Below are 55,515 nucleotides of genomic sequence, written 5' to 3'. Positions count from 1 at the left end.
GTCAACCTCCTGGCCGAGGGCATCATCGACCCGGCCAAGGTGACGCGCTCGGCGCTGCAGAACGCCGCCTCCATCGCGGCCCTGTTCCTCACCACGGAGGCCGTGGTGGCGGACAAGCCGGAGAAGGAGAAGGCCCCGGCCGCCCCGGGCGGCGGGGACATGGACTTCTGAGTCCACCCAGCTGAATCATCGCGGGTCGGCCCTTTTGGGGGCCGGCCCGCTTTGCTGTCGCGACACGCTGCGCCGGCCGGTTCCGCGTCTGCCGGCGTCGGCTCGGCCTCCCCGCTGTTCGATAAGGCGGGCGCTCCGCGCCTCGACGCGCTCGCCCTTCTGCCGTGATTCGCTGTGCCGCCCGGTTTCGCGGTTTCGGGTTTGCCCGTGGCGCCTGACGGGGTTCACCGCTCGCGCCGCGACTTTGCAGGTCCCTTCCGCGGTCGTGCCCGGCCCCGGCTGGTCGATAAGGCGGTTTCGGGTTTTGCCCGTGGCGCCTGACGGGGTTCACCGCTCGCGCCGCGACTCTGCAGGTCCCTTCCGCGGTCGTGCCCGGCCCCGGCTGGTCGATAAGTCGGGCGCTCCGCGCCGCGACTTATCGGATTTTTCGCCTGTCAGGGTATATGCCGCTTTCATCGAGTTCCCCAGCCGCCTCGGATTTGGCTCACATCCGTGTGACCTGGGCGGACGCGGCGCGAAACAGTTAGGTATGTTTACCAAATGATCGTGGATCTCGACGACGTCGCCGGCGCCGGGGCGCTGCTCGGCCGCGCGCTCGACTTACCGGAGGACGCCACCGAGGCGGAAGCGCTTGCCGCTCGGCTCGCGGCGCCACCGCGCGGGAGGGCGGTGGTGAGGTTGGGGGCGGCTGACGGTACCGGCGCCGCGTTTGCCTCGATCAGTGACGCCGACCCGGGGCTCGGACACGTCGAGCTTCTGGCCGTGCTGCCGGAGGCGCGCCGGCGCGGCGTCGGCTCGGCGCTGCTACGGGCGGCCGAGGAGCGCCTCGCGGCCCTGGGCGCCACGCGGGTGCGCCTGGGCGGCAACCCGCCGTGCTACGCGTGGCCGGGCGTCGACGTGCGGTACACCCCGGCGGTGTGCCTGGCGCGCCGGGCCGGGTACAAGATGACCGACACCGCCTGGAACATGACCGCCGATCTGACGCTGCACAGCGCCGAGGCCGCCCTGGACGAGTCGCGCCTCGAGGGGCAGGGCGTGAAGGTGCTGCCGGCCGGCCCCGACACGCCGCGCTGGGTGCGTTCGATCTGGGGCGACGGCTGGGCGTGGGAGGTCGAGCAGTCGCTGGGTCGCGGCGGCGCCGGCTGCTACGTCGCCGTGCGCGACGGCGAGATCCTGGGCTTCGCGGCGTACGGCGCGAACCGCCCGAGCTGGTTCGGTCCCATGGGCACGTCCCCGGCGGCGGAAGGGCTCGGCGTGGGACGGGTACTGCTGCGGCGTTGTCTTGCCGACCAGCGCGCGGCCGGACTGCGGGCGGCCCAGATCGGCTGGGCGGGCCCGATCGGGTTCTACTCCAAGGCCGTGGGCGCCCGGGTGGAGCGCGTGTTCTGGATCTACACCAAGGCGCTGTGAGCGCATGTGGGGCAGGCCGTGGGCTCGCCACGCTCCTGCCCCGCACACGTGCCGCCGTCGCCCGTGATCCCCCGTCATGCCACGGGCGTCGACGTCGCCTAGATGTCCGGCTGGTTCCCGCGCTTGTTCTGCAGCGCCGTCTGCTCCTGCTGCGTCTTCGTGCGGGCACGCATCGTCGCCGTGTTCGCGTTCGTGTTCTCGCCGGACATCATGTCGTCGGTGAGGTTCTGGTCCAGGTACCCGAGATCGTCTTCGCTGCGGTGCATGCCGCGCTCGATCCCCGGGTTCTCGAAGCTGCCGCTGTTCTTCTTGGACTTGCCCATGGGTCCCCCCTCATGTCGCCCGACCTCACCATATGAGGACCGTTCGTATGTTGACGGCAAAACGAGCATTTCGGCGGCCTAGGGTCGGCCCATGGACGTGGTGGACGGGCACAACGACCTGCCGTGGCGCCTGCGCGTCCGTGCCGCCGACCTCGACCTGAGCACCGACCTCCCACGCCTGCGCCGGGGCGGCGTGGGGGCGCAGTTCTGGAGCGTGTACGTGCCGAACGACCGCCCCGAGCCCAGGCCGCGGTGCAGGTGGTCGAGCAGGTGGAGTTGGTCCCGCCGCCTGGTCGCGCACCACGCGTCGGCGCCGGCCCTGGCCACGAACTCCACCGAGGTCCGGCGGGCGCGCGCGACGGGCCGCATAGCGTGCCTTCTGGGCGCCGAGGGCGGCCACTGCCTCGACAACTCCCTGGTGGTCCTGCGTTCTTTCTTCAAACTGGGCATCCGGTACCTCACCCTGACCCACTCCCGCAACACCGACTGGGCCGACAGCGCAACGGACAAGCCCGCGTGCGGCGGCTTGTCCCCGTTCGTGCACGAGGTGGTACGCGAGTGCAACCGCCTCGGCATGCTCGTCGACCTGTCCCATGTGGCCGACACGACGATGCACGCGGCCCTCGACACGTCGACGTTTCCCGCGTTCTTCTCCCACTCCTCGGCGCGCGCCCTGTGCGACCATCCGCGCAACGTCCCGGACGACGTGCTGCGCCGCGTGCGCGACTCGGGCGGCGTGGTGATGGTGACGTTCGTACCGTCCTTCCTGACCGACGCCTGCCGCGAGTGGGGTTCGGCGCTGGCCGACGCGGAGGACGCGATCGGGGCGCCGTGGGATTCGGAGGACTTCTTGCGGGAGCGGACTTACTGAGGTTTGCGGACCCGTCACCGCAGTGGCCACGGAGGCGCGGAACGCCAAGGGCGCGCGCCTGCAAAGCGCCCCGGGTCCGCGAAGCCCCAAGACGTCGGTGAAAAGCTTGCGCCTGCAAAGCCCCCGGGTACGCGAAACTCGAGACGTCGGTGAACGCGCTTGGGCCTGCAAAGCGCCCGGGGCCACAAAGCTCGAGACGTCGGTGAACGGCTTGCAAACGGCCCGGGCCTGTGAAGCGCGGTCGGTGAACGCCTTGTCCTACCAAAGGCTCGTGGCCGGAGACGCGGGGCCGAACGCTTCCGCCAGCGCTGGCCTCGAAGCGCGGCCGACGAATGGCGAGGCGGGCGAAAGGTGCGGCTGCCGCGGAGATTCGGGCGCCGGCACCGCTGGCTTCCACCGGGCCGCGGGCGTCGGTGGGCGGCCCGCCGAACGCTGCTCACGTTCACGAGAGGCGATTCGGCTAACCGCGCGCGAGTGGCCGAAGGGGCCTTCCGCGTGCGAAGGGGTGGAAGGGATGAGCGCGCGCGAACGGTCGGGGGCGCCATGCGCGTGCGAAGGGGTGGAAGGGCCGAGCGCGCGCGAACGGTCGGGGGCGCCATGCGCGTGCGAAGGGGTGGAAGGGCCGAGCGCGCGCGAACGGTCGGGGACGCCATGCGCGTGCGAAGGGGTGGAAGGGCCGAGCGCGCGCGAACGGTCGGGGGCGCCATGCGCATGCGACGGCCTTGAAGGAGCCGTGCGCGAATGGCCGAGGGAGCTTTCCTCGCGCGACGGGGGCCGAAGGAGCACTCCGCGCGCTACGGGGGTCGAAAGAGCCCTCCGAGCGCGAAGGGGTGGAACGGCTGAGCGCGCGCGAACGGCCGAGGGAGCCATGCGCGCGCGACGGGTTTGAAGGAGTCGTGCGCGAACGGCCGACGGAGCATTCTGCGTGCGAGGGGGTCGAGGGGATCATGCGCATGCGGCGGAGGCGAAGGAGTCGTGCGCTCCCGAACGGTCGAAGATGCTGTCCGCGTGCGTGCGGCGGGGGCGTGCGTGCGCGAACGGCCCGAAGGGGCTGAGCGTGCGGAGTGGTCGAAATGTGGGCGTGGCGAGTCGAAATGTGAGCGTGGCGAAGGGGAAGTTGATGGAGGCGGCAGGCCACGGGTGTTCGAAGGGTGCCGCGCTCCGCTTTCCAAAAGCACCATACAGCATCGACAAAAACCGATGTAATTGATCGATATCGCACAGTAGTCGGAGGTTAAGCAGCGTTGTACTTCACTGCGGCCTCGACCGCTGCGTACGCGTCTACCAGGCCAGCGCCCACTGTATTCGACTCCGAGCCGCACGACGTGCCCCGTGGTGTGGCCGGCTTGGCTGTTGTTTTCAGGATTTCGCGCGTTCGGGCTATGTTGCCCGCCAAGGCCGGGTTCGCCGACCACATCAAGGCCACCACGCCCGCCACGTGTGGTGTGGCCATCGATGTGCCGCTCAGTACGTCGTAGCCGCCGCCCGGCAAGGCCGACAGGATGTCCACGCCCGGGGCCATGACGTCGGGCTTCGACAGGCCGTCCGCCGTTGGGCCTCGGCTCGAGAACTCGGCCACGCGCGCGGTGCGGTCCACGGCGCCCACCGTGAGGGTCGAGGCGAAGTTGGCCGGCGGGTCCGTGATGGAGCCGCAGCGCGGGCCCGTGTTGCCCGCGGCGGCGACGAAGAAGATGCCCGCGGCCGTGAAGGCGTCGATCGCGGGGCGCATGGAGTACAGGTCGCAGCCCTCGACCGTCGGGCAGCCCCACGAGTTCGTCAGCACCTGCGGGGCACGGTCGGGGTGGCCGGCGTGCCAGGGGTCGGTGCCCGGCGAGTACGGCGCGAGCATGAACTGCAGGCACGTCAGGTAGTTGGCCATGCTGCCCAGGTTGCGGGGCAGGTTTTCGCACGCGATCCACTCGGCGCCGGGGGCCACGCCGACGCCCACGCCGACCGCGGTCGCCACGGTGTGGGTGCCGTGGCCGTTGTTGTCCGTCGGGGTGGTGGCGCCGCCGTAGGGGTCGAGCCAGGAGTCGGGGCCGCCGCGGAAGTTGGCGTGCAGGGCCGGGTGGGTGCCGTCGACGCCCGAGTCCGAGCTGCCCACGACGATGCCCTTGCCGGTGCCGTACTTCGGCCAGACCCGATCCGCCCCGATCAGCGCCAGGTTCCAGGGCGTCCCGCTCGGGGCGGTCTGCGCGCCGTGCATCGGCTCGGCGACGGCCGGCAGCGGGCGCAGCTGCGGGTTGAGCAGCACGTGGGCAACGTCGGCGCGGCCCGCCAGCCACTGCCGGGCGATCGGGCCGGCGTCCACCTCGACGCCGTTGACGAGGTAGAACGGCGTGTACGACACGTGCTTGGCGCGCAGGTCGGCCCGCAGCGCGGCCTGGGTGCGCTCGGCCGTCGTCACCAGGCGCTCGTAGGTCTGCCGCACCCGCTCGGCCCGGTCGGTGACCGCGGAGAGCCCGCTCAGGTCGGCCTGCTCGCGCATGACCACGAAGAGCCGTTCGCCGGTCAGGCCGGGCCGGCCGAGCCCGATGTACACCGTCGCCCCGGCCGCGGCCACCACGACGGCGAGCGCCGCGGCGAGCCAGGGGTGCCAGCGCACCCGCCGGAACACGAGCAGCAGCGCGATCGCGGTGAGCAGAGCGAGTACACCCGCCGCCGCCGCGCCGATCGCGCCCCAGAAGAGCCCGTCGCGCAGGCCCAGGATGAGCGAGGTCTCGTCGGCGTCGACAAGCCCGAGGGGGCCGAACAGCACCGGGGTGAGCAGCGCGATCACCGAGGGCGCCCCGGCCCGGCGCAGCGCGGCCAGTGCGAACGCGGCCGGCGGCACGCACAGCAGGGCCAGCAGCTGGGCCGCCGGCTCGCCCACCCCGGCCGCCAGCGGCACCAGCGCGACCCCGGCGAGCAGTCCGCCCAGCGCCGCGCGGCCCCACGAGTTGCCGCCGGTGGCCGTGCGCGCCGTCAGGGCGAGCAGCGGGCGGGTCGCGAGCCAGGCGATGGCGAGCGCGGCGACGAGTGCGAGGACGGTCTCGGTCGCCCCGCCGAGGGCGCCCACCCACAGCCAGGGCAGCAGGAGCAGCAGGCCGGCGGCGAGCGACAGCCAGACCATCCAGCGGTCCGGCTCCCCGCGCCGATCCAGCCTCCCGCTGATGAGGCGGTGCGTCAGGGCCGCGGCGGCCGCGAGCGCGGCCAGGGCGGCCAGGTACAGCTCGTGGTAGGTCGGCGGCACCAGCCGGGCCAGGCCCAGCAGCGACCCGAAGCCGGCGGCGAGGGCCCACTGGCGCCCCGCCGTCCGCGCGAACGGCACCGGCGACAGCAGCCCCAGCAGCAGCGCTGGCACCCCGACGAGCAGCAGGGTGGCCACCGCGACCACGAGCCACAGCACCCGGGGCGCGGACTTGCCCTCGATGGTGAGCGTGTCGGCGACGAGCCAGAGGCCCGCGTGGGGCACCACGACGACGAAGGGCACCCACAGGCCGAGCACGATCGTGAGGGCGAGTGACCAACCCCAGGTTCGACGCGAGGGTGCTGCCATGGTCGGGATGCTACGTCGCGGGTATGACAAAACGGGAAGGCGAGAGAAGGAGACTGGGGAGCATGACGGAAACGGTCGACGCGGTCGTCATCGGCGCCGGGCACAACGGCCTGGTCGCCGCGAACATGCTCGCCGACGCGGGCTGGGACGTCGCCGTCCTCGAGGCGACCGGGCACGTCGGCGGGGCCGTGCGCTCGGCCGAGATCACCGCGCCCGGGTTCCTCAGCGACCTGTGCAGCGCGTTCTACCCGCTGTCGGCCGCGTCCCCGCCGCTGCTCGCGCTCGACCTGGAGTCGCACGGGCTGCGCTGGACGCACGCGCCCGAGGTGGTGGCGCACCTCTTCCCCGACGGGCGCGCCGCGGTGATCAGCCGCGAGCTCGACCTCACGGTCGAGTCGCTCGAACGGTTCGCGCCGGGCGACGGCAAGGCTTGGCGGCAGTGGTACTCCGAGTGGCGCCGTCTCGCCCCGCACCTCATCCCCGCCCTGCTCACCCCGTTCCCGCCGGTCCGCTCCGGGGCCCGCCTCGCCCGCGCCGCCGGCCTGGGGGGCGCGCTGCGGCTCGGCCGCCGGTTCCTGGTGCCCGCGCGCGTGCTGGGGGAGGAGACGTTCGCCGGCGACGGCGCGCGGATGCTGCTCACCGGGCTGGCCCTGCACACGGACCTGGCCCCCGACGACGCGGCCGGCGGCGGCTTCGGCTGGCTGCTGGCGATGCTCGCGCAGCAGCATGGCTTCCCGGTGCCCGAGGGCGGCGCGCAGCAGATCGTCGAGGCCCTCCTGCGCCGCTTCCCCGGCGTTGTGCACCGCAACGCGGCCGTCGAAGAGGTCATCGTGGGCGGGGGCCGGGCGCTCGGCGTGCGCTGCGCGGACGGGCGGCTCTTCCGGGCCCGCCGGGCGGTCGTCGCGGACGTGCCGGCGCTCCCGCTGTACCAGTCGATGATCAAGCCGGAGCATCTGCCCGGGCGGCTGCTGGCGGACCTGGCCGGCTTCCGCTGGGACAACGCCACGCTGAAGATCGACTGGGCGCTGTCGGGCCGGGTGCCGTGGATCGCGCCGGAGGTCGCCGGGGCCGGCACGGTGCACCTGGGCGCCGACCCGGTGCGCTACGCGACGGACATCGCGGCGGGCCGGCTGCCCGAGGACCCGTTTCTGCTCGTGGGCCAGATGACCACGGCCGACGCGGCCCGTTCGCCGCTCGGGACCGAGACGCTGTGGGCGTACACCCACATCCCCCGCGGGAGCGGCGCCGAGGAGGTGTCGGCCCAGGTGGAGCGGGTCACCGACACCATGCGGCGGCACGCCCCCGGCTTCGACGACCTGGTGCTGGCCCGCTACGTCTCCGGCCCCGCGGAGCTGCAGGCCAAGAACCCCTCGCTGGTGGAGGGCGCGATCAACGGCGGGACGGCGGGGGCCTACCAGCAGCTCATCTGGCGGCCGACGCCCGGTCTGGGCCGGGCGGACACGCCGATCGACAAGTTGTACCTGGCCAGCTCCAGCGCCCACCCGGGCGGCGGCGTGCACGGCGCCCCCGGCGCGAACGCGGCCCGCGCGGCGCTGGCCCGCAACCGTCCGGTCCTGGGCGACGCCTACGAGGCCGCGATCAAAGGGGCCCTGAGCCGCATCTACCCGCGCTGAACAGCGGCCACCCGGCGCTCGGCGATGTCGGCCAGGCGCTGGAGGGCCTCGGCGTTGCGGAAGTGCAGGAAGACGTCGCCGACCTTGTTGCGCACGCCCAGCAGCGGGCCCTCGGTGAACTGCTCCTGCAGGGTGACCCGCGTCGCCTGGTCGTCGAGCCGGTCGAGGGTGAACTTCACGTGCCCGGCCCCGAACGGCCACAGGTGCACCTTCAGCAGCAGCATCCGGCCCGGCTCCCAGTCCAGCGACTCGCTGCGGTCGCGGATCGAGACCGGCCACGGGCCGGCCTTGTGGTGCAGCCGGGTGCCGGGCGCGGGCCACGCGTCGTCGACATCGCGGATGTGCGCGGTGCCGACCACCCAGTCGGAGTACGACCAGCCGTCGGACAGCACGGAGTACACGGCTTCGGCGGGCGCCCGCACGATGCGTTCGGTGATTGACACAACTTCTCCCATTCCCTCAGCCGCGCATCTCACACCAACGGCGTGACGGGCGCGGCTACCGTGTAGTAGTGCGCCGTGAACCCTCCACGTCCCGTTTCGAGGCGTCCCGCCTGTCGCCCGCGCGCCGTGCCGGCGACGTGGCCCGGCTGCGTCGCGAGCGCTTCGACGTTCTGATCATCGGCGGGGGCGTCACCGGCGCCGGGGCCGCCCTCGATGCCGCCTCCCGCGGCCTGTCGGTCGCCCTCGTCGAGGCCCGCGACCTGGCTGCCGGCACCTCGAGCCGGTCCTCCAAGCTTATCCACGGCGGCCTGCGCTACCTCGAGCAGCTCGAGTTCGGCCTGGTCAACGAGGCCCTCCAGGAGCGCGGCCTGCTCGCCTCCCGGCTCGCGCCGCACCTCGTGCGCCCGGTGCCGATCCTGGTGCCGCTGCCCGCCCACCGCGGGTTCGTCGGCCTCGGCCAGCGGGCCTGGCAGCGGGCGTACTACGGCGCCGGCGTCGGCCTCTACGACGCGTTCGCCGCCACCTCGCGCCTGCGCCGCTCGTCGCCGCCGGGGATGCCGCTGCATCGGCACCTGTCGCGCGCGGAGGCGCACCGCCGCTTCCCGTCGCTGCGCGAGGACGCGATCAGCGGCGCGATCCAGTACTACGACGGCCAGGTCGACGACGCCCGCCTGGTCGCGACCCTCGCCCGGACCGCGGCCAGCCTCGGCGCCGCGATCGTGCCCAGCGCCCGCGCGGTCGGCCTGCTCCGCGACGCCCGCGAGGTCACCGGCGTTCGGGTGCGCGACCAGGAGACGCGCGAGGAGTTCGAGGTGCACGCGCGCACGGTCGTGGCCGCGACCGGAGTGTGGATGGACGACATCGCCGGCATGCTCTCGGAGCAGGGGCCGCGGGAGTCGGCCGGCCTGCAGGTGCGGGCCAGCAAGGGCGTCCATTTGGTGGTACCCCGCTCCGCCATCACGGGCGAGGCCGGCCTCATCCTGCGCACCCCGTCGTCGGTGCTCTTCGTCATCCCGTGGGGCGGGCACTGGATCATCGGCACGACCGACACGGACTGGAACCTGGACCGCGGCCACCCGGCGGCGTCGGCGACGGACATCTCCTACCTGCTGGGCCAGGTCAACGCCGTGCTCGACCGCCCGCTCGGCACCGGGGACATCGAGGGGGTCTACGCGGGCCTGCGCCCGCTGCTCTCCCGCGAGGCCCGGCACCGCCAGCCGCACAGCCGGGACGAGCAGACCTCGACCCTCTCGCGCACGCACGCCGTCGTCGAGCCGATGCTGGGCCTGATGCTGATCGCCGGCGGGAAGTACACGACCTACCGGGTGATGGCCGCGGACGTCATCGACCGCGTCGCGCACCGCCTGGGCGGCCTGCGCCGGCACGGCGGCCTGGTGCCCGCGTCCCGGACGGCGGACCTGCCCCTGCTGGGCGCGGACGGGTACTATCCACTGTGGACGAACCGGGCGGATCTGGCCCGCCGGCACGGAATTCCGGTCGGCGTGCTCGAGCACCTGCTCGAGCGGTACGGCTCGCTGGCCTTCGAGGTCCTCGCGCTCGATCCGGACCTGCGCCGCCCGGTCGCGGGCGCGCCGGAGTACCTGGCGGCGGAGGTGGCGTACGCGGCCCGGGCCGAGGGGGCGCTACACCTGGAGGACGTGCTGACCCGCCGCACGCGCATCTCGTTCGAGACCGAGCACCGCGGCACGGCGACGGCCCAGGACGCGGCCCGGGTGATGGGCGACGTGCTGGGCTGGGACGCCGCGACGCGCTCGCGCGAGGTTGACCACTACCTGGCCCGGGTGGCGGCGGAGCAGGAGTCGCAGCGGATGCCGGACGACCTGACGGCCGACGCGGCGCGCCTGGGCGCGCCCGACGTCCGGGGTTTCCAGGCGGACCGGGCCACGGCGATGTAGCTACGCGCAGCTCCAGCGGACCGGCACGACCGGGTCGTTCTTGGCGCGCTGCAGCCGGCCCGCCACGAGCCGGCCGTCCGCGCTCGCCGACGTCACGACCGCCGACTGACCGGCCGACAGTACCGGCAGCTCGGAGGTCTTCCCGTCCTTCCACCGGGCCGGCGGGGTCTCGTCGGCGCCGCGCATCAGCGAGCCGAACATGCGCCCCGACGTGTCGATCGCGCCGGGGGCGAAGTCGCCGAGCTCGCGCACCTCGCCGGTGCGCAGGTTCCAGCGCAGCCCCTGGTTGAACCAGGTGCTGCCGTCCTCGTAGTAGCCGATGACCCAGTCGCCGGCGATGCCGGTCGCGCCGAGCGCGGGCCGGCCGGGCGAGCGCTCGAGCGCCCGCGGGGTGCCGTCCGGGGCCCACAGGTAGGCGCGGGTGTCGCCGCTCGCACCGTCGCGCCCGAGTCCGGCGATCGTGCCGTCGGCGCCGATGGCCGCGGCGACGGCGACCGCGGGGTTGCTCGTCACGTACGTGACCACGTCGGGCCGGGCCGCGTTCCACCGGACGATGCGCGCCTTCGTCGCCTGCCCGTTCTGCTCCCACGTGGCGGTGCCGGCGATGTCGCCGGCGGCGTTGATCCCGGCCACCGTGACCGACTGGGCGCCCGGGGGCCAGGCGAGCGCGGTGAAGACGTGGTCCTTGAGCATCCACGGGATCGGGGCGGCCTCGTCGCCGGCGTTGCCGACCACGACGCCCGACGCGTTGACGGCGACCGGGGACGCGTTGGGCCGGGGCGTGCCCTCGAGCACCTGGAGTACCCCGGCCGCCCACACCATGACGCTGTCGTCGGCGCCGTCGAGGGTGCCCACCGCGTAGCGCCCGTCCGGGTCGACGGCGTCGACGGTGGCGGGCCGGTCCCCGGGCGTGGGCAGGCGGTGCACGGAGCAGCCGCTGCGGCTCGGGGCCGTGGGCCGGGGCGTCTCGTGCGCGGGCGGCGCGGCCCGGTGCCGGGGACCGAGCGCGGCGATGCCGGCCACGGTGACGCCGACGGCGATGGCGGCCGCGGCGACGGCGAGCAGGCGGCGGCCGCGCTCGCGCCGGCGGCCCGAGCGAAGCGCCCGCTCGATGTCCACCTTCGACGGTGGCAGCTCCGGCCGGCGCAGCAGCGGGCTGAGCAGTTCGTCGTCGTTCACCGGGCACCTCCGCCGAGGGTGGCCGTGGAGTTGGGGCCGAGCAGGCGCCGCAGCGCGGCCAGCCCGTCGGACGTGTGGCTCTTCACTGTGCCGGGCGCGCACCCGAGCGCGGCCGCGACCTCGTTGACCGGCAGGTCGCACAGGAACCGCAGCACGAGCACCGCCTGCTGCCGGGCCGGCAGCCGGCGCAGCGCGGCCCGCACCACGAGGGCGTCGTCGGTCGGCGGGGCCTCGGCGGCGCGTTCGGGCAGCCGGTCGGTGAGCCGGGTCCGCGCCCAGGCGCGGCGCTGCTCGGCGAGGAAGGTGTGCACGACCATCTTGCGCACGTACGCGTCGACGTTGCCGGCCGCGCGGACCTGCCGCCACTTGAGGTACAGGCTGGTCGCCGCCGTCTGCACCACGTCGTCGGCGCGGTCGAAGTCGCCGGTCAGCAGGTGCGCGAGCCGGCGCAGGTGCGGCATGCGCGCGCGGAGGTACTCCACGTACTCCCGCTCGAGCTCCTCGCGCACCGGGCCCCCTTCCGCCGTCCCCGAGCACAGATGCGGCCGGCGGGCCGATCGGTTGGGTGCCACGAAAAAGTCGGGCGCCACGAAAAAAGGGGGGCCGGAGCCCCCCTTTCCCGTCGCGCCCGTCTAGCCGATCTTGGTGAACTTCTCCCAGGCGCCGACCGCGGTGCGGTTGGCGATGAGCCGGCCCCCGTTGTCGAGGTCGGCGGTCACGTACGCCCCGTTGGCCCCGGCGAGCACGCTCACCGTGCCGTCGCCGTTGTCCTGCAGCCGGAACCGTTCCCACGGCCCGACGGCGGTCCGGTTCGCGACCAGCTTGCCCCCGTTGGTGAGGTCGGCGGTCACGTAGGACGAGTTGGCGTGCGCGTACAGCGCCACGTCGCCGTTGCCGAGGTCGATGACGTCGTACTGCTCCCAGGCCCCGGCCGCGTCCCGGTTGGCGGTCAGCGTGGCCGTGTTGTTCAGGTCCGTGGTCACGAACTTGCTGTTGGCGTTCGCCTTGAGGCTGACCAGCGCCGGTGCGGGCACCTTGGCGAACTTCTCCCAGGCCCCGACCGCGGCGCGGTTGGCGATGAGCCGGCCCCCGTTGTCGAGGTCTGCGGTCACGTACATGCCGTTGGCCGCCGCGAACAGGCTGATGCTGCCGTCGGAGTTGTCGCCGACGGTGAACTTCTCCCACGCGCCGATCGCGGTCCGGTTGGCGACGAGCTTGCCGCCGTTGGTGAGGTCCGCGGTCACGTAGAGCCCGTTGGCGTGCGAGCGCAGCGCGATGTCGCCGTTGCCGGCGTCGAGCACGTCGTACTGCTCCCAGACCCCGATCGCGTCGCGGCTCGCGGTGAGCGTGGAGCCGTTGTTGAGGTCGGCGGTCACGTACTTGCTGTTGGCGTTGGCCCGCAGCTCGACCGGCGGCCCGTCGGCCGGGATGTCACCGGCGAGCTTGGTCAGCGCCGCGTAGTCGCCGTTGAAGGCGTTCTTGTCGTAGTTGCCGGCCTGCGAGTTGTTGCCGGCCCCGTACTGCCACAGCGTGAACTTCGTCCAGCCGCTGGGCAGGTTGGTCGGCGCGGTGGCCGTGTAGCTGGCCAGGTCGAGCGGGTTGTTCGAGAATTCGGCGTTGTTGCCCGTGCACGGGTTCCACCAGTTCACGTTCGTGTAGATCATCATGTCTCGGCCGGTGCGGGCCTTGACCTGGTCGACGAAGCCGTGGATCCACGCGACCATCGCCGCCGGCGTGAGGTTCCAGCAGGCGGGGAGGCCGAGCGAGGAGTACGGCCACTCCATGTCCAGGAACGGGATCAGGGTCCGGGAGTTGTTGACCCACTCCGCGCGGTCGATGAAGTAGTTCGCCTGGCCGACGGGGTCTCCGAGGTCCGGGCGGGCGAAGTGGTACGCCCCGGTGAGGATGCCGGCGCCCTTGGAAGCGGCGTTGTCGGCGTGGAAGTAGGGGTTGACGTAGAAGTTGCCCTCGGTCGCCTTGATGTAGGCGAAGCGGCCGCCGCTCGCGGCGACACCGGGCCAGTCGATCGGGTAGGACGAGTGGTCGTGGCTGGAGACGTCGATGCCGAGGATCGAGTAGCCCGCCGGCGCCGCGGTGACGGCGGCGGTGGCCGAGTGTGCCCCGGGCGGAAGGCCGCCCTGGGCGTGTCCGCCTCCGTCGCCCGACGGCTGGGCCGACGCGGGCCCGGCCACACCGATCGAGAGCAGGCCGCAGGCGAGAACCGCGGCGGCGAGCTTGGGTACGGATAACCGTAGCGACATGCCCCGAAATGTACGCACCAAAGTGAATTCGCGTTGCCCCTGATGCGTGTGGGATCGGTGAAAGTGTTGTGTCCGGTCGGGCGGCGAAAATGGCACGAAGGGTGGACAACCGGACGGCCGGCAGCCGGTCCTCCGATGCGCCAACCACATCGTGGAGAGCGTGGGGCACCTAAGCTCGTAGGCGTGATCGAGGCTTGGCAGCGGATCTTCCCGGGCGAGCAGACGGTGGGGCGGGACCTGCTGGCCCGCTGGTCGCAGCCGCACCGGCGGTACCACACGCTGGCCCACCTGGCCGTGATGCTGCGCGTCATCGACGAACACGCCGACCTGGCCGACGACGCCGACGCGGTGCGACTGGCGGCGTGGTTCCACGACGCGGTCTACGAGGTGTCCGCCGCCGACAACGAGGAGCAGAGTGCGGCCTTGGCGGGTACAACCCTTGCCGCACTTGGCTTTTCCGCGGAGCGCGCGGCGGAGGTGGCGCGACTGGTGCGCCTGACCGCCGGCCACGCGGTCGAGCCGGGCGATCGCAACGGCGCCCTGCTCGCGGACGCGGATCTGGCCATTCTGGCGGCGGAACGGCCGGACTACGACCGCTACGCCGCGGCGGTGCGCGAGGAGTACGCGGCGGTGCCGGACGACGTGTTCCGGCCGGGGCGGGCGGCCATCCTGCGGAAACTGGCGGACCTGCCGGAGCTTTTCCGGGTTGTACCGGCACGGGCGGAGTGGACCGCCCGTGCCCGCGCCAACCTGGAGACGGAGATCGCTACGCTTCTGGGTGCTCCGTGACGTTCTGCAGGTACAGCGCCTCGCCGAACTTCTCGATGAGCCCGAGCTGGGTCTCGAGGTAGTCGACGTGGTGCTCCTCGTCGGCGAGGATCTCCTCGAAGATGTTCGCCGAGGTGACGTCGCCGATGGAGCGCATGTACTCGATGCCGCGCCGCAGCCGGTCGACGGCCTCCATCTCGATCTGCATGTCGCATTTGAACTGTTCCGGCACCGACTCGCCGATGCGCAGCGGGAACAGGCGCTGGTAGTTCGGCAGGCCCTCCAGGAACAGGATCCGATCGGTGAGCACCTCGGCGTGCTTCATCTCGTCGATCGACTCGTGCTTGGTGTGCTTGGCCAGGATCGTGTATCCCCAGTTCTCCTGCATCTTGGCGTGCAGGAAGTACTGGTTGATCGCCGTGAGCTCGGCGGTCAGCTGCTCGTTCAGAAACTCGATGACTCGTGCGTCCCCTTGCATGGTGGCAGGTTACGCCCCGAACGCCCGTTTCTAGTTGAAAACGGGCACCGCGGCCGCGTTTTCGGCGTCGATCAGGTCGGCGATGCGATCCAGGCAGGTGCCGCAGCCCGTGCCGGCGCCGCACTCGTCGCCGACGGAGTCCTCGCTGCGGGCGCCGGACTGGATGACCCGGCGGATCTCGCACTCGCGGACGCGGTGGCAGATGCAGACATACACAGGGGTGCTCCCTACAGCGACACAGGCCTTGGCGGCGGGGACGTAGTCGGCCCGCGCCGGCTCGCTTAGCCTTACCTAAGCAAGGGTTGCCTAATCTTGCCGCGGAAACAACCCCTGACCAGCCTTTTTCTTGCCCCGAGAATCGGACAAATGGCGCGGCCGCCGCAGCCCGGCGGCAACCAGGCGCTCGACGATCACCCGCTGGCTCACCCGGGTGGCCCCCAGCCACACGGCGATCTGTGCCCGTTCGGCCGAGACGTCGTAGTGGTCGCGCTCGAACGCCCGCCGCGGCACCCCGACCAGCTCCGCGAAGGCATGCAGCTCGGCCGCCGACACATCGCTGATCAGATGGGCGAAGAGGCGCCCGTGAGCGGGCCACCGGGGCGTGTCGATGTAGAGCACAACCACTAGCGTGCCAGGTATGGATCTGCTCGAGGAGTTGCGGGCGGCGCTGCCCCACGAGGGCGGGGTGCTGACCGATCCGGACCTGCTGCGCTCGTACGAGCACGACGAGGCGGACCTGGTGCCGTACGGCACGCCCGCCGTCGTCGTGCGCCCGCGCACCACCGGTCAGGTGTCCGCCGTCCTGCGCGCCGCGAGCCGCCACCGTGTGCCGGTCATCCCCCAGGGCGCCCGCTCGGGCCTGGCCGGGGGCGCCAATGCCATCGACGGCGCGATCGTGCTGTCCCTGATCGCGATGAACGACATCATCGACATCGACGCCGAGAACCGCATCGCGGTCGTCCAGCCCGGCGTGGTCAACGCCCAGCTGCGCCGCGCGGTGGCCGGGCGGGGCATGTACTACCCGCCGGACCCCGGGTCCTGGGAGCAGTCGACCATCGGCGGCAACGTGTCCACCGACGCCGGGGGCATGTGCTGCGTGAAGTACGGGGTCACCAGCGACCACGTGCTCGGCCTCGAGGTGGTGCTGGCCAGCGGCGAGGTGCTCAACTGCGGCCGGCGCACCGCCAAGGGGGTCGCCGGCTACGACCTGACCAGCCTCTTCGTCGGCTCCGAGGGCACCCTGGGCGTGATCACCGAGATCACCGTCCGGCTCCGCCCCGCGCCCGAGCCGTCGCTGACCCTGGTCGCGGTCTTCGACACGTTCGCGGCCGCCGGCGCCGCGGTCTCGGCCGTCGTGGGCTCGGGCCTGACCCCGAGCATGCTCGAGGTCATCGACCGGGTGGCGATGAGCGCGATCGAGGCGTACCGCCCGATGGGTCTACCCACCACCGCGGCGGCGCTGCTGATCGCCTCCGTCGACTCGGGCGTCCGCGCGCCGGACGACCTCGCGGCGATCTCGGCCATGTGCCACCAGGCCCGCGCCGCGGACGTCTTCGTGGCCACCGACGCCGCCGAGGCCGACGCGCTGCTCGCCGCCCGCCGCCTGGCCCACCCGGCCCTGGAGCACTTCGCGGCGCACCTGTTCCCGCTGGGCGGGGGGATCATGGTGGACGACGTGGCGGTACCGCGGACCCGGCTGGTCGAGCTGATCGAGGGCATCGAGCGCATCGCCCAGGAGCACGGCGTGGTGGTCGCGACCGTCGGCCATGCCGGCGACGGCAACCTGCACCCGATAATCGTGATCGACCGCTCCGACGCGGTGAGCCTGGCGCAGGGCCAGAAGGTCTTCGACGCCATCATGTCGCTGGGCCTGTCCCTGGGCGGCACCTCTACCGGCGAGCACGGCGTGGGCCTGCTCAAGCGCGACTGGCTGGCGCGCGAGATCGGCCCGACCGGCCTGAAGGCGCACCGCTCCATCAAGGCCGCCCTGGACCCGGACAACATCCTCAACCCCGGCAAGATCTTCTGACCGCCGGCACGTTTCCGGATTCGTCTCGATCTTGCGTTCCCGCGCTTGGGCAGCGCGTTCGCCCAGGGCACCGTCTTCAGCGGCACTGGCAACTGCAATGTGGCCCGCGCCTCGGCGCGGGCCACATCTGTTGGCCTATGGGGTCCGATCTGACGGCGGGTAAGGCCAGTCGAGCCGGGGATTTTCCGACTCGGCCTCCGACTCCTCCGGCGGCTCGCCGGCCGGCACGGGCACCGGCTCGGGTACGGCGGCGGGCACGGGCCGCGGCGGCTGCGCGGCCCGGGCGGGCGTCGGCACCGGCACCGGGCGTCGGCGGACCGTTGCCAGCAGCTCGCGCGGGGTCGGGATGACGCTCCACAGCGGACGGTCCGGCATTCGGTCGGCGGGGGCCAGCCGCCCCCACAGGACGGCCACCGCCACACAGGCGGCGAAGACGAAGTACCACGGCCAGTAGTTCTGGCCCGTGCCCGGGTTGGTCTCCACGGCCGGGAGTATCCGTGCGGCGTGGGGCTCGCGGATGCGGGCGGCCAGCCAGGTCAGGACCGGGTCGTTGGCGTCGCCGCCGCTGGAGGTGAAGCGGCCGAGCAGCATGACGTCGCCGGTGACCGTGATCGCGAAGCCGACCAGGCCGGTGAGCATGGACAGCGCCAGCGGCAGCCAGTTGTGCAGGCGCTGCAGGGTCACCGCCACGTAGAACGCGAGCAGCGGCACGAGCACGACCGGCAGTCGCCCGGGTGGCGTGAACCCGGCCCACCAGGTGCGGAACGTCGAGACGGCCAGGATGTACGGCAGGATCACCGCGAGCAGCATCCAGTGCGACTGCATGCGGCCGTGGCGCCGGCCAACCAGGAACATGCCGGGCACGGCCAGGGCGAGCACCGGGAAGTGGCTGATGAGGCCGTACTGCCGGTCGAAGAGAATGCCCGCGAGGCCGGTCTGCGGCGGGATCTGGAACAGCCCGTCGCCGAGCGCGGAGTTGCCGGGGGCGGGGCTCAGCGACCGGTAGTGCGTGTAGTTGAAGATCTCCAGCGCGAGCAGGAGCACGACCATCGGCACCGCGGCCGGGATGTACGCCGTCAGCGCCCGCACGCCCTTGAGGCCGCCGCGGTCGACCCGCAGGAGCAGCAGCACCCCGAGGATCACGGTGAACAGCGTGAACCGGCCGTGCACCCAGGGCATCCAGCCCAGCCCGGCCGAGGCGAGCGCGACCTGCCACTTGGCCGGCCGCGCGGCGACGAGCACGCGCACGGCGTACGCGACGAACAGGGCGCCGAACGGGTCGATGAACAGCATGGAGGCGTACATGTACAGCGGCGTGGCGACCACGAAGAGCCCGGTGACGATCGTCGCGTAGGAGCGGACGATGCCGAGCTCGCGCATGATGCGGTACATGACGCCGACGGTGAGGACGCTGGCCAGCACGACGACGAGCTGAGCGCCGTAGCGGCCCCAGATCTCGTACGGGATGGTCCACAGGATCGGCCCGCCGAAGTTGTGCAGCGGCACCATGATGCCGTCGGCGTTGGGGTACACGTGCGCCTCGATGTTGTCCGGGTAGAACACCCGGTAGTCACCGTTGGCGTAGGCCTGCGTCAGGTCGAACGTGTGGTATTTCCCGAGCGCGATGCTCATGATCAGATAGTGCGGCTCGTCGCCGAGCGGCGGCATGCCGAGACGCATCTTCGCGGCGATCGCGTAGAGCACCGCCGAGAACGCCATCAGCGTCCAGGCCAGCTGCCGGTCGCCGAACCGCAGCCGCACCTCGGGCTCCGGATCCGCCGTCTGGGTTGAACGGTTCGCCACTTGCTACCTCCGAGCCATCACACGCGCGCGACGGCGAAGGTAGCACGCCGCCGGATCCCGGGGCGTCCTTCGGGTGGCCGGATCGGAGACACCCGAACTCTTCGTACCGAAAGGGGCAAATAACCCAACCGGCCTGCGTGATCTTGCGAAGCCGCAGGCCCTAGGCACGGTGCCAGACGTCCGGGCGGGTCTGCTCGCCGCTGATGACCGCTCCGGCGACCGTCCGGCCGTCGGCGCCGATCGCCGTCGCCGCCGCCCGCTCGCCGCCGGGTCCGAGCTGCCGATCGGTGCGGCCGCCGAGATGGACGAGCATGGCGTCGCCGGCGCGGTCGCCGCCCATCAGCAGCGCCGTGCCGTCGGCGGTGCCGGCCCGGGCGCCGAAATCGCCGGAGGGCGGCAGCTCGGCAGCGGCGAGGTCAGATGCCCCATTCGTGATTTGCCGCGAAACCGATGCACCGGCTGCGCGGCGCGCCTCTTCCTGATTGGCTTTGTTCAGCCTTCGCCGCTTTGTGTGACGAGTTCCCCGACCTGTCCGTCGAACGGTTCGCAAAGGACTACCCAGGGGACGACGACAACGGGTGGTTTCTCACGCTTGCGCCGGTCACTCTGATAGCTCTCCAGCTTCTCCCACGTGGGCGCGACGGCAACGGTGGTGGCAGGGAGCGGAGCGACCGGTGTCCGGCGGGGAGCAACGGTCGTGCGTCCGATGGGCTGGAGCCCGGATCGTTTCGGCCTCGTGGGCGCGGGTCGGCGCGCGTTGATGCTGGCCGCTTGACCGACCACGATCGACGTGACGGGTGGCCGATTCCGTGGACACGGATGGCCACAATGACGGTCGTGCGTACTCCGAGGCGTTGGTGGGTCGAGCGGCGGCCCGCCGCGTCGGCTGTCGAGCCGGTTGTGACGGACGATGTGCCGTTGCGCCCTATGCCGTTCTGGCCGGTCATGTCCGCGGTCGTGGTGGTCGTGCTGGCCGGTGGTGCTCTGGCGATGTGGCTGCTGGGGGTGTGGTCGCCGGTCCCGACGGTGCCGACGGGTGTCGTGAATCCGGAGTCGTTGCGGCTGGATCGGATCAAGACAGGGCTGACGGTGGCGGCTGGTTTGGCGGCGGGAGCGACGTTGCTGATGACGTTGCGTCGGCAGACGCTGAGTGAGCGGGCGCAGCGTGAGGCGGAGAAGGCGCAGCGGTTCGCGGAGGCGGCGCAGCGGTTCGCGGAGGCCGATGCGTTGGAGCAGCGAACCACTGCACTGTATGTAGCGGCGGCGGATCAGCTTGGCAGCGAAAAGGCGCCGGTACGGCTGGCTGGCTTGTACGCCTTGGAGCGGCTGGGCCAGGACGATCCGAAGCTGCGTCAGACGGTGTTCGACGTGTGGTGTGCCTACTTGCGCATGCCGTTCGATCCGCCTGCCGAGGTCCTGCGGCGGAACGCAGAAGGGTCCCCGGGGTATCTTGCGGCGGACGCTGACGTTCCGGACCGCGCTGAGGACTCGCAACGTCGTCAGGAGCTTGAGGTTCGCCTTACCGCGCAGCGACTGCTGACAACCCATGTGACGGTCGGACCGAATGGCGAAGGTCCGAGCAGCCGCTACTGGTTCAGCACCGACGGTGCAAGGCTCGACGTCGATCTAACCGGTGCAGTGCTGGTGAACCTCGTGATGCGCGATTGCACAGTCAACCGTTTCGCCGTGGTCGGGGCGCAGTTCCACGGCGACGCCTCCCTGCGCGGGGCGCAGTTCCACGGCGACGTTCACCTGCACGACATGTGGGCAAGACCAAGTGTGCTGTTGCCCGAGGGATGGATGCTGTCAAGTCGTCCTGCGCCGGCCGAAGGACTGTTCTTGGTGGTGACTGTGGTGCACGAGGCGGATCAGCATGTAGAAGCTGCGGACGTCGACCTCCTGTTGGGCAACGAAACGTAGTACCTCGCCTCCCCGTGCCCAGCGTTCACCGAGCCGGTGAGCGCTGGGCATCGTCGTGTTCGGCCGAGGTCGCGCGTCCGCCGGGGGCCGCCGCGCCGTGAGCGAAGCGGCAAGGCGCGGCGAGTTCCCGAGCGGCCGCGCAGCGGCCGGAGGCCGCCTTGAAGACGTGTGGAAAGTTTGCGCCCGGACTGGCCGAGCTGCCGGTTCGTACGTGGGGCGATCCGCTGCGCTGGTGCGGGTGGTTGAGCGCTGGTGGAACGGCAAAGGCGGACTGGTGGATGCAACGCGGCACCCACGGTGACCGCGGCGCTCATCCGGCACCTGTGGGCGGGATAGCACGGCTGACCGTTGAGGTGTCTGCCGGCGGCCCTTCATGCTGGAGCACGCCGGAGTACCCATTGGGGGTCAATGCGGCAAGGCCCACTTGCACCGCGAGCGAGAGAACGAGGACGGGGCCTGTCGCTCGCGGACGCCCTGCGCTGTTGCTACCCCGGTCGCGGCCCCCGACCCCGGTCGAGAAGCCCCGCCCGCTCGACAGCCGCTGGGACGACATCACGTAAGCAGCAAGCCTTCGAAAGCGTCTCCAGGGCCGTCCTGGGGACGCTTCGCGTCTCGAGTGCGGATGGCGCGAATAGATCCCTTGTTTAATTGACATCAAGAAATGTCTCGATGAACATGATCTCCGCGCGGCTCAGTGGGGCCGCGAACACAACAGGGAGTAGGTGTTCATGGAGTCGGCACTGAGTCGCCGCGTGAAGCGGTACATCGGCCGGGGTGTCGTGGTCGCCGCGGTGGTCGTCGGGGCGCTGTCGGCGCTCGCCGAGCCCGCCTCGGCCACCCCGTCGGGATGCTCGAGCTACCCGATCACCTGGAACGGGGTCGCAGTCGGCACCGGCGCATTCTGCACCGGCGGCAGCGGCTCGTATCGCGCCTGGGTCACGTGCGACAACTACGCGTACACGCGATACGGCCCGTGGAAGAGTGGCGGAGCGACCAGTTACGCCTACTGCGACCAGCACGTGCTGATCGGGCTTTACGACCCCGCTGACTACTGGGGCTACGAGCTCTGAGCCGGTAGAACCTTCGCGCGGCGCCTCGGGGTTCCCTGGGCGCCGTTTTTCCGCGACAGGTCGGGCGCTTCGCGCCGTGCTCCGTCGACGTCGACGGGAAGTTGCGGCTGTGGGACGCCGCCACCGGCCAGCCCCGCGCCGAGCTGACCGGCCCCACCGGGCCGGTGCGGTCGGTGGCGATCGCCCCGGACGGAACCTGGCCGGCCACCGGCGGCGCCGGCGGGAGGTGCGGCTGTGGGACGCCCCGCTATCGCGCCCCCGACCTCGCCCGAGCATGTTGATGGTGTCCCGCACGACCTGACGTCTCGGCTGCGCCAACTCGCCGCGGACACGCAACGCACGGCCGACCATCCGCTGCTGGCGGACCGAGCCGGGATCGAACCGGGCCTTCGCATCGACTGCCACCATCTCGTCGCCGCCATGGCGGGTTCGCGCACCGCGTAGCCGGCCCGGCCCAGATGTCACCGGTGGCGCATCCGCTGACATCCGAACGGCACATGAGCGCTGACATTAAAGTGGCGCCTCTCACAAAGACGACGCGGGCGTACGTTGCCCGCTGTTGGAGACTGACCGCCCGCGGCAACCTTGCCACCTGGACGGGGAAGGCGGGGGACGCGGTGGCCGCCTGTGACCTGTATGCAGCGTTGCTGCCGGTGCGGGAGCGGGTGTCCGGCCCAGAACGCACGGTGCACTGGCTGAGCGACGGCGGATGGCAGCGGGTTCACCGGTGGCGGTGCTGGATCGTCTGCTGCGGGAGGAACCGTGATGGCGTTGCTACGCCAGTTGCCCCCGAGGTGCCCCCAGCGAGAGCCGGAACACGATTCAGGGCCGACTTCCTTGGTGAAGGAAACCGGCCCTGGCCTGGTGTTTCACGAAGTCGGGGTAGCCGGATTTGAACCGACGGCCTCTTCGTCCCGAACGAAGCGCGCTACCAAGCTGCGCTATACCCCGAGCGTGCCGAGTAATCGTAGCCCACGCCCGTCGCATCCCCAACTCGGTATCCCCCGTGCCGGTCGGAGCCGGGCTGAGCTGGGCCTATACCGACTTCAGGAACGACGCGAGGTGTTGCTCGTACACGGAGGGATCCAGGTTCCAGCCCCGGCAGTGACCCGCCTCACGGGTCTCGACAAGGGTCACGTGCTCGGCCGCGGCGTGGGCGAAGTCCACGGTCGGGGCCGGCGCCACGGTGCGGTCGTCGTGGTCCACGTAGAGCAGGGTGGGCACGTCCAGGCGGGCCGCCAGCGGGCGGTAGTCGAGGTCGGCGCCGCCGACGCCCAGGCGGTGCTGGATGAGCTTGAGCGCCGTCCAGGTCCAGACCGGGGGGACGTTGAGCTGGCGGGCGTTCATGCGCAGCGTCTCGTTCCAGTCGACCACCGGGCAGTCCAGGACCAGGGCGCGCAGGAAGCCGTCGTGGTTCCACTCGCGCAGCAGGTTGAGGATCGCGGCGCCGCCCATCGACCAGCCCATGAGGATCACGTCGCGGGCGCCGGCCGAGCGGGCATAGTCGATCGCCGACTTCACGTCGCGCCACTCGGTGTGGCCGAGGTGGAAGCGGTGGTCGGAGGACGGCGGGGCGTCCGGGTCGTTGCGGTACGAGACGACGAGCGTTCGGTGGCCGGAGGCGGCGAGGGTGGGCAGGGCGCGCAGGGCCTCGCCGCGCGGGGCGCCGCGGCCGTGCACGGCGATGATCCAGGTGTCGTCGGCCGGGCCGGTCGGCGGGACGAGCCACGCCGGGAGCGGTCCGAGCTCGCCCGGGACGATCACCTCGTCGAACGGCAGGCCGCGGGCGCTCGACGGGTCGCCCTCGAAGACGTAGCCCGAGGTGTACCCGCGCACGCCCGTCGTCAGCGCGCCCCGCGTGACCTGGGCCACCTCGCGGGTCACGGTGGCGCGGTCGACGGAGATGACGTCGCCGAGGACGGCGTGGCCCGTGGCCCAGACGAACGACAGCGGGATGTTGCGCGCCGTGTCGGGGGTGCGGGTCAGCGTCATCCGGTTGCCCGCGTAGGCGCGTACGCGCACGGGGTACACCCGCGTGCCGTTCACGTTGAGGACCTGCCCGGCCAGGAGCCAGCCCGCCCCGGCGGTGCCCGTAGGCAGGAGCACGGCGAGCCCGGCGGCCCCGGCGATGCCTGCGTAGGCGGCCCGCCGCGGCCATTTGCGGATCGCCCCGACCGGGGCCGGGAGCGACTCGGCCTGGGCGGTCATCGCGGGATGAGGGTCAGGATGGTTGCCTCCGGGGGGCAGGCGAAGCGGATCGGCGCGGTCGGGTGGGTGCCCAGGCCGGCCGAGACGTGCAGGTACGACTCCGAGAAGGGCCAGCGGTGCAGGCCCTTGGCCATGCTCCGGTCGAGGCCGCAGTTGGTGATCAGGGCGCCGTAGAACGGGACGGCGACCTGCCCGCCGTGGGTGTGCCCGGCCATCAGCAGGTCGAAGCCGTCGTCGGCCATGCGGTCGAGGATGCGCGGCTCGGGGGAGTGGGTCAGGCCGATGCGCAGGTCGACGTCGGCCGCGGCCGGGCCGGCGACGGCGTCGTAGTCGTCGCGGCCGACGTGCGGGTCGTCGACGCCGACGAGCTCGACGGTGCGGCCGCCCGCCTTGATCGTGGTGCGGGCGTTGTTCAGGTCGGCCCAGCCGGAGCCGGCCAGCACGTCGCGCAGCTCCTCGGCGGGCAGCGCGGCACCCTGCACGTACGGCTTTTGCTTGTTGAAGTACCCGAGCGGGTTCTTGAACACCGGGCCGTGGTAGTCGTTGGAGCCGAAGACGAACGCGCCGGGCCGGTCCAGCAGCGGCGTGAGCGCGCGGACGACGGCGGGGACGGCGTCGACGTGGGCCATGTTGTCGCCGGTCACGATGACCAGGTCGGGGTCGGTGCCGGCCAGCTCGGCCACCCAGCGCTGCTTGCGGTGCTGGCCCGGCATCATGTGCAGGTCGCTGATGTGCAGCACCCGCAGCGGCTCGGCGTCGGGGGCGAGCACCGGCACGTCGAAGCGGCGCAGGGTGAACATGTTCCGCTCGACGAGCGAGGCGTAGGCAAAGGTGGCGGCGCCGGCGGCGACGGTGCCGGCCGCGAGTCGCAGAACGGTCTTCGAGCGCATCCGCTCAGCCTACCGGCGCTTTTGCAACGGAATATGAGCATGATCCGACCGATAGACTTTTCTCATGTTGAAGGCACGCCTGGAATCCGACCTGCGCGACGCCATGAAGGCTCGTGACGAGCTGGTGACGTCGACCCTGCGGATGGCGATCGCCGCGGTGCGAAACGCGGAGGTCGCCGGCAAGTCCGCCCGTGAGCTCTCCGACGACGAGATCCTCTCGGTGCTCACCAAGGAGGCCAAGAAGCGGCGCGAGGCCGCCGACGCGTTCGCCGGCGCGGGCCGCGAGGCCCAGGCGGCGAAGGAGCGCGCCGAGGAGGAGGTCATCACGGGGTACCTGCCGAAGCAGCTCTCCGAGGATGAGCTCGCCGGCATCGTGCGCGAGGCCCTCGCCGCCGGCGGGTTCAGCGGTCCCCAGCAGATGGGGCCGGCGATGAAGGCCGCGCAGGCCGCGGTCGCCGGGCGCGCCGAGGGCGGCCGGGTCGCCGCACTCGTCAAGGCGCAGCTGACCGCGGGCTGACGCAAACCCGACAGCGAAAACGGCGGGCGCCCCTCAAGGGGGTGCCCGCCGTTTTTCATGCCTTCAGGTGATCAGCACACCCACGGGATCGGGCAGTTGCCGTTGTCGTTCGGAACGTCGCCGTTGGGCACCGCGTCGTTCCCGCCGCCGTTGTTGTCGCCGCCGTTGTTGCCGGCGTAGGGCGCGGCCGGCGCGCCCGGGCCCTTGCTGACGACCAGCTGGACCGAGCTGCCCTTGACCGTGGAGCCGGCCGGGTTGGTGCGGTCCACCGTGCCCGGCGGGCACTGCGAGGCGACCTGGCCGGAGGCGACCGAGACCGAGAAGCCCGCGTTCTTGATCTTGGCCCGGGCCTGGTCGACCGAGAGGCACTTGACCGACGGGATGTCGACCAGCTTGCCCTGCGAGCGGTCCTTGGTCGGCGGGGTGAACTGCACGACCGGCTGGCCGGCCAGGCCGTCGCGGAGCACCCCCAGCGCGGCGTAGTTGACCGGCGGGTGCTTCATGTCCTTGTTGGTCTCGGGCCAGTCCGGGTCGGTCAGGAAGCCGGAGACCGCGAGCTGCTTGGTCATGACGGTGAACGTGGCGCTCTTCTCGGAGTCCGTCGTGCCTGTCTTGCCGGCGATCGGCCGCTTCACGAAGTCCCGGGCGTACCCGGCGGTGGCGCCGGCGCACTTGCCCGACGCCGACTGGTCGCCGACCGGGCAGCGGGCCATGTCGACGGCCGCGCGCGCGACCTCGGGGTCGATGGCCTGCTTGCACTTGGGGTCGAGTCCGTCGACCTTCTTGCCGCTGTTGTCCTTGACCTCGAGGATCGGGGTCGGCTCGCAGTACACGCCGTCCGCGGCGAGCGTGCCGTAGGCGTTGGCCAGCTGCAGCGGGGTCGTCGCCGAGACGCCCAGGGTGAATGCGCCCCAGCCCTTCGGGTTGGCCGCGAGCTTGGCGTCCTCGGGCGCGTTGAACTGGATGCCCATGCGCTTGGCCACGTCGACCACGTGGTCGACGCCGACCTGCTGCTCCAGTGGCACGAAGAACGTGTTGATGGAGCTGCCGAAGCCGGTCCACATGTTGTACGGGCCGGACTGGCCGCCGGAGTTCTTCGGGCAGTAGTGGTTGCCGTTGCAGGCGGCGGGGCTGCCGGCGCTGATGATGAAGTCGGAGACGAACTGCTTCTCCGTCTGGATCGTCGTGGCCAGCGGCAGCCCGGACTCGAGGGCCGCGACCGCGGTGAAGATCTTGAACGCGGAGCCGGCCTGGTAGCCGGGGATGTCCGTGTCACCGGTGATGATCGGCACCGTGGTGTTGGGCCAGTTGCCCTTCTGGTTCTTCTTGTCCGGGTTGGTGTTCCTGCCGTTCTGGGTCTGGTCGTTGCTGAAGTTGCGGTTGGTGGCCAGGGCGGTCACGCGGCCGGTGCCGGGCTGGATCGCCGCGAGCATCATCGCGTTGGACTGGCCCAGCGTGACCTTCTGGTCCTTGGAGACCAAGGGCTGGTCCTGGGCGTACCGGAACGCCGCCGTCTGCGTCTGGATGTCGAGCGAGGAGATGACCGTGTAGCCGCCGGCCCGCAGCCGGTTGGCGCGCTGGTACTGGTCCTCGCCGAACACCTTCTGGTCGGTCCACCAGCGGCGCATGTAGTCGCAGAAGAAGCCCGCGCCGAGCTCCGGGCGCTGGATCGACTCGCAGCCCTCGGGAGTGCGCTTGCCGACGATGGTGAGCTTCACGCCGCTGGCGGCGTCGGCCGCGGCCTTGTCGATGTAGCCCATCGAGACCATCTGGTTCAGCACGTACTTCTGCCGCTCCAGCGCCCGCGGCAGGCCCTCGGCCGTGGCCGGGTCGTTGGTGCCGGGCGCCTTGACGAGGCCGGCGATGAGCGCGGCCTCGGGGAGCGTGAGGTCCTTGGGGTCCTTCTCGAAGTACACGTGCGCGGCCGCGAAGACGCCGTAGGCGCCGTGGCCGAAGGGCGCGATGTTGAGGTACCGCTCGAGGATCTCCTTCTTGGAGAGCTTCTTCTCGAGGTCGATCGCGTACTTCATCTCGCGCAGCTTGCGCGTGGGCGTCTTGTCGGTGGCGTCCACGACCTCCTGCGGCGTGCGCGCGGAGTAGGCGATGGCCTGGCGCACGTACTGCATCGTGAGCGTCGAGGCGCCCTGCTCGGTCTGCCCGCCGGCGTTCTGGTTGGCCACGAACGCGCGGGCCACACCCTTCACGTCGACCCCGCGGTGCTCGTAGAACCGGTTGTCCTCGGCCGCGACCATCGCCTGCTGCATGACCGGGGCGACGTCGTCGATCTTCACGTCGCGGCGGTTCTCGTCGTACATCATCGCCAGCAGCGTCTTGCCGTCGGAGGCGTAGACGTAGGAGATCTGCGGCGAGGGCAGCACGTCGATGTCGGTCGGCAGGTTCTCGAACGTGTCGGATCCGGCCTTCGCGGCCAGACCGGACATCGCAACCGCCGGGAATGCGGCCGCGGCCACCACCAGTCCGGCCAAGAGCCCACACAGCAGCAGAGAAGCCGCGTTGGGCAGCAGGCCGTGCTCGCGTTTGCGCATCCAGGTCACCGCCTCAGACTACGGGACGACGTCAGGAGGCCGCGTCCAGATGGACGCGCCCTCGTTGTCCTAGACGCGTCACACCGAGTGTGAGGTTGACCCAGTTCCGATTCTGCGGCACGCCGCACGGGGGTCGTCGGCAGTTTGGGCAAATCACACCCGTTAGTGGCGCACCGCTAGCACGAACCGGCCTTTTGGTGGATCGCGAAAGGCCGGGCAACCCGGTGCAACAACTTTACGTAACTGAACGACTACAGAACATGATGTTCCGGAAAGCTCCTTTCGGGGTTCCCGTGGCCGGGGACCCAGCTGTCGCGCCGGGCAATCCGGCGAACTGCACCCGAATGCCATGGGGGGACGTGGTTTGGGCGCTTTTCGCCGGGGCAAGACCGGCGGATGGACCCGGGGGGAGTCCAAGGGGGGAAGAGGAAATATGAGCATGGTCGTCGACTGGCCCAGCATCGCCGCGTGTCGCAATGGCGACCCGGACGCCTTGTTCGTCCAGGGTGCCGAGCAGAACGTGGCGAAGCGGATCTGCCGGAGCTGCCCCGTGCGGTACGAATGCCTGGCGGACGCCCTCGACAACCGGATCGAGTTCGGGGTGTGGGGCGGCATGACCGAGCGCGAGCGCCGCGCGTTGCTGCGCCGTCATCCGCAGGTGCCCAGCTGGCGCAAGATGTTCGAAGCGGCCATGGACCGCGACGGCGTCAGCAAGGAGACCAAGGAGCTGGTGCCGACCGGCTGATCGCAGCCGCTACGCGAGAGTCGCTCCGATCGCGCGCAGCCCGTCGAGGTCATGGACGTCGGCGGGCTGGGCCGGAATGCGGACGACCGGCACGCCGGGGTGGGCGCGCAGGAACCGGCCGGAGACCGCCGCCTGCCGATCGTGCTGGTCGGCCAGGTCCGCGTGCACCCGCAGCACTTCCGCCGTCGCCCGGTGGTCGCCGAGCTCGTCGAGACGCTCCGCAGCCGCCCGTGCGTCGTCCGCCGCGAGCGCCGACGCCGCGACCGGCACCACCCGGTTGAGCACCAGGCCCGCCAGCGGCATGCGGTCGGCCGCGAGCCGCCCGGCGAAGTAGACCGCCTCGCGCACCGCGTCGGGCTCGGGCGACGCGACGACCAGGAACGCCGTCTCGGGGGCCTGCAGCACGCGGTACGTCTGCTCGGCGCGCTCGCGGAAGCCGCCGAACATCGAGTCCAGCGCGCCGACGAAGCCCGACAGGTCGGTAAGCAGCTGGGCGCCCAGGATCTTGGTCACGGTCCGGCTGAACAGCCCGAACGAGGCCGAGACCAGGTTGAACACGCTGCGGCCGCCGGCCCGCGCCGGGGCGAGCAGCAGACGCAGCATCCGGCCGTCGAGGAACCGCGACAGCCGGGCCGGCGCGTCGAGGAAGTCCAGCGCCGAGCGCGACGGCGGGGTGTCGACCACGATGAGGTCCCACTCCTCGCGCGCCCGCAGCTGGCCCAGCTTCTCCATGGCCATGTACTCCTGCGTGCCCGAGAACGTCGAGCTCATGGCCTGGTAGAAGGGGTTGGCGAAGATCTCCTCGGCCTTCTTCGGGTCGGTGTGCGCGAGCACGACCTCGTCGAAGGTCCGCTTCATGTCCAGCATCATGGCCTGCAGCTCGGCCGAGTCCGGCTGGAGACCCTTGACCTGGCGGGGCGTGTTGTCCAGCTCGGTGAGGCCGAGGGCCTGGGCCAGCCGCCGGGCCGGGTCGATGGTCAGGACGACCGTGCGCCGGCCGTGCTCCTCGGCCGCACGCAGCGCGAGCGCGGCGGCCGTCGTCGTCTTGCCGACGCCGCCCGAGCCGCAGCAGACCACGATCCGGATCGCGCGGTCGGCGAGGATCGCATCAAGATCGAGGCCGGGTGACCGCGTCTCGGCAGTGGGAGGCACTCTGCGAGCGTATCCGCTGCGGGCATCCTCAAGCAGTCGTGAGGAGCAGATCACCGAGCGACTCGAGGGTCGCCGCCGTCACACCCTCGGGGACGACCGGCAGCTCGACCACCGGTCGGCCGAGGCCCTGCAGCTCCGCGCGCAGGGAGGACTCGGCGGCGACCTTGGTCTGGTAGGCGCGCGCCTCGCCGGCCAGGCCGCCCAGCAGCTCCTTGTCGACCGGCAACCCGGCCGCGGTCAGCCCGCGGCGCAGGTCGGCCTGCGTGACCTTCACCCCGGCCAGCACCGGCGGGCGGGTGGCGTTGACGATCACGGTGCCGATCGGGATGCCCAGGCGGGTCAGCTCCTCGATCGCGTCCGATGTCTCCTGGACCGGCATCTCCTCCAGGAGGGTGACCACGTGCACGGCGGTCATCGGCGAACGCAGGATGGCCGCCACCCCCTCGCTCTGGGTCTTGATCGGGCCGACCTTGGCCAGCCGTGCCGTCTCGGCCGTCACGTTGAGGAAGCGGCCCACCCGGCCGGTCGGCGGGGCGTCGAGCACGACGGCGTCGTAGACCCGGCGGCCGTCGACGGTCCGCGTGACCGCCTCCTTGATCTTGCCGGTCAGCAGCACGTCGCGCAGGCCCGGGGCGACCGTGGTGGCGAAGTCGACCGCGCCGACCTTGCGCAGGGCCCGGCCCGCCACGCCGAGGCGGTAGAACATCTCCAGGTACTCCAGCAGCGCCTCTTCGACGTCCACCGCCAGCGCCCGCATCTCCCCGCCGCCGCGGGCCGAGGCGATGCGCAGCTCCTGGTAGGGCAGCGGATCGCGGTCGAAGAGCTGGGCGATGCCCTGCCGCGCCTCGACCTCGATCAGGAGGGTCCGTTTCCCGTCGCGCGCCAGTGCCAGCGCGAGGGCGGCGGCCACGGTCGTCTTGCCCGTGCCGCCCTTGCCGGTGACCACATGCAGACGGGCGGGCCAGCCGTAGCCGCCCCGCCCGTCCGAAGTCTCGCGCGCCGTCACGCCCTCGACGCTACCTGGTCGAGGCCATCCGTCACCCGGCGGTGATCTCACACACGAACCAGCCCTTGCCCTTGGAGGCGATGTAGTGGTACTTCGTCTCCGCGACCTTCTCGTCGCTGGTGGTCACCTTCACCGTGGTGGCCAGCGTGGCCTCGTCGCCGGTCTGCTTCTCGACGGTCGGGGTCGGCCAGGTGTACGTCGGGCTGCTGAGGCTCGCGTCGTACTTGCGGATGTCGTCGATCCGCGCGTTCAGCTTCTCCTTGTTGCGCGACGAGGAGCAGACGTACTTGAGCGCCTCCTCGCTGTTCTTGTTCTTGTACACCGCGGTGAGGAAGCTGTTGACCGCCTCGACCGCCGTCGGCGCGCCCGTGCCCTGGTTGTTCTGCACCACGAAGTAGGCCGCGGCGCCGCCACCGCCGCAGAGCACGATCACGACGCCCAGGATGATCAGCGTGATCATCAGGCCGCGCTTCTTCTTGACCGGGGCCTGCTGCGGGTACACCGGGTAGCCCGGCGCCGGCGGGCCGGAGAACGGCGGCGCCATGCCCGGCTGCGGAATCCCGCTGGTCGGCGCGCCCATGGGACCCGTCGGGAACTGGCCGGTGGGCGGCGGGAACTGCCCCGTGGGCTGCCCGAACGCGCCGGTGGTGGGCATCTGCCCGGTCGGCTGGCCGTAGGGCTGGGCGTACGGCTGCCCGGACATCGGCGGCGCCGACGTGGGCGGCGGGCCGTAGGGGTCCGGCTGTGGCGCGTACGGGTCCGGCTGCGGCGGCTGCACCGTGTACTGCTCGGGCTGCGGCGGCACGGCGAACGGATCCTGCACCGGCGGGGGCGGCGGCCAGCCCGGCTGACCGGGTTGTCCGGGTTGACCCGGATACTCGGGCTGACCCGGGTATGGGGGCGGTTGCGTCATTTCTCCCACCTTTGTGCGACACACGCGACGGCGGCCCTCACAGTAGCGTCACGCGGCCACCGATGGGGGGTCCCGATATCAGGCTGTGCCCGACAAACCCGGACGGCCCGGCGTTACTGTCCCCACATGCAGAAATGGGAGTACCTGACCGCGCCGCTGCTGGTCCACAACACGAAAATGATCCTCGACAACTTCGGCGAGGAGGGCTGGGAGCTGGTGGCCATCGTGCCCGGCCCCAACCCGGAGAACCTGGTCGCGTACTTCAAGCGTCCGAAGGCCGGCTGACATGGGCGACGTCCACGCCCGCCTGGCCGAGCTCGGCATCACCGTTCCCCCGGTGGTACCGCCGGTGGCCGCCTATGTTCCCGCCGTACGCACGGGCAACCACGTCTACGTGTCGGGCCAGCTGCCCATGGTCGGCGGCGCGCTGCCCGCCACCGGGCTCGTCGGCGCGGAGGTCACCCCGGAACAGGCCAAGGACCTCGCGCGCAACTGCGGCATCAACGTGCTCGCCGCCGTGGAGGCCCTCGTCGGCCTCGACAGCGTCGTGCGGGTCGTGAAGATCGTCGGCTTCGTCGCGTCGGCGCCCGGCTTCACCGGCCAGCCCGGCGTGGTCAACGGCGCCTCCGAGCTCTTCGGCGAGGTGTTCGGCGACGCCGGCAAGCACACGCGCAGCGCCGTGGGGGTCTCCGCGCTGCCGCTGAACGCCCCGGTCGAGGTCGAGGCCATCGTCGAGGTCGCCTGACGGCTGCTGTGGACCGGCCTCGGGGCGACCAGCCAGGGGCCGGTCTACTGGCCGGTCGGGTGACGTGTGGGGCGAAGAGCCCCGCCGTAGGATCAGTTCGTGGTAAGCCACGTCACCATCCCCGCCGCCGAGGTGCTCGCCGCGTTGCCCGACTGGGTGACGCTCGTCCGCGCACCCAACCCCGGGCCGATGACGCTGGACGGCACCAACACGTGGCTGCTGCGCGCCCCCGGCGGCGGCAGCGTCGTCGTCGACCCGGGCCCCCTCGACGAGGGGCACCTGCGGGCGGTCGCCGGGCACGCCCCCGTCGCCGCGATCGTGCTCACGCACGGCCACATCGACCACACGGAGGGCGTCGAGCGGCTGGCCACGCTCACCGCGGCGCGGGTGTACCACCCGCCGGTACTCGACCGCCTCGACGCGGACGGCCTCACGGTCGAGCCGCTCGTCACGCCCGGGCACACCAAGGACTCCGTCTGCTTCCTCGTGCGGTACCGCGGCGAGGAGATCGTGCTGACCGGCGACACCGTCCTCGGGCGCGGGACCACGGTCGTGGCCTGGCCCGACGGCGACCTCGGCGACTATCTCGGCAGCCTCGACCGGCTGGCCGCGCTCGACGGGCGCCCCGCGCTGCCCGGGCACGGGCCGGCGCTCACCGACACCGGCGTCGCGGCCCGGTACTACCGGCAGCACCGCGAGGCCCGGCTGGAGCAGGTGCGGGCGGCGGTGGCGGCCGGCGCGACCGAGGCCGCCCAGGTCGTGGCCCGGGTCTACGCAGACGTCGACCGCTCGCTCTGGCCGGCGGCCGAGATGAGCGTGCGCGCACAGCTCGATTTCCTGCGACGGGAATCACACCCGGGTCTTGATGGTTTGGACCGACCGTGAGCGGTCCGGAGCGAAGCGGACGGGCCGCTCACCAGGAGACTCAGTCCGGTCCGTCGCGGCGGCGCCGGAGCTTGCGGAGGTGACGGCGTGACGTGTTCGGTGTGCGGGACTGTGGCCGTTCCCGGTGCGCGGTTCTGCCACCACTGTGGTTCCGCGCTGCCCGCGGCCGCCACCCTGCCGGCGGCCGAGCGGCGGATCGTCACCGTCCTCTTCGGTGACCTCTCGGACTTCACCGCCTGGTCGGAGGACCTGGACCCGGAGCGGGTCGGCGCGGTCACCGACCGGGTGCTCGCCGCGCTCGCGGGCGCGGTCAAGACCTTCGGCGGGCACGTCGACAAGCTCACCGGCGACGGGATCATGGCCGTGTTCGGCGCGCCGGTCGCGCACGAGGACGACGCCGAGCGGGCCGTGCGCGCCGCGCTGTCGATGCAGCGCGCGGTGCGGCGGGTGCTCGACGACGAGCGCGGCGGCGGCGCCCCGCTCGGCCTGCGCATCGGCCTCAACACCGGGCCGGTCGTGGCGGGCGTGCAGGCCGGCATCGAGTACACGGTCATCGGCGACACCGTCAACACCGCCGCCCGGCTCGCCGACGCAGCCGCCATCGGCGCGGTGTACGCGGGCGACCGCACGTCGTCGTCCACCCGCCGCCTGGCCTCCTGGCGGGCGCTGCGCCCGCTGCGGCTGAAGGGCAAGCGGGAGCCGGTCGACGCCTACGAGCTGCTCGGCCTGCTCGACGCGCCCGGCACCCGCTCCGGCCTCGGCGACGAGGCGCCGTTCGTGGGCCGCGAGCCGGAGCTCGGCCGGGTGTCGGGCCGGCTCGCCGAGATCGCCGACCGGCAGGAGCCGCGCGTGCTGGTCTTCACCGGCGAGGCGGGCCTGGGCAAGACGCGGCTGGCCGGCGAGATCGAGCGCTTCGCGGCCGGCTACCTGGGCGGCGCCGGGTACACCCCGAGCGCCGGCTTCGCCCCGGGCGGCGGCGCCCGCGTGCTGTCCGTGCACTGCGCCGCGTTCGGCGAGCGGCGGCGCCTCGCCCCGCTGGCCGACCTCGTGCGCGCCGCGATCGGCCTGCCCCCCGACGCCGTGCTGACCCGCGAGGCGGTCGAGGAGCGGCTGCGCCGGCTCGCCCAGCGCCTGGCCCGGGCCGCGCGGGGGCGCCCGGAGCCACCGCGGTTCGCCAGCGACCTGCTGCTGAGCCTGATCGGGTACAGCGGCGCCGCCGCCGACACCGCCTGGGTCGCGCCCGGCGGCAAGGCCGACGAGCTGGACCTCGACGCCGTGCCCGCCGCCGTGGCCGAGCTGCTGTCGGGGCTGGCCGCCGAGACGCCGCTCGTGGTGACCGTCGACGACCTGCACGACGCCACCGCCGATACGCTCGACGCGCTCGGCGCCACCATCGAGCGGCTCGAGGGCCCGGTGCTCATCGTGCTGCTCGGCCGGCCCGAGCTGGTGCGCTCGGCCGGCGTGCTGACCCGGATCGCCGATGCCGAGGTCGTACCGATCCCGCCCCTGCGCGGCGCGGACGCAGCCCGGCTGCTGACCTCCTACCTCGGCGGCGGACGGGTCGCCCCGGCCGACGAGGACCGGCTCCTCGCGACCGCCCAGGGCAACCCGTTCTACCTCGCCGAGCTCGTGACCCTGCTGCAGGAGCGGGGCGCGCTGACCACCGTGGCCGGCACCGACCCGCCCGGCTGGCGGCTCGCGCCCGGCTCGCTCGGCGGCCGGCTGCTCTCCCGCGACCTCGCCGCCGTGCTCGCGGCCCGCATCGACGCGCTGCCCACCGACACCCGGGCCGTGCTGCGCGACGCCGCCGTCATCGGCGACACCGTGCCCGCCCGGGCGCTCGAGGCGCTGCGCTTCAACCCGCCCGGCCAGCCGGCCCGGCCCGCGGTCGTGGCCGCGGTCGAGCTGGAGCGGGCCGTGGAGGAGCTGCTGCAGCGCCGCATGCTGCGCCGCGGGCGGGGCGGGTTCGCCTTCGCCACCCCGCTGCTGCGCGAGGCGGCGTACGCGGGCATCGGCAAGGCCGACCTGGCCGAGCGGCACGCCGCGCTCTCGCGGTGGGCGTCCGCGGCCGTCACGACCTTCCTCGCGGCCGGCGGCACCGGCAACGTGGCCGGGCTCAACATGACCCTGGGCTCGGCGGACGCGTTCATCGCCGAGCACGCCGAGCGGGCCGGCCGGCTCGCCGACGTGGTCGGGCTGCGGCCGGACTCGCTGGCCCGCTCGGCCGCGCCGCTGGGCGTGCAGGCCCTGGCCCGCGCCGCCCGGGCCGCGCTGGCCTCCGGCGAGCCGGCCCAGGCCGCGCAGGCCGCCGACCGGGCCGCGGTCCTCGGCGGCGGCGTGCTGCCCGCGGCCGACCGGCTCGTGCACGCCCGCGCGCTGCTGCAGCTCGGGCGCACGGCCGAGGCGCTCGCGCTCGCCGAGAAGATCACGGCGAACGCCGGCGACGACGCGGCCGTGCAGGTGGGCGCGCTGCTCGTGGCCGGGCGGGCCTACCGGGCCATGGGCGATCACCGGCGTAGCTACACCACGCTCTCCGAGGCGCTGGACGCGGCGACGGCGGCGCACCTGACGTACGAGCGCGGCGACGCCATGCGCCGGCTCGGCATGGCCGACTTCCTCGAGGGCCGCCTGGCCGAGGCCGGGGGCCGCTTCGCCGAGTCGTTCCAGATCGCGGTCACCGCCGGCGACCGGCGCGCCCAGGCGTGGTCGCTGCAACACCTGGCCTGGGTCACCACCACGCGCGGCGACTTCGCCGGCGCCGACGCGGCGCTCGGGCGGGCCGCGCGCCGCTTCGCCGAGCTCGGCGACCCGGTCGGGCGGGCCTGGCTGCGGGGCACCACGGCGTTCGTGCGGCTGCTCGCCGGCCGGCTCGGCGAGGCACGGCGGCTGGCCAAGGCGTTCCTGCCCTTCGGCGAGCGGGTCGGCGACGCGTGGGCGGTCGGCACGCTGCGCGCGGTCGAGGCGTTCGCCGCGGCCGAGAGCGGCGACCTGGCCGAGGCCGACCGGGAGGCGCGGCGGGCCTACCGCGAGTTCGCCGCGGCCGGCGACGACTGGGGCCGCGGCCTGGCGCTTGTCGTGCGGGGCGTGGTCGCGCGCGAGCTGTCGGCCCCGGCCCACGCGTACGACCTGCTCAGCGACGCCACCGAGTGGGGCGAGAAGACCGGGCACCCGCTGCTGCTGGGCATGTCGCGCACCATGCGCGGCTTCGTGAGCCTCGACCGGGGCGACCCCGTCGCCGCTGAGGCCGACGCCCGGGCCGTGCTCCAGGTCGTCGAGACCCACGATGTGCTCGAGGCGGCCAAGGTCGGCCCGCGGGTGCTGTTCGGCCTGGCCCGACTGGCCCAGGGCGACCTGCCCACGGCCCTGGAGACGCTGGGCTGCGTCGCCGCCGAGAGTCCCGGCCCCTCAGTGATCTTCTCGCGCCGCCAGGCCGTGGCCGCCTACGCCGCCGCGCTGCTGGCGGCCGGGCGCACCACCGAGGCGCTGGACTGGGCCAGGCAGGCCCAGAACGCCCCCGGCGAGGACGTCCGCGGTCGCGATTATGCGGCGGCGGTACTCCAGGAGGCGATCGAGGCCAACCGAGCGTACGCGAACGACTCCGTTGCGGCGGTCGCCGAGTCCGGGCGGCCCGCTGTGGCCGATGCGTGACGGAGAACTGTCCCACCCCTGCCGTACCGTCTTAGCGTGACCGCATCGGCTCCGCTCCCCTCGGTGCCCGGACTGACCGGGTTCTCGGTGCTGGCCCGTGGCGGGTACGCCACCGTCTACCGCGCCCAGCAGGAGTCGGTCGGGCGCGACGTCGCCGTCAAGGTCGAGAACCGGACTCTGGAGACCGAGCGCGACCGGCGCCGCTTCATGCGCGAGGCCCGCGCGGCCGGGCGCATGTCCAGCCACCCGCACGTCGTCGACCTCTTCGACGCGGGCATCACCGGCGACGGGCATCCTTACCTGATCATGGAGCTCTGCGACGGCTCCTACGCCGAGCGCATGCGCACCGCCCCGCTGACCCCGGCCGAGGTCCGCGAGGTCGGCTTCAAGATCGCCGACGCGCTCGCCGACGCGCACTCGCTGGGCGTGCTGCACCGCGACGTCAAGCCCGCGAACATCCTCTTCAGCCGCTTCGGCGAGCCCGCCCTGGCCGACTTCGGCCTGGCCATCCTGGCCGAGTGGCGCGACGTGTCGATCACCCTCGACGTGCTCACGCCCGCCTACGCGCCGCCGGAGACGTTCCGCCACGCCGCGCCGGGCCCGGCGGCCGACGTCTACGCGCTCTGCGCGACTCTCTACGCGCTGATGCGCGGCCGCCCGCCGCGCTGGCGCGAGGACCAGATGCCGAGCCTGCTCTCGCTTGTCGACATGTTCAACGACCAGATCCCCGACCTGCCCGGCTGCCCGCCCGAGCTCATGGCGATCCTGCGCGCCGGCATGGCCAACGACGACACCCGGCGCCCGACCGCCCTGCAGCTGCGCGACGCCCTGATCGCCCTGCAGTTCGGGCCGACCCCGCCGGTGCTCGTGCCGCCGCTGGGCTCGCCGCCGCTCGAGCCCGTGTACACGTCGCCGCCGCTGCCGCCCCCGCCGCCGGCGGACCGCCTGCTCGACTCCCCGTTCCTGGGTGGCATCCCGCGCGACCCGGAGCAGACCGTCCCGCACGAGGCCGGCCCCGAGGAGCCCCCGACCGACCCCCTCCAGCCCGCCGCGGCCGCCGCCCCGTCGTCGGGAGGCCCGTCGTCCGGCGCCGCCGGGGCGTCCGGCGGCCCGTCGTCCGGCGGTCTGGCTGGTGTCGCCGCGGCCGCGAACTCGCCGGAGGCGCCCCCGTCCGACCCGTTCGTCGCGCCGGTCAAGCCCACGGCCGGGAGCCGGCGGGGACTGTGGATCGGCCTGGCCGCGGGCCTGGTGGTGGTCGCGGCCCTGGTGAGCGTCGCCGTCGCGTACGGCTTCGGCGACGGCGACCCCGGCCCGACCCCGTCGTCCTCGGCGCTCGCCGCCCCGGCGACCACCACCTGCGGCCCGGTCGCCGCCGACCGCGCCCACTGCTCCAGCACTCCGGAGTGCTTCGACGTCAAGCTCGCCCCGGCCTCGTGCGACGGCGTGCACACGTGGGAGGTCTTCGCCTACGGCGACCTCGCGGCCGGCAGCAAGGTCACGAGCCGCAAGGCCCCGGAGGTGACCGCGGTGTGCAGCATCGGCACCCTGGTGTCGGTCAACATCGGCGCGGCCAACTGGGAGATCCAGGTGCTGCTGCCGAGCGCGGCCGAGCAGAAGGCGGGCCCGACCACGTTCCGGTGCCTGGCCGGCCGTGGCGACAACGCCCTGACCGGCGAGCAGCTGCACAAGTCCCGTTAGGCGTTCTGGCCGGCCACCGTCCAGCGTGTCAGGAGCCACATCCGGGGACCGGGGAGCGACGGCCGCGAATGGTTCCGGCACTCCCCGGTGTTGTCGTCAATGCGACCCGGCCCCGGGATGGGACCCGTGCCGCCGTCGTCACCCGAGCGCGCAGGCGTAGATCTTGAGGGGGTGTGGGTGGAGCGGAGCTCCCCCACCGCGAGCGCAGCGAGCCCAGAGGTTCAGTACGACTTCTCCTGGCCCAGCAGGTGCTGCGAGACGAAGTTTAGGATCATCTCGCGCGAGACGGGGGCGATCCGGCCCGCCCGGACCGCGCCCAGCAGGGTGGAGACGCCGTACTCGGTGGTCATGCCGTTGCCGCCCAGCGACTGGATCGCCGTGTCGACCGCGAGCGCGGCGGCCTCGGCGGCGGCGTACTTGGCCATGTTCGCGGCGACGCCCGCCTCCAGGTCGCGGCCCGCGTCGTACAGGGTGGCGGCCTTGGCGACCATGAGCCGGGCCAGCTCGACCTGGATGTGCGCGTGGGCCAGTGGGTGCGCGACGCCCTGGTGGCTGCCGATCGGCCGGCCCCACACCGCGCGCGTGGCCGTGTAGGTGGAGGCGCGCTCGAGGGCGTAGCGGGCGGTGCCGCACGCCATCGCGGCCACCGTGATGCGCTCGGGGTTGAGGCCGGAGAACAGCGCCGGGAGGCCCGCCTCGGGGTCCTCGCCCACGAGCGCCCCGGCGGGGACGCGCACGTCGTCGAGGTACAGCTGGAACTGGTTCTCCGGGCTGACGATCTCCATGTCGATCTTGGTGGCGGTCAGGCCGGGCGCGTTGGCCGGCACGACGAAGAGCGCCGGCTTGAGCTTGCCGGTGCGCTCGTCCTCCAGGCGCGCCACCAGCATGATCTTGTCGGACTCGTCGACGCCGGAGATGTACACCTTGCGGCCGGTCAGCGAGTAGCCGCCCTCGAACGGGCGGGCCACGGTGGTCAGCTTGTGGAAGTTGGAGCCGGCGTCGGGCTCGGTGATGGCGAAGCAGACCTTGAGCGTGCCGGCGGCGAAGCCGGGCAGCAGGTCCTGCCGCTGGGCCTCGGTGCCGTGCTTGGCGATGATTGTCGCGGCGATGGCCGGGGAGACGACGAGCAGCAGCAGCGGCGCGCCGGCCGCGGCCAGCTCCTCGCAGACGATCGCCAGCTCGGTGATGCCGCCGCCCCCGCCGTCGTAGCGCTCGGGCACGCTGACGCCGAGGTAGCCGAGCTTGGCCGCCTCCTGCCAAAGCTCGTCGGAGTGCTCGCCGGCCTTGGCCTTGCGCACGAAGTACTCGTGGCCGAAGCGCTTGCCGAGCTTGGCCACCGCGTCGCGCAGGTCCTGCTGTTGAGGGGTGTAGTCGAAGTCCACGCAAGGCTCCAAACGAACTATGAGGGGGAGAGCACCGCCAGCAGTGCGCCGGACTCGACCTGCGAGCCGGCCGCGACCCGCAGGTCGCTGATGACGCCGTCGGTGGGGGCGTGCACGGGGTGCTCGAGCTTCATCGCCTCCACCGTCAGCAGCAGGTCGCCCGCCGCGACCCGCTGGCCGGGCACCACGAGCACCCGGCCGACCGCGCCCGGCAGCGGCGCGACGAGCGAGCCCTCCGGCTGGTCGGCCACGGGCAGCGGGTACCGCGGCCACTCGGTCAGGGTCACCGAGCCCTCGGGACTGTCCACGAAGGACACCCCGTCGACCTCGTGCACCGCGAACTGCAGCCGCACGCCGCCGACGTCGAGCACGACCCGCTCGCCGGTGGCGGAGAGGATCGCCGCCGGCGGGTGGTCGGGCGCGCCCGCGGGGTCGAGCGCGGCGCCGGGCAGGCCGATGTCCTCGGGGTCGACGCGGCGCACCGCCCACGCCGCGAGGTCGTTGGCGCGGTCGAGCCGGTAACCGACCTCGATCGTGCCGGTCGGCCCCTCGTACACCACCGTCTGCAGGGCGCTGGGCACGTTGCGCCAGCCCGAGGGCAGCCCCGGCAGGAGGGCGGTCTTGGCCCGCCGCGCGGCGCCGGCGAGCGCGGCCGCCAGGCAGGACAGGCGCACCGCGTCGACCGAGGACAGCAGGGGCGCGAAGACCTCGGGGTGACGATCCAAAAAGCCGGTGTCGGTACCGCCGGAGAGGAACGCCGAGTGCCGCAGCACCCGCACGAGCAGGTCGCGGTTGGTGGTCACGCCGTGGATGCGCGCCCGGGCCAGGGCCCCGCCGAGCATCCGGGCCGCCTCGGCGCGGGTCGGCGCCCAGGCGATGAGCTTGGCCAGCATCGGGTCGTAGTGCACGCCGACGACCGAGCCGTCCACGACGCCGGAGTCCAGCCGCAGGCCGGGGCCGGGCAGCGGGCCGAACGAGTGCGTCACCCCGGGCACGTCGAAGCGGTGCAGCGTGCCGGTCGAGGGCATCCAGGCGTAGGCGGGGTCCTCGGCGTAGAGCCGGACCTCGATCGCGTGCCCGCGCAGCGGCGGCGGGCCGTTGAAGGGCAGCGGGCCGCCCTCGGCCACGACGAGCTGCAGCCGCACCAGGTCGACCCCGCCCACGCACTCGGTGACCGGGTGCTCGACCTGCAGCCGCGTGTTCATCTCCAGGAAGAAGAACTCGCCGTTCGGCGCGAGCAGGAACTCCACCGTGCCGGCGCCGACGTAGGACACGGCGCGGGCGGCCGTGATCGCCGCCTGGCAGAGCTTCTCGCGCAGCGACGGGTCGACGGCCGGCGAGGGGGTCTCCTCGACGATCTTCTGGTGCCGCCGCTGGATCGAGCACTCGCGCTCGCCGAGGGGGACCACGTTGCCGTGCGAGTCGGCCATGATCTGGACCTCGACGTGGCGGGCGCGCTCGACGTACCGCTCGCAGAACACCGTCCCGTCGCCGAACGCCGCGGCCGCCTCGTGCCGGGCCGCGGCCACGGCCTCGGCCAGCGACTCGCGGTCGCGCACGATGCGCATGCCCCGCCCGCCGCCGCCCGCGGACGCCTTGACCAGCACCGGGAAGGCGTCGACGTCCTCGGGCTCGACGGCGGTGGGCAGCATCGGCACCCCGGCCTCGGCCAGCAGCGCCTTCGCCTCCAGCTTCGAGCCCATCATCGCGATCGCCTTGGGCGACGGGCCGACCCAGGTCAGGCCGGCGTCGATCACCGCGCGGGCGAACTCGGCGTTCTCCGAAAGGAAGCCATATCCCGGGTGTACCGCGTCCGCGCCGCACTTGCGCGCCGCGGCGATGAGCAGATCCCCGCGCAGGTACGTGGCGGCCGGCGAGCTGCCCGGCAGGTGCACCGCGTAGTCGGCCTCGGCCACGTGCGGCGAGTCGGCGTCCGCGTCGGAGTAGACGGCGACCGTCTCGAGCCCCATGGCCCGGCCGGTCGCGAACACCCGGCGGGCGATCTCGCCGCGGTTGGCTACCAGCAGCCTTCTGATCACTTGTTCGCTCCCCTAATGCCGGAATACGCCGAACTGCCCACGGTCGCCCGTGCCGACCAGCGCCAGGCACAGGCCCAGCACCGTCCGGGTGTCGCGTGGGTCGATCACGCCGTCGTCGTACAGGCGGCCGGAGAGGAACAGCGCCGCCGACTCCTGCTCGACCTTGTGCTCGACCATGAACCGCATGGTGCGGTCCTGCTCCTCGTCGTAGGCGTGCCCCTTGGCCTCGGCCGCCTGGCGGGCCACGATCGACAGCACGCCGGCCAGCTGCTGCGGGCCCATGACCGCGGACTTGGCGTTGGGCCAGGTGAACAGGAACCGCGGCTCGAAGGCGCGGCCGCACATGCCGTAGTTGCCGGCGCCGTAGGAGGCCCCGATGTTGACGGTCAGGTGGGGCACCCGCGAGTTGGCCACCGCGTTGATCATCAGCGCGCCGTGCTTGATGATGCCGCCCTGCTCGTACTCACTGCCGACCATGTAGCCGGTGGTGTTCTGCAGGAAGACCAGCGGGGTGCCGCTCGCGTTCGCCAGCTGGATGAACTGGGCCGCCTTCTGCGCCTCGGCCGAGAACAGCACGCCGCGCACGTTGGCCAGCACGCCGACGCGGTGGCCGTGGATCGCGCCCCACCCGGTGCACAGGGCCGGGCCGTAGGCCGGCTTGAACTCGTCGAACTCGCTGCCGTCGAGCACCCGGGCCAGGATCTCCCGCGGGTCGAACGGCACGCGCAGGTCGGCGCTCGGGATGCCGAGCAGGTCGTCGGCGTCGTACTTGGGCTCGACCCCGAACATGCGGGTCTTCGCGGTGTTGTCGAAGTTCCGGACGCACGAGCGGGCCAGGCGCAGCGCGTCGCGCTCGTCCTCGGCGACGAAGTCGGCCAGGCCCGAGCGCACGCCGTGCATCATCGCGCCGCCCAGCGTCTCGTCGTCGACCGTCTCGCCGGTGGCCATCTTCACCAGCGGCGGCCCGGCCAGGAACACCTTGGCCCGGTCGCGCACGAAGATCGTGTAGTCGGACATGCCGGGGATGTACGCGCCGCCGGCCGTCGCGTTGCCGAAGACCACCGCGACCGTCGGGATCGCCGCCGCCGAGAGCCGGGTCAGGTCGCGGAACGCCGCGCCGCCCGGGATGAAGATCTCGGCCTGCTGCGGCAGGTCGGCCCCGCCCGACTCGACCAGGTTGACCAGCGGCAGGCGGTTCTCGCGCGCGATCTGTCCGGCCCGCTGGGTCTTCTTCAGCGAGAACGGGTTCACCGCGCCGCCGCGCACCGTCGGGTCGTTCGCCACGATCACGCAGGGCACGCCCTCGACGATGCCGATGCCGGCGACCACGCTGGCGCCGACCGGGTAGTCGGTGCCCCAGGCCGCGACCGGGCAGATCTCCAGGAACGGCGAGTCGCGGTCCACCAGCAGCTCGATGCGCTCGCGCGGCAGCAGCTTGCCCCGGGCGTGGTGGCGGGTGACGTACTTGTCGCCCCCACCCCCGCGCGCCTGGCGCAGCGCCGACTCCAGCTCGGTCAGCCGCTCGAGCATGGCCGCCCTGTTTTCCTGGTACGCGCTGGCGCGCGCATCGCCCGGGTGACCTGACCCGCGCGGGTCGAGGTTGCTCGTCAGTACCGGCATGGCCTCAGACCCCCAACTGCTTCGCGATGATCTCGTTCATGATCTCCGTGGTCCCGCCGCCGATGCCCATGATCCGGGCGTCGCGGTAGTGGCGCTCGACCTCGGCGTCCCGGATGTACCCCAGGCCGCCGTGCAGCTGCACGGCCTGGTCGACGACGTGGTCGCACGACGCGACCGCGGTGTTCTTCGCCATCGCCACCTCCGTAACGAGCCGCTCGCCGCTTGCGACACGGACGGCCACGTGGCGGACGTAGGTCCGGGCCACCTCCACCTGGCGCGCCATCTCGGCGAGCCGGTGCCGGACGAGTTGCCGGCTCGCCAGCGGGCGGCCGAACGTGTGCCGGTCGCGCACCCAGGCCAGCGTCAGGTCGAGGCAGCGCTCGGCGGTGGCGTACGCCTGCACCGCCAGCGAGATCCGCTCGGCCGCGAAGTGGGTCATGAGCTCGGCGAACCCGCCCACCACCCGGCTGCGGGGCACCCGCAGGCCGACGAAGGCCAGCTCCGCGGTGTCCGAGCAGTGCCAGCCCATCTTGTCCAGCCGCCGGGTGACGCGGAAGCCCTCGACCACGAGGAGCCGCAGGCCGTCGGCGGTCTGGACGGCCGCGGTCGCGAAGTCGGCCCGCGCTCCGCTGGTGATGAACGTCTTCGTGCCGTTGACGATGTAGTCGTCGCCGTCCTCGGCCGCCTTCGTGCGGATGCCGGCCACGTCGGAGCCGCCGTCGGGCTCGGTGACGGCCAGGCAGCCGATCCGCTCCCCGGCGAGCGTCGGGCGCACGAACCGCTCGACCAGGTCGGCCCGCCCGGTCGCGACGATGTGCGGCAGCGCGATGCCGTGTGTGAACAGCGCGGCCACGAGCCCCGACGACCCGCCGGCCCGGATCAGCTCCTCGGTGACCACCACGCTGTCGACGAGGTCGCCGCCGGAGCCGCCGACCTCCTCGGCGAAGCCGATGCCGAGCAGCCCGATCTCGGCGGCCCGGCGGTGCAGCGCTCGGGGTACCTCACCGGCGCGCTCCCACTCGTCCAGGTGCGGGCGCACCTCGCGCTCGACGAATCGCCGGGTCAGCTCCCGCAGCCGCCGCCGCTCCTCGGTCTCGAACGGGTCGCCGGTCACGGGACGAGCTCCGCGGGAAGCTCCACGACCCGGGAGCGCAGCCACTCGCCGAGCGCCTTGCCCTGCGGGTCGAAGCGGGTGCTGGCCGCGACCCCCGCGCCCAGGATCCCGCGCACGACGAAGTTCACCGCGAGCAGGTTGGGCAGCTCGTACCGCTCGACGTCGAGCTCCCGCGCCTCGGGCAGCAGCGCCCGGAGCCGCTCGGCGGTGAGCCGGTCCCGCAGCCACGCGTAGGCGGGCTCATCCCGGGCCCAGACCCCGATGTTGGCGTCGCCGCCCTTGTCGCCGGACCGGGCGCCGAACAGCGTGCCGAGGGGCGCTCGGACGAAATGTCCGACCGCCGCCGCCTCCGGACATTCCGGACTTTTCATGTTATCGAGGGATTGTGTGATCTCGGGCGGCTCGATCTTGATCCGCGTGCCGTCGGGGCGGACGGCGACGTGCTCGACCGCGGCCTGCGAAATCGAGTGGCCGGTGAAGACGCCGAACGGGGTGGCGTCGCCGGGCGGGGCGGTCAGCGCCAGCCCCGGGTAGGAGGCGAGCGCCAGCTCCACGGCGGCCTGGGAGAAGGTGCGGCCGGCCCGCTTCGGGTCGGAGTCCTTGATCGACACCGCCAGCAGGGCGCTCGCCGCGGCTTCCGAGTCCGCGTCGGGCCGGTCGGTGCGGGCCAGGGTGAACTCGAGGCCGTCGGGGCCCAGGGCGTCGGTGAGCTGTGTACGTACCAGATCCGCTTTCGCGGGAATTTCCAGGCCGCACAGGACGAACGTCATCGCGTTGCGGAAGCCGCCCAGGGTGTTGACGCCGACCTTGAGCTCCGGCGGGGGCGGGGCGCCGCGCACGCCCGAGATCCGCACCCGGTCCGCGCCGTCGGCGGCCAGGCCGATCGTGCCGAAGTCGGCGACCACGTCGGGGCCGGGGTAGGCGGGCGCGCCGATCTCGTAGAGCAGCTGCGCGGTCACCGTCTCGACCGTCACGGCCCCGCCGGTGCCCGGGTGCTTGGTGATCACCGCGGAGCCGTCGGCGTGCAGCTCGGCGAGCGGGAAGCCGGGGCGGCGGGCCCGGTCGGGCAGCTCGGTGAAGAACGCGTAGTTGCCGCCGGTCGCCTGGGCGCCGCACTCCAGCACGTGCCCGGCGACCGTGGCGCCCGCGAGCGCGTCGAGGTCGGCGCGGGTCCAGCCGAAGCGAGCGATGCCGGGGCCGACGACCAGGGACGCGTCGGTGACCCGGCCGGTGACGACCACGTCCGCGCCCGCGGTCAGGCACTCGGCGATGCCGAAGGCGCCCAGGTACGCGTTCGCCGTGAGACCGGGGACCTGCGCCGTGACGTCGTCGCCCTCCACATGCGCGACGGCCACGTCCAGGCCGAGCCGCGCGGCCAGGGCCCGCACGGCGTCGGCGAGCCCGGCCGGGTTGAGCCCGCCGGCGTTTGTCACCAGGCGTACGCCGCGCTGCTTCGCGCCGCCGAGGACGGATTCCAGCTGCCGCAGGAACGTCTTGGCGTAACCGGTCGCCGGGTCCTTCAGCCGGTCCCGGCCCAGGATGAGCATGGTGAGCTCGGCCAGGTAGTCGCCGGTGAGCACGTCGAGCTCGCCGCCGTCGAGCATCTCCCGCCAGGCCGTGGCCCGGTCGCCGTAGAACCCGGACGCGTTGCCGATCCTGATCGGGGCCGTCATCGTCCGGCCCTCGGCTCGCGCTTCGTTCCGGGCGGCCCCGCGAACGCCTGGGCCTTCGTCATCCACTCCGCCGCGTCGTCCCCGGACGCCTGCAGCGCGAGGTCGGCCGGGTGCCGGCGCTGGGTGACCAGCAGGCAGAAGTCCAGGATCGGGCCGGTCACGCGCTCCGGGGACGCCTCCGGCCCGAAGGTCATCTCGCCCCCGTCCGGCAGGCTCAGCTCCACGCGGAAGGGAGTCGTCGGGCCGGCCTGACCGTGGCTCTCGAATCCGTGACTTATCGTTCTGTAGCCAATAAAAGCGACATGTCGCAAACGGTCGGTCGGGCGGAGATGCCGCCGGGCCCGCTCGTCGTCCGGGAACGTCTCGGCGATGTCTCGGCCGTGCGCCCAGGTCTCCATGAGCCGGGCCGTGGCGCACGAGACGGGCGACATCGGAGGGCCGAACCAGGGCCGTTTTTCTCCCGGGGGTACCGCCCGCAGCGCCGTCGCCAGCGCCGCCCGCCCGGCGCGCCAGCGCGCCAGCAGCTCGTCCGGCGGCGCAACGCCCGCGGCCGCGGCCCGATCCACGAAGGTCAGCGGATCGTCCACGGCCGACAGCCGCGCGAAGAAGGCGGCCGGGTCGGCGTTGGCCAGCGTGGCCGCCTCGTCGGTCCAGACCAGGTGCGCGATCTGGTGCGCCACGGTCCAGCCGGGCGCGGGGGTCGGCGTGCTCCACTGCTGCGCGTCCAGGCCGGCGACGAGCCGGTCGAGCGCCTCCGACTCCGCGGCCAGGTCCGGCAGCACCTCGTCGAGCTGCATCGCGCCTCCTTCAGATCAGCTGGGCCAGCTGAAGTTTCCAGGCCGCGAGGAGCTGGGTGCGGCGGGCGGTGTCGTCGGTGAGCAGGTTGGCCACGCCAAGCCCGCGCAGCAGGTCGAGCGTCACCTGGACGGCCTCGCGCACGCCCGGGCGCGTCTCGTCCGCGCCGAGCACGTCGACGGTGAGCCGGTGCATCTCGCGGCCGACCCGCGCCTCCAGCGGTACGAGCGCGTCGCGCAGCTCGGCGTCGGTGCGCGCGGCGACCCAGACCTCGAGGGCGGCGACGAACAGCGGGCCGGTGAAGGCCGCCGCGAGCAGCTCGACCACCCGGTCCAGGCGCTCCTCGCGGTCGCCGGTGAGGGCCGCGGCCTCGTTGCGGATCTCCTCGGCGCGCCGCTCGGCCAGGTGCTGGACGGCGGCGAGCACCAGGGCCGCGCGGGTGGGGTAGTGGTGCAGCTGGGCGCCGCGGGAGACGCCGGCGCGCTCCGCGATGACCGTGGTGGTGGCGCCGGACCAGCCGTGCTCGTAGAGGCACTCGACGGTCGCCTCGAGCAGGCGTCGCTGGGTGACCCGGCTGCGCTCCTGCATGACCGCCAGCGTGCCGCTCCGGAAACAAACAGTCAAGACTGATTGTTTTGTGGATCGCAAAAAGCCGCCTCGTGGGCGGCCTTTTGGGGTGTCTTCGTTTCAGACGCGCGCGCGGCGGGCGAGGCGCTCCGGGTCCATGATGATCACGCTCTTGCCGTCGAGGCGCAGCCAGCCGCGGGACGCGAAGTCGGCCAGGGCCTTGTTCACCGTCTCGCGCGAGGCGCCGACGAGCTGGGCCATCTCCTCCTGCGTGAGGTCGTGGTTGACCCGCAGCACGCCGCCGTCGCGGGTGCCGAAGCGGCCGGCCATCTGCAGCAGCGTCTTGGCCACGCGGCCGGGCACATCGGTGAAGATGAGGTCGGCCAGCGAGTCGTTGGTGCGGCGCAGGCGGCGGGCCAGCACGCGCAGCAGCTGCTCGGCGATCTCCGGCCGGTTGGTCAGCCACGGGCGCAGGGCCTGCTTGCGCAGCCGGGCGAGCCGCGTGTCGAGCACGGCGGTCGCGGTCGCGGTGCGCGGGCCGGGGTCGAAGAGGGACAGCTCGCCGACCATGTCGCTGGGGCCCATGACGGCGATGAGGTTCTGCCGGCCGTCGGCCGCGCGCCGCCCGACCTTGATCTTGCCGGACAGCACGATGTAGAGACTGTCGCCGGGCTCGCCCTCGCTGAACACGACCTCGCCCTTGCGGACGTCGATCGTCTCCATCTCCTTGGCGAGCGAGTCCGCGGCGTCGGCCTCGACTCCCTGGAAGATCCCGCTACGCGCCAGTACCTCGTCCATCGCGTCCACCTCTATCCGTCGGCGCGTCCTCTCCGCTGCGAAGCGATCGCGCGAACGCCAGTTTATGCATACGGCGTCGTCTTCAACGACGGTGGGCAGGTCGAGATGGTACCGCGCGACCTGCGGCGGGGCGGTCATCCACAAGGGCGGCCCGCGGTTCGCGGGGGTGCGATATCTTCGCGTCGGACACGACCGCTCGTGCTCACCCTGAGCACGGGCGTCGCCGAGTGGTGGAGTGGATCGCATGACGCTGTACGGCGGACCGTCCCGCTGGCCGGATGAGCAGCCGGAGCGGGGTGGGCCTGCGTCCCCTCAACCTGAGCAACCGACCGGCCAGGCCGGAGGTTACGCCCCGGGGACGGGTCGTTTCGACGGTTTTGCGGCGGGCCGCAACCCGCGTCCGGATTCCGACCCCGCGCCGGAGCCCGGCTCCGGCAGCTTCTGGGGCGGCGACCGCACCGGTCAGGTCTACGGCTCCCCGCCGGTCGCGCCGCTGCACGTGCCGGCCCCCGGACCGCAGCGGCGCCCCGAGGAGCTGTACGCCGCCAAGGCCTACGAGCCCGAGGAGCGCGCCGGCCGGCGCAAGCTCCCGCTGCCCGGCGAGCCCCCGCCCGTGCGCGGGACCGGCGGTGGCCGCCGGCGCACCGCGATCATCCTGGGCGCCGTGGCCGCCGTGGTCATCGGCGCCGGCACCGCGGGCGCGGCCACCTTCCTCGGCGGCGGCGACGACAAGCCCGCCGCGACCCAGGGTCCGACCCGGCAGCAGCCCCAGGCCGGCGGCGCCTCCGACGCGGGCGGCGGCGGTTCCTCCGCGCCCGCCGGCGCGGTCCCGGGCCCGGCCGAGGGCATCACGCTCAGCGCGACCGGCGACATCGTCATGGGCATGGCCCCGGGCGGGCTGCCGCCGAACAACGGCAAGGGCTTCTTCGACCCGGTGAAGCAGTACCTCGCCGCCGACTTCCAGATGGGCAACCTCGAGCAGGTGCTGACCGACGACACCGGCGTGGGCAAGTGCTCGGCCGACAACGCCGGCAAGACATGCTTCGCGTTCCGCACCCCGCCGGCGTACGTGCAGAACCTCACCGACGCCGGCTTCAAGATGATGAACATGGCCAACAACCACGCCTACGACTTCGGCCCGGTCGGCTACAAGAACTCGCAGAAGACGCTGGACGGGGCGGGCATCAAGTACACCGGCTGGCCGGGCGACATCTCCATCGGCGAGGCCAAGGGCGTGAAGATCGCGGTGATCGGGTTCGCCTCCTACACCTGGTCGAACCTCTGCTCCGACCTCGACGCGGCGGAGAAGATCGTCAAGGAGGCCGCGACCAAGGCCGACCTCGTGGTCGTGCAGGTGCACATGGGGGCCGAGGGGTCCGACAAGACGCACGCGAAGAACGAGACCGAGATGTTCCTGGGCGAGAACCGCTGCAACCCGGTCGCGTTCACCCACCGCGTCATCGACGCCGGGGCCGACCTGGTGGTGGGGCACGGGCCGCACGTCATGCGCGCGATGGAGTTCTACAAGGGGCGGTTGATCGCGTACAGCCTCGGCAACTTCGCGGGCTACAAGGCGCTGTCTTACAACGGGACGGTCGGCATCGGCGGCGTGCTCAAGGTGACGCTGCTCGGCGACGGTACGTGGAAGGGCGGATCGCTTACCGCTACGTACATGGTCGCGCCGGGCCTGCCCAAGCCGGACCCGAAGAAGCAGGCCATCCCGTTCGTGTCGAACCTGAGCAAGCAGGACTTCCCCAAGACGGGCGCGGTGATCGGCCAGGACGGCGCGATCACGCAGCCCGCGGCGTAGCGCTGCCGGGATCCGATAAGTCGGGCGCTCCGCGCCGCGACTTATCGGATATTTCGTATATGCCGGTTTCTCGGTTCCGCCACTTGGCCGGCGGCGGGGTCGCTCGATCGGTGCCGTCCGGCGGGCGACGTATTGTCGTTGCGTGACCGAGACCGCGTTGGCGTTGAAGCGGCGGGCGCGGCGGATGGGGCGCGCCCTGGCGACGATCCACCCCGACGCGCACTGCGAGCTCGACTTCACCAGCCCGCTCGAGCTCGCCGTCGCCACGATCCTGTCCGCGCAGTGCACGGACGAGCGGGTCAACCAGGTGACGCCGAAGCTGTTCGCGCGGTATCCGGACGCCGCCGCGTACGCCGGGGCCGACCCGATCGAGATGCAGGAGCTCATCAAGCCGACCGGCTTCTTCCGCAACAAGACCGACTCGCTGATCGGGCTCGGGCGGGCGCTGGTGGAGCGGCACGACGGTGAGGTACCGGGGACGCTGAACGAGCTCGTCGCGCTGCCCGGGATCGGGCGCAAGACCGCCAACGTCGTCCTCGGCAACGCCTTCGACGTGCCCGGCATCACGGTCGACACCCACTTCCAGCGCCTGGTCCACCGCTGGCAGTGGACCGACGAGACCGACCCGGTGAAGATCGAGTACGCCATCGCGGTGCTGTTCGCGCCGCGGGACTGGACGATGCTCTCGCACCGCGTGATCTTCCACGGCCGCCGCGTCTGCCACGCGCGCAAGCCGGCCTGCGGGGCGTGCACGCTGCGGCGGGACTGCCCGTCGTACGGCCTGGGGCCGACCGAGGTCGAGGTGGCCGTCAAGCTGCTCAAGGGGCCGCGCGCCGCCGAGCTCGCGGAGCTGGTCCTGTGAGGCGTCTCCTCGGCCTCGCCGCGCTGTTCTCCGTGCTCGCGGCGCTCGCGGCCTGCACCGCCGACGTCCGGCCGCCGGCCGAGCCCGCGGCCGCGACCAGTGGCCCGCGCTGCATCGAGCGGGCGGGGGCGTCGGGCTCAGGGGGTACCGAATCCGGCCCTGCTCTTCCGGCCATGGCGCTGCCCTGCTTCGCGGGCGGGCGGTTCATCGACGTGGCCGACCTCGGCGGCGCGCCGACGATTGTGAACCTGTGGGCCTCGTGGTGCGGGCCGTGCCGGGAGGAACTGCCGGCGCTCGAGAAGGTCGCTGCGGCCGGCAAGGTGCGCGTGGTCGGCATCGTCACCAAGGACCGCCACGACCAGGCCGGGTCCGTGATCGACGAGCTGAAGCTGACGTTCCCGATGCTGGAGGACCCGCAGCAGCAGTTCGCGCTCGCGGCGAGCCCGCTCGTGAACCGGTCGCTGGCCTCCACGCTGCCCGCGACGCTGTTCGTCACGCCGGGTGGCCGCATCGCCTACGCCTACCAGGGGCCGGCACTGACCGAGGCGAAAGTGCAGGAGCTGAGCCTTCGGTACCTGGGGGTGGCGGCGTGACCACGCACGAGCTACCGGCCTGGTTCGAGCCGCTGCTGAGCAACATCCGCTCGGCCGGCGCGTCCGACTTCACGCGGCTGCCCACGCCCGACGGGGAGGGACAGCGGCAGAGCGCGGTGCTCGTGCTCTTCGGCGAGGACCCGGTCACCGGGCCCGACATCCTGGTGCTCCAGCGCGCCGCGACCATGCGCAACCACGCCGGGCAGCCCGCGTTCCCCGGCGGCGCGGTCGACCCGGGCGACGCCGACACGGTCGCGTGCGCGCTGCGCGAGGCCGAGGAGGAGGTCGGCCTGGACCCGAGCACGGTCGAGGTCGTCGCGACCCTGCCGACGCTGTGGATCCCGGTGAGCAACTTCCTCGTCACGCCGGTCGTCGCCTGGTGGCGTTCGCCGCACCCGGTCGGCCCGGCCGATCCGCGCGAGGTGGCCCGCGTCGAGCGCCTGCCCATTCGTGAACTGGTCGATCCCGCGCACCGGCTGCGGCTGCGGCACCCGAGCGGGTGGATCGGCCCGGCGTTTCGGATACACGACATGTTGGTCTGGGGCTTCACCGCCGGCGTGCTGTCTACGCTGCTGGAACTCGGCGGATGGGCGGTCGATTGGCCAATTGGCCGGGTTGAGGAACTGCCGACACCTGGTGCCGCACCTGTACGTTGAATGCGTGTCTGGCAGCGTGATCGATATCGTCCTTCTGCTCCTCATGGTGATGTTCGCAATCAACGGATATCGCCAGGGGTTCCTTGTTGGTCTGCTGTCATTCGTCGGCTTCTTCGGCGGCGCGCTGCTCGGTCTGCAGCTCGGCCCGCTGCTCGCCGAGCACTTCTTCACCTCCGACCAGGCCCGCGTGGTCATGTCGCTCTCGGCGGTCTTCGGCCTCGCGGTCGCCGGCCAGGCCCTCGCGAGCTTCGTGGGCAACCGGCTACGCAACGCGATCGTCAGCCGCAACGCGCAGGCCGTCGACAACGCGGGCGGCGCCGTGGTCTCGGTCGTCGCCGTGCTGCTCGTGGTCTGGCTCGTCGCCGCGCCGCTGAGCGCGTCGTCGCTGCCGTGGCTCGCCCGCGCGGTCAGCAACTCGATAATCCTGAACGTGGTCGACAAGGCGATGCCGGCCCAGGCCGACGCGCTCTCCGAGGCGCTGCGTGAAACCGTGGACACCCGCGGCTTCCCGGACGTGTTCGACGGGCTCTCGCCGACCCGCGTCAAGGAGGTCTCCCCGCCGGACCCGAAGCTCGCCGGCTCGGAGCTGGTCAAGAACTCCAAGAAGTCCGTGGTCAAGGTGCTCGGCCAGGCGCCCTCCTGCTCCCGGCGCATCGAGGGCTCCGGCTTCGTGTACTCGCAGAACCGCGTCATGACCAACGCCCACGTAGTTGCTGGCACCAAGACCGTGAGCGTGCTCGTCGACGGCTCCTCGCGACCGCTGCCGGCGACCGTGGTCGCCTACGACCCGGACCGCGACATCGCCGTCCTGTACGTCAAGAACCTCAACGCCCCGGTCATGCCCTTCGCCGCGAAGAAGGCCGACTCGAACGACGACGCGATCGTGCTCGGGTACCCCCTGGACGGGCCGTACGACGCGCAGTCCGCCCGCATCCGCGACCACCGCAACATCACCGGCCCGAACATCTACGAGGACGGCAAGGTCTCGCGCGAGATCTACACGATTCGCGCGCTGGTCCGCTCCGGCAACTCGGGTGGGCCGCTGCTCTCCGCGAACGGCGAGGTGCTCGGCATCATCTTCGCCGCGGCGGCCGACGATCCGCAGACGGGCTTCGCGGTGACGGCGGACGAGGCGTCGTCGGTGGCCGAGGCGGGGCGGCAGCACACGGACCCGACTCAGACGGGCAAGTGCGCCTAGCTCGCTATAGCCGCGTGGAGTGTCTTGCTCGCCGACGGTGATGGAGCAGGACCCCTGACGCGCCGACGACGAGGATCAGCAGCATCGCCGTGAGCCCGGCGACCGTGCTGATCTCGGTACGCGCGTCGCCAGCCATCTGCCGCAGCTCCGGCTCCTCGGACGTACCCGGCATCGGCGCCGCCCCGCCCGGCCGCAGCGGCTCGCTCTGGTCGGCCTCGGCGTCCCCGACCGGCCCGGGCTCCGTCGCGCCGTCCGCGAGCGGGTTGGTCGCCACCTCGCCGACGCTGGACCGCAGCGCCGCGACCGGATCGACCTCGCCGTAGCCGAACTGGTCGTCGCGCCCCTTCGCCCCGAGGTCCTTGGCCGTGCCGATCAGCCGGTTGATGACGTTCGCCGCGCTCATCTTCGGGAACTTGGCCCGCACGAGCGAGGCCGCCCCCGCAACCAGCGGAGCGGCGAAGCTGGTGCCCTGCACCTGCCAGTACCCGCCGCCGGGCCTCGCCCCGGTGAGCCCTACCGCGGGCGCGGTGAGCACCGTCTCGGGCCCGGTGAGCGACCCGGACCAGAGCGCCTCCGCCTTCGACGTCGGCGCCTTGGCCCCGAGCCCGGCCACCGCGATGACCCCGGGCTCCCGGGCCGGGTACCAGACTTGATGGATCGACCGGTCGGTAGCAATGTTGCCGGTACAGGCGACGACCACGACATCGTGCGCGGCCGCGTACCGCAGCGCGTCCGCGATCGCCTCGCTGCGCAACGCCCCGCCCAGCGACAGGTTGATCACCGTCGCCCGGTGGTCCACCGCCCACCGCACCGCCTGCGCCACGACGCTCGGATCGTCGTACTTGTTGGCCTTGTCCAGCACCCGGATCGGCAGGATCTTGGCCCCGGGCGCGATCCCTTCGGCCCCCGAACTGTCCTTGCTACTGCCCGCGATCAGCGCCGCCACGGTCGTACCGTGCCCGACCGGATCGACCTTCCCCTCGTCCCCGGCCGCCCGGTCGACGAGATCGATGCCGGGCAGCACCTGCCCCACGAGGTCAGGATGCGACGCGTCCACCCCACTGTCGATGACCGCGACGATCACGCCCTTGCCGGTGGACACCTTCCAGGCGTCGCGAGCGTCGAGCGCGCTGAGCTGCCACTGCTCGCTGCGAGCCTCGTCCGCCCAGGCCGCCGCCCCCGGCGCGACCGCAACCCCGACCCCCACCGCACAGGCGAGCGCCGCCGACAGCCCCAGAGCGAGGACACGGCCGGCGGCGCGGGCGATGGAGGTGTGCGCGATGGAGCCCATTCTGGACTGTGTCGCCCCGGTCTGTCAGGACTCTCGCCCCACCTAGCCGAAAGGTGTTCCCGCCCGCGTCGCCCACCAACGACGCCGCACACCGAACGGCGGCCCCTTCCGACCTTTGCGACCATTCGCCCAACCGCCTCTGACCTCGACCGCCGAAGCGCTTCGAATCGCGCCACACACTCCGAGTTCCGGTTCGACGGAGACCACGGCGGGCGGCGGGCTCCGGCCGGGTCTCGGTTGGGTTGAGGTGCTGGCGGGCTCCGGCCGGGTCTCGGTTGGGTTGAGGTGCTGGCGGGCTCCGGCCGGGTCTCGGTTGGGTTGAGGTGCTGGCGGGCTCCGGCCGGGTCTTA

Annotated in this window: 47 protein-coding genes, 1 tRNA gene and 1 pseudogene; 22 read left to right on the top strand and 27 right to left on the bottom strand. The window is 72.5% G+C overall.

Annotated elements, in window-relative coordinates; genetic code table 11:
- Positions 1-171, top strand: a pseudogene (gene groEL, locus AB0B76_RS31285) (chaperonin GroEL); the annotation flags it as partial.
- A 540-nt stretch (positions 172-711) separates the two neighbouring features.
- Positions 712-1,581 carry a GNAT family N-acetyltransferase gene (locus AB0B76_RS31280; RefSeq protein WP_360382192.1) on the top strand — a complete coding sequence of 290 codons (870 nt, stop codon included), beginning with the start codon at positions 712-714 and terminating at the stop codon, positions 1,579-1,581.
- 98 nt (positions 1,582-1,679) lie between these two features.
- Here AB0B76_RS31280 and AB0B76_RS31275 read toward each other — a convergent pair whose 3' ends face one another.
- Positions 1,680-1,904 (bottom strand): hypothetical protein, encoded by a 225-nt coding sequence (locus tag AB0B76_RS31275; RefSeq protein ID WP_360382190.1) that lies wholly within the window; start codon positions 1,902-1,904, stop codon positions 1,680-1,682.
- A gap of 91 nt (positions 1,905-1,995) precedes the next feature.
- Here AB0B76_RS31275 and AB0B76_RS31270 point away from each other — a divergent pair, with 91 nt between their 5' ends.
- The gene (locus AB0B76_RS31270; RefSeq protein WP_360382188.1) at positions 1,996-2,775 is read left to right on the top strand and encodes a membrane dipeptidase; all 780 of its coding nucleotides are present in this window, start codon (positions 1,996-1,998) and stop codon (positions 2,773-2,775) included.
- A gap of 1,234 nt (positions 2,776-4,009) precedes the next feature.
- Here AB0B76_RS31270 and AB0B76_RS31265 read toward each other — a convergent pair.
- Positions 4,010-6,313: a S8 family serine peptidase gene (locus AB0B76_RS31265; RefSeq protein ID WP_360382186.1), complete on the bottom strand. Its 2,304-nt coding sequence runs from the start codon at positions 6,311-6,313 to the stop codon at positions 4,010-4,012.
- Between the two features lie 62 nt (positions 6,314-6,375).
- On the opposite strand from AB0B76_RS31265, the gene AB0B76_RS31260 reads away from it, so the two are divergent.
- The gene (locus AB0B76_RS31260; RefSeq protein WP_360382184.1) at positions 6,376-7,947 is read left to right on the top strand and encodes an NAD(P)/FAD-dependent oxidoreductase; all 1,572 of its coding nucleotides are present in this window, start codon (positions 6,376-6,378) and stop codon (positions 7,945-7,947) included.
- Here AB0B76_RS31260 and AB0B76_RS31255 read toward each other — a convergent pair.
- Positions 7,935-8,390, bottom strand: coding sequence for an SRPBCC family protein (locus AB0B76_RS31255; protein WP_360382182.1), 456 nt, complete (start codon positions 8,388-8,390; stop codon positions 7,935-7,937). The two genes, AB0B76_RS31260 and AB0B76_RS31255, sit on opposite strands and share 13 nt — an antisense overlap.
- A gap of 68 nt (positions 8,391-8,458) precedes the next feature.
- Between AB0B76_RS31255 and AB0B76_RS31250 the strand changes: the two genes are divergently transcribed.
- The gene (locus AB0B76_RS31250; RefSeq protein WP_360382180.1) at positions 8,459-10,306 is read left to right on the top strand and encodes a glycerol-3-phosphate dehydrogenase/oxidase; all 1,848 of its coding nucleotides are present in this window, start codon (positions 8,459-8,461) and stop codon (positions 10,304-10,306) included.
- Here AB0B76_RS31250 and AB0B76_RS31245 read toward each other — a convergent pair whose 3' ends face one another.
- From AB0B76_RS31245 to AB0B76_RS31235, 3 genes are all read right to left on the bottom strand, one after another.
- A complete protein-coding gene (locus AB0B76_RS31245) occupies positions 10,307-11,485 on the bottom strand; it encodes a hypothetical protein (RefSeq protein ID WP_360382178.1) in 1,179 nt (392 codons plus the stop codon).
- A complete protein-coding gene (locus tag AB0B76_RS31240; RefSeq protein WP_360382176.1) occupies positions 11,482-11,994 on the bottom strand; it encodes a SigE family RNA polymerase sigma factor in 513 nt (170 codons plus the stop codon). Before AB0B76_RS31240 ends, AB0B76_RS31245 begins: the two co-directional genes overlap by 4 nt.
- Positions 11,995-12,117: 123 nt before the next feature.
- Positions 12,118-13,746 carry a GH25 family lysozyme gene (locus AB0B76_RS31235; RefSeq protein ID WP_360382174.1) on the bottom strand — a complete coding sequence of 543 codons (1,629 nt, stop codon included), beginning with the start codon at positions 13,744-13,746 and terminating at the stop codon, positions 12,118-12,120.
- A gap of 183 nt (positions 13,747-13,929) precedes the next feature.
- On the opposite strand from AB0B76_RS31235, the gene AB0B76_RS31230 reads away from it, so the two are divergent.
- A complete protein-coding gene (locus AB0B76_RS31230) occupies positions 13,930-14,535 on the top strand; it encodes a metal-dependent phosphohydrolase (protein ID WP_360382172.1) in 606 nt (201 codons plus the stop codon).
- Here the strand turns inward: AB0B76_RS31230 and bfr are convergent.
- The 3 genes from bfr to AB0B76_RS31215 all read right to left on the bottom strand — a co-directional run bounded on the left by bfr (position 14,513) and on the right by AB0B76_RS31215 (position 15,610).
- A complete protein-coding gene (bfr, locus tag AB0B76_RS31225) occupies positions 14,513-14,992 on the bottom strand; it encodes a bacterioferritin (RefSeq protein ID WP_360382170.1) in 480 nt (159 codons plus the stop codon). The genes AB0B76_RS31230 and bfr overlap by 23 nt on opposite strands.
- Positions 14,993-15,022: 30 nt before the next feature.
- The gene (locus AB0B76_RS31220; RefSeq protein WP_360382168.1) at positions 15,023-15,208 is read right to left on the bottom strand and encodes a (2Fe-2S)-binding protein; all 186 of its coding nucleotides are present in this window, start codon (positions 15,206-15,208) and stop codon (positions 15,023-15,025) included.
- A gap of 90 nt (positions 15,209-15,298) precedes the next feature.
- Positions 15,299-15,610 (bottom strand): DUF4031 domain-containing protein, encoded by a 312-nt coding sequence (locus tag AB0B76_RS31215; RefSeq protein WP_360382166.1) that lies wholly within the window; start codon positions 15,608-15,610, stop codon positions 15,299-15,301.
- A 19-nt stretch (positions 15,611-15,629) separates the two neighbouring features.
- On the opposite strand from AB0B76_RS31215, the gene AB0B76_RS31210 reads away from it, so the two are divergent.
- On the top strand, positions 15,630-17,021 hold the full coding sequence (locus AB0B76_RS31210) for an FAD-linked oxidase C-terminal domain-containing protein (RefSeq protein ID WP_360382164.1): 1,392 nt from the start codon (positions 15,630-15,632) through the stop codon (positions 17,019-17,021).
- 135 nt (positions 17,022-17,156) lie between these two features.
- On the opposite strand, the gene AB0B76_RS31205 is transcribed toward AB0B76_RS31210, so the two are convergent.
- Both AB0B76_RS31205 and AB0B76_RS31200 read right to left on the bottom strand, forming a co-directional pair.
- Complete coding sequence (locus tag AB0B76_RS31205; protein ID WP_360382162.1) at positions 17,157-18,824, bottom strand: hypothetical protein; 1,668 nt, start codon at positions 18,822-18,824, stop codon at positions 17,157-17,159.
- A 160-nt stretch (positions 18,825-18,984) separates the two neighbouring features.
- Entirely contained in the window at positions 18,985-19,164 is a 180-nt protein-coding gene (locus tag AB0B76_RS31200; RefSeq protein ID WP_360382160.1) for a hypothetical protein, read from the bottom strand.
- 488 nt (positions 19,165-19,652) lie between these two features.
- Here AB0B76_RS31200 and AB0B76_RS31195 point away from each other — a divergent pair, with 488 nt between their 5' ends.
- The 3 genes from AB0B76_RS31195 to AB0B76_RS31185 all read left to right on the top strand — a co-directional run bounded on the left by AB0B76_RS31195 (position 19,653) and on the right by AB0B76_RS31185 (position 22,258).
- Entirely contained in the window at positions 19,653-20,744 is a 1,092-nt protein-coding gene (locus tag AB0B76_RS31195; protein WP_360382158.1) for a hypothetical protein, read from the top strand.
- 728 nt (positions 20,745-21,472) lie between these two features.
- Positions 21,473-21,814 (top strand): hypothetical protein, encoded by a 342-nt coding sequence (locus AB0B76_RS31190; protein ID WP_360382156.1) that lies wholly within the window; start codon positions 21,473-21,475, stop codon positions 21,812-21,814.
- A gap of 234 nt (positions 21,815-22,048) precedes the next feature.
- Positions 22,049-22,258, top strand: coding sequence for a hypothetical protein (locus AB0B76_RS31185; RefSeq protein ID WP_360382154.1), 210 nt, complete (start codon positions 22,049-22,051; stop codon positions 22,256-22,258).
- Positions 22,259-22,691: 433 nt separating this feature from the next.
- Here AB0B76_RS31185 and AB0B76_RS31180 read toward each other — a convergent pair.
- The 3 genes from AB0B76_RS31180 to AB0B76_RS31170 all read right to left on the bottom strand — a co-directional run bounded on the left by AB0B76_RS31180 (position 22,692) and on the right by AB0B76_RS31170 (position 24,912).
- Positions 22,692-22,765 (bottom strand) — tRNA-Pro (locus AB0B76_RS31180).
- Positions 22,766-22,849: 84 nt separating this feature from the next.
- Positions 22,850-24,022, bottom strand: coding sequence for an alpha/beta fold hydrolase (locus AB0B76_RS31175; protein WP_360382152.1), 1,173 nt, complete (start codon positions 24,020-24,022; stop codon positions 22,850-22,852).
- Positions 24,019-24,912, bottom strand: a complete 894-nt coding sequence (locus tag AB0B76_RS31170; protein ID WP_360382150.1) for a metallophosphoesterase — start codon at positions 24,910-24,912, stop codon at positions 24,019-24,021. The genes AB0B76_RS31175 and AB0B76_RS31170 overlap by 4 nt, the downstream gene beginning before the upstream one ends.
- A 64-nt stretch (positions 24,913-24,976) precedes the next feature.
- Here AB0B76_RS31170 and AB0B76_RS31165 point away from each other — a divergent pair, with 64 nt between their 5' ends.
- Positions 24,977-25,429 (top strand): GatB/YqeY domain-containing protein, encoded by a 453-nt coding sequence (locus AB0B76_RS31165; RefSeq protein ID WP_360382148.1) that lies wholly within the window; start codon positions 24,977-24,979, stop codon positions 25,427-25,429.
- A gap of 71 nt (positions 25,430-25,500) precedes the next feature.
- On the opposite strand, the gene AB0B76_RS31160 is transcribed toward AB0B76_RS31165, so the two are convergent.
- A complete protein-coding gene (locus tag AB0B76_RS31160; protein WP_360382146.1) occupies positions 25,501-27,975 on the bottom strand; it encodes a transglycosylase domain-containing protein in 2,475 nt (824 codons plus the stop codon).
- Positions 27,976-28,408: 433 nt separating this feature from the next.
- Between AB0B76_RS31160 and AB0B76_RS31155 the strand changes: the two genes are divergently transcribed.
- Entirely contained in the window at positions 28,409-28,720 is a 312-nt protein-coding gene (locus AB0B76_RS31155; RefSeq protein WP_360382144.1) for a WhiB family transcriptional regulator, read from the top strand.
- Between the two features lie 9 nt (positions 28,721-28,729).
- Here AB0B76_RS31155 and AB0B76_RS31150 read toward each other — a convergent pair whose 3' ends face one another.
- From AB0B76_RS31150 to AB0B76_RS31140, 3 genes are read right to left on the bottom strand one after another with little or no spacing between them, the layout of a single operon-like run.
- Entirely contained in the window at positions 28,730-29,872 is a 1,143-nt protein-coding gene (locus AB0B76_RS31150; protein WP_360382142.1) for an ArsA-related P-loop ATPase, read from the bottom strand.
- A 28-nt stretch (positions 29,873-29,900) separates the two neighbouring features.
- Positions 29,901-30,878, bottom strand: a complete 978-nt coding sequence (locus AB0B76_RS31145; protein ID WP_360382140.1) for an ArsA-related P-loop ATPase — start codon at positions 30,876-30,878, stop codon at positions 29,901-29,903.
- Positions 30,879-30,909: 31 nt separating this feature from the next.
- Entirely contained in the window at positions 30,910-31,791 is an 882-nt protein-coding gene (locus AB0B76_RS31140; RefSeq protein ID WP_360382138.1) for a hypothetical protein, read from the bottom strand.
- Between the two features lie 126 nt (positions 31,792-31,917).
- On the opposite strand from AB0B76_RS31140, the gene AB0B76_RS31135 reads away from it, so the two are divergent.
- The 5 genes from AB0B76_RS31135 to AB0B76_RS31115 all read left to right on the top strand — a co-directional run bounded on the left by AB0B76_RS31135 (position 31,918) and on the right by AB0B76_RS31115 (position 38,767).
- Positions 31,918-32,076 carry a hypothetical protein gene (locus tag AB0B76_RS31135; RefSeq protein WP_190251269.1) on the top strand — a complete coding sequence of 53 codons (159 nt, stop codon included), beginning with the start codon at positions 31,918-31,920 and terminating at the stop codon, positions 32,074-32,076.
- 1 nt (position 32,077) lies between these two features.
- Positions 32,078-32,536 carry a RidA family protein gene (locus AB0B76_RS31130; protein WP_360382136.1) on the top strand — a complete coding sequence of 153 codons (459 nt, stop codon included), beginning with the start codon at positions 32,078-32,080 and terminating at the stop codon, positions 32,534-32,536.
- A 99-nt stretch (positions 32,537-32,635) separates the two neighbouring features.
- On the top strand, positions 32,636-33,421 hold the full coding sequence (locus tag AB0B76_RS31125; protein ID WP_360382134.1) for an MBL fold metallo-hydrolase: 786 nt from the start codon (positions 32,636-32,638) through the stop codon (positions 33,419-33,421).
- An 87-nt stretch (positions 33,422-33,508) separates the two neighbouring features.
- Positions 33,509-37,069, top strand: coding sequence for an adenylate/guanylate cyclase domain-containing protein (locus tag AB0B76_RS31120; protein WP_360382132.1), 3,561 nt, complete (start codon positions 33,509-33,511; stop codon positions 37,067-37,069).
- A 36-nt stretch (positions 37,070-37,105) separates the two neighbouring features.
- Positions 37,106-38,767 carry a serine/threonine-protein kinase gene (locus tag AB0B76_RS31115; protein WP_360382130.1) on the top strand — a complete coding sequence of 554 codons (1,662 nt, stop codon included), beginning with the start codon at positions 37,106-37,108 and terminating at the stop codon, positions 38,765-38,767.
- Between the two features lie 221 nt (positions 38,768-38,988).
- Here the strand turns inward: AB0B76_RS31115 and AB0B76_RS31110 are convergent, their stop codons facing one another.
- The 8 genes from AB0B76_RS31110 to AB0B76_RS31075 form a co-directional block, all read right to left on the bottom strand.
- Complete coding sequence (locus AB0B76_RS31110; RefSeq protein ID WP_360382128.1) at positions 38,989-40,149, bottom strand: acyl-CoA dehydrogenase family protein; 1,161 nt, start codon at positions 40,147-40,149, stop codon at positions 38,989-38,991.
- Positions 40,150-40,166: 17 nt separating this feature from the next.
- Complete coding sequence (locus AB0B76_RS31105; protein ID WP_360382126.1) at positions 40,167-42,188, bottom strand: biotin carboxylase N-terminal domain-containing protein; 2,022 nt, start codon at positions 42,186-42,188, stop codon at positions 40,167-40,169.
- 12 nt (positions 42,189-42,200) lie between these two features.
- Positions 42,201-43,808, bottom strand: a complete 1,608-nt coding sequence (locus tag AB0B76_RS31100) for a carboxyl transferase domain-containing protein (RefSeq protein ID WP_360382124.1) — start codon at positions 43,806-43,808, stop codon at positions 42,201-42,203.
- 4 nt (positions 43,809-43,812) lie between these two features.
- A complete protein-coding gene (locus AB0B76_RS31095) occupies positions 43,813-44,922 on the bottom strand; it encodes an acyl-CoA dehydrogenase family protein (protein WP_360382122.1) in 1,110 nt (369 codons plus the stop codon).
- Complete coding sequence (locus AB0B76_RS31090) at positions 44,919-46,595, bottom strand: acyclic terpene utilization AtuA family protein (RefSeq protein ID WP_360382120.1); 1,677 nt, start codon at positions 46,593-46,595, stop codon at positions 44,919-44,921. The genes AB0B76_RS31095 and AB0B76_RS31090 overlap by 4 nt, the downstream gene beginning before the upstream one ends.
- Entirely contained in the window at positions 46,592-47,392 is an 801-nt protein-coding gene (locus AB0B76_RS31085; RefSeq protein WP_360382118.1) for a TIGR03084 family metal-binding protein, read from the bottom strand. Before AB0B76_RS31085 ends, AB0B76_RS31090 begins: the two co-directional genes overlap by 4 nt.
- 10 nt (positions 47,393-47,402) lie before the next feature.
- Positions 47,403-47,978 (bottom strand): TetR/AcrR family transcriptional regulator, encoded by a 576-nt coding sequence (locus AB0B76_RS31080; RefSeq protein ID WP_360382116.1) that lies wholly within the window; start codon positions 47,976-47,978, stop codon positions 47,403-47,405.
- Between the two features lie 99 nt (positions 47,979-48,077).
- On the bottom strand, positions 48,078-48,755 hold the full coding sequence (locus AB0B76_RS31075; RefSeq protein WP_360382114.1) for a Crp/Fnr family transcriptional regulator: 678 nt from the start codon (positions 48,753-48,755) through the stop codon (positions 48,078-48,080).
- Positions 48,756-48,999: 244 nt separating this feature from the next.
- On the opposite strand from AB0B76_RS31075, the gene AB0B76_RS31070 reads away from it, so the two are divergent.
- From AB0B76_RS31070 to AB0B76_RS31050, 5 genes are all read left to right on the top strand, one after another.
- Positions 49,000-50,565, top strand: coding sequence for a CapA family protein (locus AB0B76_RS31070; protein WP_360382112.1), 1,566 nt, complete (start codon positions 49,000-49,002; stop codon positions 50,563-50,565).
- Positions 50,566-50,749: 184 nt separating this feature from the next.
- Positions 50,750-51,427, top strand: a complete 678-nt coding sequence (nth, locus tag AB0B76_RS31065; RefSeq protein ID WP_360382222.1) for an endonuclease III — start codon at positions 50,750-50,752, stop codon at positions 51,425-51,427.
- Entirely contained in the window at positions 51,424-52,020 is a 597-nt protein-coding gene (locus AB0B76_RS31060) for a TlpA disulfide reductase family protein (RefSeq protein ID WP_360382110.1), read from the top strand. Before nth ends, AB0B76_RS31060 begins: the two co-directional genes overlap by 4 nt.
- Entirely contained in the window at positions 52,017-52,676 is a 660-nt protein-coding gene (locus AB0B76_RS31055) for a CoA pyrophosphatase (protein ID WP_360382108.1), read from the top strand. Before AB0B76_RS31060 ends, AB0B76_RS31055 begins: the two co-directional genes overlap by 4 nt.
- Before the next feature lie 4 nt (positions 52,677-52,680).
- A complete protein-coding gene (locus AB0B76_RS31050) occupies positions 52,681-53,874 on the top strand; it encodes a MarP family serine protease (RefSeq protein ID WP_360382106.1) in 1,194 nt (397 codons plus the stop codon).
- 4 nt (positions 53,875-53,878) lie between these two features.
- Here AB0B76_RS31050 and mycP read toward each other — a convergent pair whose 3' ends face one another.
- Positions 53,879-55,165: a type VII secretion-associated serine protease mycosin gene (gene mycP, locus AB0B76_RS31045; protein ID WP_360382104.1), complete on the bottom strand. Its 1,287-nt coding sequence runs from the start codon at positions 55,163-55,165 to the stop codon at positions 53,879-53,881.
- Between the last annotated feature and the right edge of the window lie 350 nt (positions 55,166-55,515).

The sequence above is a fragment of the Dactylosporangium sp. NPDC049140 genome (assembly GCF_040648435.1).
This window is presented reverse-complemented; position numbering and strand designations above follow the sequence as displayed.

Bases quoted from the DNA above. Each gene is read 5' to 3' on its own strand.
- AB0B76_RS31280 (WP_360382192.1), top strand. From the start codon at position 712: ATGATCGTGGATCTCGACGACGTCGCCGGCGCCGGGGCGCTGCTCGGC.
- AB0B76_RS31275 (WP_360382190.1), bottom strand. From the start codon at position 1,904: ATGGGCAAGTCCAAGAAGAACAGCGGCAGCTTCGAGAACCCGGGGATC.
- AB0B76_RS31270 (WP_360382188.1), top strand. From the start codon at position 1,996: ATGGACGTGGTGGACGGGCACAACGACCTGCCGTGGCGCCTGCGCGTC.
- AB0B76_RS31265 (WP_360382186.1), bottom strand. From the start codon at position 6,313: ATGGCAGCACCCTCGCGTCGAACCTGGGGTTGGTCACTCGCCCTCACG.
- AB0B76_RS31260 (WP_360382184.1), top strand. From the start codon at position 6,376: ATGACGGAAACGGTCGACGCGGTCGTCATCGGCGCCGGGCACAACGGC.
- AB0B76_RS31235 (WP_360382174.1), bottom strand. From the start codon at position 13,746: ATGTCGCTACGGTTATCCGTACCCAAGCTCGCCGCCGCGGTTCTCGCC.
- bfr (WP_360382170.1), bottom strand. From the start codon at position 14,992: ATGCAAGGGGACGCACGAGTCATCGAGTTTCTGAACGAGCAGCTGACC.
- AB0B76_RS31210 (WP_360382164.1), top strand. From the start codon at position 15,630: ATGGATCTGCTCGAGGAGTTGCGGGCGGCGCTGCCCCACGAGGGCGGG.
- AB0B76_RS31200 (WP_360382160.1), bottom strand. From the start codon at position 19,164: ATGGGCGGCGACCGCGCCGGCGACGCCATGCTCGTCCATCTCGGCGGC.
- AB0B76_RS31195 (WP_360382158.1), top strand. From the start codon at position 19,653: ATGACGGTCGTGCGTACTCCGAGGCGTTGGTGGGTCGAGCGGCGGCCC.
- AB0B76_RS31190 (WP_360382156.1), top strand. From the start codon at position 21,473: ATGGAGTCGGCACTGAGTCGCCGCGTGAAGCGGTACATCGGCCGGGGT.
- AB0B76_RS31175 (WP_360382152.1), bottom strand. From the start codon at position 24,022: ATGACCGCCCAGGCCGAGTCGCTCCCGGCCCCGGTCGGGGCGATCCGC.
- AB0B76_RS31170 (WP_360382150.1), bottom strand. From the start codon at position 24,912: ATGCGCTCGAAGACCGTTCTGCGACTCGCGGCCGGCACCGTCGCCGCC.
- AB0B76_RS31165 (WP_360382148.1), top strand. From the start codon at position 24,977: ATGTTGAAGGCACGCCTGGAATCCGACCTGCGCGACGCCATGAAGGCT.
- AB0B76_RS31160 (WP_360382146.1), bottom strand. From the start codon at position 27,975: ATGCGCAAACGCGAGCACGGCCTGCTGCCCAACGCGGCTTCTCTGCTG.
- AB0B76_RS31155 (WP_360382144.1), top strand. From the start codon at position 28,409: ATGAGCATGGTCGTCGACTGGCCCAGCATCGCCGCGTGTCGCAATGGC.
- AB0B76_RS31140 (WP_360382138.1), bottom strand. From the start codon at position 31,791: ATGACGCAACCGCCCCCATACCCGGGTCAGCCCGAGTATCCGGGTCAA.
- AB0B76_RS31135 (WP_190251269.1), top strand. From the start codon at position 31,918: ATGCAGAAATGGGAGTACCTGACCGCGCCGCTGCTGGTCCACAACACG.
- AB0B76_RS31130 (WP_360382136.1), top strand. From the start codon at position 32,078: ATGGGCGACGTCCACGCCCGCCTGGCCGAGCTCGGCATCACCGTTCCC.
- AB0B76_RS31100 (WP_360382124.1), bottom strand. From the start codon at position 43,808: ATGCCGGTACTGACGAGCAACCTCGACCCGCGCGGGTCAGGTCACCCG.
- AB0B76_RS31090 (WP_360382120.1), bottom strand. From the start codon at position 46,595: ATGACGGCCCCGATCAGGATCGGCAACGCGTCCGGGTTCTACGGCGAC.
- AB0B76_RS31085 (WP_360382118.1), bottom strand. From the start codon at position 47,392: ATGCAGCTCGACGAGGTGCTGCCGGACCTGGCCGCGGAGTCGGAGGCG.
- AB0B76_RS31080 (WP_360382116.1), bottom strand. From the start codon at position 47,978: ATGCAGGAGCGCAGCCGGGTCACCCAGCGACGCCTGCTCGAGGCGACC.
- AB0B76_RS31075 (WP_360382114.1), bottom strand. From the start codon at position 48,755: ATGGACGAGGTACTGGCGCGTAGCGGGATCTTCCAGGGAGTCGAGGCC.
- AB0B76_RS31070 (WP_360382112.1), top strand. From the start codon at position 49,000: ATGACGCTGTACGGCGGACCGTCCCGCTGGCCGGATGAGCAGCCGGAG.
- nth (WP_360382222.1), top strand. From the start codon at position 50,750: ATGGGGCGCGCCCTGGCGACGATCCACCCCGACGCGCACTGCGAGCTC.
- mycP (WP_360382104.1), bottom strand. From the start codon at position 55,165: ATGGGCTCCATCGCGCACACCTCCATCGCCCGCGCCGCCGGCCGTGTC.